The sequence below is a fragment of the Mycobacterium sp. E2699 genome (genome assembly GCF_001666745.1).
Lineage (GTDB): Bacteria > Actinomycetota > Actinomycetes > Mycobacteriales > Mycobacteriaceae > Mycobacterium.
In genome coordinates this window covers 1-57,671 of the sequence record NZ_LZJH01000030.1, presented here as the reverse complement: position 1 = coordinate 57,671, position 57,671 = coordinate 1, and the positions used below count along the sequence as shown (strand labels likewise).

The window sequence follows — 57,671 nt, the reverse complement described above, 5'->3', positions numbered from 1 at the left end:
AAACGTACGGAGCCCCCTATGAGCAGCACTGTTTGGATTGTGATCGCCGCGATCGTGGCGGTCCTGGTGATCGCAGCGGTGATTTTCGCGGCGAGCAAGGCGTCGCGTCGACGCCGCCAACGGCAGGCCGAGGAGATTCGCGAACAGGCGAAGCTGGAGTCGTCCCGCGTCGAGCGGCGCCAAACGCTCGCCGACGAAACGGCCGCCCGGGCGCGGGCCGCGCAGGCAGAGGCCGAAGCCAAGGCCGCCGAGGCCGCGCGGCTGCAGGAGCGGGCGTCGACCCATCAGCGCGACGTGGCCGCGTCGCGTGAGCAACTCGAGGATCACTGGAAGCGGGCCGACAGCCTCGACCCGAACGTCACGGAGTCGGGCGAGGCGACCGCCGAGCGTCGTGACGGCTCGCTCGGCGACACGCCGCACGACCCGGTGGCCGGAACAGAGCACGCCCGCCCGCACCGGCCGGCATCAAGCTGAACAAGCCCGGGCACACCCGATGGCCCGCCCCCCTCATGCGGGCCATCGGGTGTGCGTCCCTCACACAAGCTGCAAGGCGTCTTCCCAGCATTGCCGGGCGATCTGTTGCTCGCGCGCATACAACATGCCGTAGCTGAAGCCGTTCTCCCCGACCGTCGTCCCCGCCGTCACCGCCATCTGCCGAAGCGCATCCGCGGCGACGACGGTGTCCTGGTGGTCACCGAGCAGGCTTTGAATCTGCTTGTAGTGCCGGACGGTGCGCTTGGCCCCCTTGTTCAGGTGTTTGCGCAGTTCGGCGGCGTAGCGGGCGCGCTTGGCGGCCTTGCGGGCCTTGTGCAGCATGACGTCGTCACCGGACGCGAGCGCCGCGGCCAGCCGCCGATCCGCCTTGAGTTGCGCCTTGCGGGCCGGCTTGCGCAGCGCCTCGACGGAGATCGGTTGGTCGACGGGCGGCGCGTCGCGCCAATCGCGCAGCGCCGCCAGCAACGCGCGGTAGCGGTCGGACTCCATGGCCTCGCTGAGCCGGGCGCGGGCGGGAAGCTCGATCGCCTGCAGATCGGCGCGGATCCGTGAACGGACGGGACCCAGGATCAGCTCCTCGGGCATCGCGTCCAGCGCCTCGCTGAATCGGCGCTGCTGAACCTGGCAATCGCGGACGTCGCCGAGCAGCGCGGCGAACCACTTCAGTTCGCCGTCCATGTCGCCTACCGCCGGCCCGTCGAGGACCGTGGCGAAGACGCGCAGAGTGCTTCTGATGCGTCGCGTCGCGACGCGGGTGTCGTGTATGGTCTCCGGGGTTTCCCCGTCACGCAGTTCCGCATCGCCGTGTTCGATCTGCTCGATCTGGGCGTTGAGATAGTCGACCAACGCTCGGGTGGCCGGTGAGCGCATGAGGTCACGCATTCCCGGAAGCCGGTGGCCGTCAAACATCGGCCGGACGCCGGGCGCGTCGCTACAGCCAGGTGTCCTGGGTGGTCGTGGTGAGGAACGCCTCCAGGTCGTCGCGCCACTGGGCCGGCGTGGTCTTGTCGGGTTCGATGCCGGTGTAGTCGCCGCGGTAGAACAGCAGCGGCCGGGGCTTGATCCTGGGGGCCTCCGACAGGGACTGGACCGCACCGAACACCACGAAGTGGTCCCCGCCCTCGTGCACCGAGGCCACCGTGCAGTCGATGTAGGCGAGCGACCCGTCGATGATCGGCGAACCCAATTCCGAAGGATGCCAGTCGATTCCGGCGAACTTGTCAGGCTCCTTCGAGCCAAACCGAGCCGACACGTCCTTCTGCTTCTCCCTCAGCACGTTCACGCAGAACCGGCCGGTGGCCTGGATGGCCTGCCACGACCGCGACACCTTGGTGGGGCAGAACAGCACCAGCGGCGGGTCGAGCGACAGCGCCGCGAACGACTGGCAGGCGAAGCCGACCGGCACCTCGTCGTGCACGGTGGTGATGATGGTGATCCCGGTGCAGAACTGACCCAGCACCTGCCGGAAGGCCCGCGGATCGATCTGACCTGACATGGCTTCCAGGTTAGGCGCGGAAGCCGACCGTGAAGTCATGACCCCACAGGCTCACCGCGGTGCTCTCCCGGGCGATCCAGTCGTCGTCGTCGACTTTCCTTCCCTCACAACCGAACTCGACGTCGAAGCCGCCGGGCGTCTTCATGTAGAACGACAGCATCAGGTCGTTGACGTGACGGCCCAGGGTGGCCGACATCGGCACCTTACGGCGCAGCGCCCGGTCCAGGCACAGCCCGACGTCGTCGGCTTCTTCGACCTCGACCATCAGGTGGACGATGCCGCTGGGCGTCTGGCCGGGCATGAAGGCGAGGCTGTGATGGCGCGGGTTGCAGCCCAAAAACCGCAGCCAGACCGGCGCCCCGTCGGCGGGCCGGCCCACCACCTGCGGCGGCAGGCGCATCGAGTCGCGCAGCTTGAAGCCGAGCACGTCGCGGTAGAAGTGCAGCGTCTCGTCGTCGTCGCGCGTGGTCAGCACCACGTGTCCCAGGCCCTGCTCGCCGGTGACGAACTTGTGCCCGTACGGGCTGACCACCCGGCGGTGTTCCAGGGCGGCGCCGTGAAAGACCTCCAGGCAGTTGCCCGACGGGTCGGAGAACCGGATCATCTCGTCCACCCGGCGGTCCGCCAGCTCGGCCGCGGTGGCCTCCTTGTACGGCGTGCCCTCCACATCGAGCCGATTTCGGATCTCTTGCAGGCCTTGCGCGTTCGCGCATTCCCAGCCGGCCTCGGAGAGGCGGTCCTGCTCGCCGGGAACGATGACCAGCCGGGCCGGGAAATCGTCCATCCGCAGATACAGGGCACCCTCGGTGCTGCCTTGTGAGCCAGGTGAGCCCTCGACCATGCCGAGCACTTTCAGGCCGAACTCGCGCCAGGCCGCCATGTCGGTGGCCTCGATGCGCAGATAGCCCAGCGACCGGATACTCATCGCATGCCTCCAAGAAAATCGATGGTCAGCTTGTTGAACTCGTCGAACTTCTCCACCTGCGCCCAGTGCCCGCATTGCCCGAAGACGTGCAGCTGCGCACGCGGGATGGTCTTGAGCGCCACCAGCGCGCCGTCCAGCGGGTTGACCCGGTCCTCACGCCCCCAGATCAGCAGCACCGGCTGGCGCAGCTTGTACACCTCGCGCCACATCATGCCCTGTTCGAAGTCGGCCCCCGCGAACGACATTCCCATCGCCCTCGTCGCCGTCAGCGACTCCGGCGTGCCGGCCAGCTCGAAGCGCTGATCGATCAGCTCGGAGGTGATCAGTTTCTGGTCGTAGACCATCACGCGCAGGAAGGCCTCGAGGTTCTGCCGGGTCGGTTCGGCGGAGAACTTGCCCAGCCGCTTGACGCCCTCGGTCGGGTCGGGCGCGAACAGGTTCACGCTCAGGCCGCCGGGGCCCATCAACACCAGACGCCCGGCCCGCTCGGGGTAGTCGAGGGCGAACCGCACGGCGGTGCCCCCGCCCAGCGAATTGCCCACCAGCGGGACGCGTCCCAGGCCCAGCTGATCGAAGAGCCCCTTGAGCGCCCGCGCGGCGTAGCGGTTGAACTGCCCGTGCTCCGCCCGCTTGTCGGAATGTCCGTAGCCGGGCTGGTCGACGGCCAGCACGTGAAAGCGCTCGGCCAGCACCGCGATGTTGCGCGAGAAGTTCGTCCAGCTCGACGCGCCCGGACCCCCTCCGTGCAGCAGCACCACGGTCTGGTCGCTGCCGGCACCCGCCTCGTGGTAGTGCAGCTTGAGCGGGCCGTCCACGTCCACGTCGACGAAGCGCGAGGTCGACTCGAACGTGAGCTCCCCCGTGGCAGTGGGCATCAGACCATCGTGTCGCCGGGCGGCAACCCGAACTCGTTGTTCCCGAAGATCACGTAGGCGCGCTCGGGGTCGTTGGCCGCGTGCACGCGGCCGGCGTGCGCGTCGCGCCAAAACCGTTGCACCGGTTGGTCGTTGGCCAACGCGGTGGCGCCGGACGCCTCGAAAAGACGGTCGATGGCGGCGATGGACCGGCCGGTGGCGCGCACCTGGTCGCGCCGGGCGCGGGCGCGCAGCTCGAACGGGATGTCCTTGCCGGCGGACAGCAGCGCGTACTCGTCGGCGACGTTGCCGCTGAGTTGTCGCCACGCGGCGTCGATGTCACTGGCCGCCTCGGCGATGCGGACCTTGGCGAACGGGTCATCCTTGGCCTTCTCGCCGGCGAACGCCGCGCGCACCCGCTTGCCCTGGTGCTCGACGTGAGCGGCGTACGCGCCGTAGGCCATGCCGACGATCGGCGCCGAGATGGTGGTGGGATGCATTGTGCCCCAAGGCATCTTGTAAACCGGCGCGCTGTTGGTCTCGTATCCGCCGGCCGTGCCGTCGTTCATCGCCTTGTACGACAGGAAGCGGTGCCGGGGCACGAACACGTCCTTGACGACCAGCGTGTTGCTGCCCGTGCCGCGCAGGCCGACCACGTGCCACACGTCGTCGATGCGGTACTCGCTGCGCGGGATGAGGAAGCTGCCGAAGTCGACGGGCCTGCCGTCCTTGATGACCGGGCCGCCCACGAACGTCCACGTCGCGTGGTCACAGCCCGAGGACCAGTTCCACGAACCGTTGACCAGGTAGCCGCCGTCGGTCACCACTCCCGCGCCCATCGGCGCGTACGACGACGAGATCCGGGTCTTGGGGTCCTCGCCCCAGACCTCCTCCTGGGCCCGCTGGTCGAACAGCGCCAGGTGCCAGTTGTGCACGCCGATGATCGAGCTCACCCAGCCGGTGGAGCCGCAGGCGCTGGCCAGCCGGCGGACGGCCTCGTAGAACAGCGCGGGGTCGCACTGCAGCCCACCCCACTGCTCGGGCTGCAAAAGGGTGAAGAACCCGACCTCCTCGAGTTCCTGAACGGTCTCGTCGGGCAGCCGGCGCAGATCCTCCGTCGCCTGGGCACGCCCGGCAATCCGCGGCAGTAGATCGTCGATGGCAGCTAACACCGACTGCGCGTCACGCTGTTGAATGGACGTCACGTAGTTTGCCTCCCCGGGAGTGCGGACTTACCCAGAAGACTAGAACACGTTCCGATTCGTGTCGAGCAGGGTATTCCTGCGGCTGGTAGCGGTGCGAATCCGGTTTTCTATAACATGTTCTAGTTGCGAGGAAAGGGAGGACGGGTCGTGACGGAAGCGATTCCCGACGAGCCGCTCGGCGACCACGTCCTGGAGCTGCAGATCGCCGAGGTCATCGCGGAAACCGACGAGGCGCGCTCACTGGTGTTCGCGGTGCCCGACGCGCCCGGCGATCCGGCCATCCCGCCGGAGCGGCTGCGCTACGCCCCCGGGCAGTTCCTGACGTTGCGCGTTCCCAGTGAGCGCACCGGCTCGGTGGCGCGCTGCTACTCGCTGTGCAGTTCGCCGTTCACCGACGACGCGCTCACCGTCACGGTGAAACGGACCGCGGAGGGCTACGCGTCGAATTGGCTGTGCGACCACGCGCACGCGGGCATGCGGATCCACGTGCTGGCGCCGTCGGGCAACTTCGTGCCCAAGACGCTCGACGACGACTTCCTGCTGATGGCGGCCGGCAGCGGGATCACCCCGATCATGTCGATCTGCAAGTCGGCGCTCGCCGAGGGCAGCGGGCAGGTGACGCTGCTCTACGCCAACCGCGACGACCGCTCGGTCATCTTCGCCGACGCGCTGCGCGAGCTGTCGGCGAAGTATCCCGACCGCCTCACGGTGTTGCACTGGCTGGAATCGCTGCAGGGGTTGCCCAGTGCGGGCGCGCTGGGCAAGCTGGCCGCGCCCTTCACCGACCGGCCCGTCTTCGTCTGCGGCCCGGGCCCTTTCATGGAGGCGGCACGCGTAGCGCTGGAGGGCCTGAAAGTTCCTGCCGCGCAGGTGCATATCGAGGTGTTCAAGTCGCTGGAGTCGGACCCGTTCGCGGCGGTCAAGATCGACGACACCGCCGAAGGGGACCAGCCGCCGGCCACCGCGATCGTGGAGCTGGACGGCGAAACGCACACCGTGTCGTGGCCGCGCCACGCCAAGCTGCTCGACGTGTTGCTCGCGAAGGGTCTCGACGCGCCGTTCTCCTGCCGCGAGGGCCATTGCGGCGCGTGCGCCTGCACCCTGCGCAAGGGCAAGGTCGACATGGAGGTCAACGACGTCCTGGAACAACAGGATCTCGACGAAGGCCTGATTTTGGCCTGTCAATCTCGCCCGGAATCTGATTCGGTAGAAGTCACCTACGACGAGTAGTCGCGTAGCGAACCGGAAGGGGGCGCCGATGAAGCGGCTGTTGCCGGGATTTGCGGTCGTCGGAGCGGTGCTGGCGGTCCTGCCTCCTCCGTCCGCTTCGGCGGCGAGCAACACCGCCACCACCCTGTTCCCGCTGGACGGCCCCAACCAGCTGGAGACGCACATGACCCTGGAGTGCTTCAAGTCCGGCGGCTTCTGCAACTTCACCGCCGGCGCCGACATGCAGACCCCCGACGGAGTCACCGGATTCCCGAACGACCTGTGGGCCCGGCAGACCACCGAGATCCGGTCGTCGAACCGATTGGCCTACCTGGACGCGCACGCAAATGGTCAGTACGAACGGGTCCACAAGGCGATGGGCAACGACGAGGTCACCACCGTGTACTTCGGCGGCGGCCCACCGGACAAGTACCAGACCAGCGGACGCATCGACTCGACCGACTGGCAGACCGGCCAGCCGAAGACCGACATCAACGTCATCACCTGCACCCACATCCAGGTGGTCTACGGCGGGGTGAACATCACCTCACCCAGCACCTGCGCGCAGACAACCTTTTCCTGATCCCGCGTCGGCCGACCGGCTCGGGCGCGGCCTGCGATATCACTTCGGGTCAGACGTGTGAAAGCTCGCTCGGCACGGCGGGTTTGGCGGCACTCGCCTCCCGGGTCAGGAAGCCGGTGAGCTCCCCGATCGCGTTCATCAGCGGCGCGGGGAACACGATGGTCGTGTTCTTCTCGACCCCAAGCTCCAGCAGAGTCTGCAGGTTCCGCAGTTGCAGGGCCAGTGGGTGGCGCATCATGGTGTCGGACGCCTCGCCCAGCGCCGCGGCCGCGCGCGCTTCCCCTTCGGCGGCAATGATTTTGGCGCGCTTCTCCCGCTCGGCTTCGGCCTCGCGCGCCATCGCGCGCTTCATGCTGTCGGGCAGCTGGATGTCCTTGAGCTCCACCAGGGTGACCTCGACGCCCCATTCGACGGTGGTGGTGTCCAGGATCTGGCGGATGCTGCCGTTGATCTTCTCCGTCTTGGCGAGCACCTCGTCGAGGGAGTGCTGCCCGACGACGTTGCGCAAGGTCGTCTGGGCGATCTGGTTGATGGCGGCGTTGACGTTCTCGATGACGACGACGGACTTGCGGGCGTCGACGACGCGGAAGTAGGCCACCGCGGCGATGTCGACGCTGACGTTGTCGCGGGTGATGATGCCCTGCGACTGGATCGGCATGGTCACGATGCGCATAGACACCCGCCACAGCCGATCGATCACCGGGATGATGAACCGGAGCCCGGGTTCGCGGACGCCGATCACCCGGCCCAGGCGGAAGTGCACGCCGCGCTGATACTGCTGGACAATCCGGATCGAGGCGGCCAGCAACCCCAGAGCGACGAAAACGGCGACGGCGGTCGCAGTAACGGCTGTAGAACTCACCCAGCCAACCCTAGGAGCACCGCCCGGCTCGGTCAGCGGCCACAAGTCACGGCACGCATGGTCAAAAGGCCTTTCCCCGGAACCGAACCGCCGCGATCCGCTGATCGAGCGGCGCACCGGTCTGCGCGATCAGGATTCCGCCGGTCCGATCGCGTTATCGGGTGTCCGACCACCGGAACACCCGGAGGCAGGCGATCAGCCCACCGATAGTCCACGCCGTCAGCACGAAGAATGTTTGCCAGTGTTCCCAGCTGCCGGCCGGCTCGAAGGCGGCCATGTCAGGCGGTAACAGGACCGACCGGAATCCCTGCGCCATCCACTTGACGGGGAACAACGAACCCAGTGTCAACATCCACCCGGGCAAGGCGATGAGCGGCACGTAGGTGCCCGAAACGAACTGCAAGGCGACCGCCGGGCCGTTGGTGATGACCGCGGCGGAAACCGCGTTGCTCGCCAAGTTGCTGACGAAGATACCCAGCAACGAACAACTGAGGATTCCGAGGACGAAGACCCAGGTGAGCGTGAACCATCCGAAAGCGTCGGTAGGTAGATGGAGTTTGAACACGAGGACGCCCACCGACAGGAGAACGACGGCCTCGGCGAGACTGGCGGCGGCGACCAGAACGATCTTCCCGATGAAGTACGAGGTCGCGGTCGTCGGCGTCCCACGAAGTCGCCGCAAGGCGCCGGTGTCGCGGTCGGATGCGATGCTTATGCCGAGGTTGATGAAGGATGTGGAGAGAATGCCGTAGGCGAGGATGCTTGCCGCGATCACGGCGCCCGTGCTGGTATCGCTGTGCGGCAGTTTCGTCGAGAAGATCGAACCGAGCAATATGCCGATCACGGCGGGCATCGAGAAGGTCAGGACCACTTGTTCAGGCCGGCGGTAGAACATCTTCAACTCGGGGACGACCCGCGACAACCCGATGCGGAGCGGAGTGGGGAGCGGCGACTCCGACTCGATTGCGCGGTGTCGCCGCGGCGGGGAACTCTGCACCTGACCGATGTTCATCGTGCGTGGCCGATCAGATGCAGATAAGCGTCTTCGAGCGTCGGTCGAGAGACTGTCAGCTGAGCCAGTTCCGTCCCGTCTTTCGACCGCTGCCTGATCAATTCGGTCGGGTGATCGGTCTCCTCCACGTGGACCTGCTCTCCCTCCATCCAGCGGACCGTCGCGGCCGAGTTCACGTATTCGATGAGTTTCGGCGGCGAGTCGATGGCCACCACCTCGCCGCCCGCCAGGACGGCGACCCGATCGGCCAGGGCGGCGGCTTCGTCCAGGTAGTGCGTAGTCAGGAGGATGGTCGTGCCATCGGCCGCCAGCAGCCTGATGAGGTCCCAGAATTTGCGTCTGGCGTCCGGATCGAATCCCGTTGTCGGCTCGTCCAGGAAGAGCAGTTCGGGCATGCCGATGATGCCCAGAGCGACGTCGAGCCGACGGCGCTGCCCGCCGGACAGCGTCCTGACTTTCAACTCCGATGCGGAGGTGAGCCCGACGAGGCCCAGCACGTCCTCGGGATCTCGGGCCCTCCCATAGGATTTGGTGAACATGCGCACGGTTTCCGACACGGTGAGCATCCCGGCGTCGCTGGCTTCCTGCAGCACTATGCCGATCTTGGCGCGCCAGCTACGGCCCGCGGTGCCGGGGTCTTCGCCCAGTACCCGGGCCTGTCCGGAATCGCGTTGCCGATGCCCCTCGAGGATTTCGATGGTCGTTGACTTACCCGCACCGTTGGGCCCGAGGATCGCGAAAATCTCGCCATAGCCGACGTCGAAGTCGATATTGCACACCGCCTGTCGCTGCCCGTAGGCCTTCGACAGCCCTCGCACGTGAACAGCGGACGGGTGATTGTGAGTCATCGCCCCTGCTCGGGCATTTCGAGCTCGGCCAGCACTGCTCGGAGGTCGGCATCCGATAACTGTTCGATCAGTCGGTCGACGTCGTCGGCCGGCGTCGGCTCTGGTCGCTGTTGGGCGATCGCAGGCGGCGCATCCGCACCGGCCGGTTGGAGCTCAGCGAGTATGCGACCGGCCACTGAATTGACGCTGACGCCCTTGAGCAGTTCCAGCACGGGCAGATCGATGGCGAACAGCGCGTTGATCCTGGCCCTGAAATCCATCGCCATCATCGAGTCCAGGCCGAGGTCGTCGAGGGCGTCGTCGGATCCGATCTCGGTGACGGCGAGATCGAAGACGGCGGAGACGACTTGGCGAACCTGGCGTGCGACCACGCCGAGCCTGTCAGCCTCCGGGCATGCCGAGAGCAACTCGAGGAGGGGCGATTCCGAATCTATGGCGCCAGTGGGCGTTTCGGCTGTTCCCAGCTCGGAGAACATCCGCGGCAACTGCCCGCCGAGCCCGCGGCGGACCCGCGTCCAGTCCGCGCTGAGAGCGATGACGTTCGGCACCTTTTGGTTGATGAGCCGATCGAGGATCTGGGTGCCCGACGCGGGCGTGATGAGCTCAATCCCTCGCTGTGCGTAGATTTTCTCGAGCTCGAGCTCTTCCACCATGCCGACCGACCAGGGGCCCCATCCGATGGTGAGGGCCGGGAGCCCCTCGGCGCGCCGGTAGTGCGCAAAGGCGTCGAGGAACGCGTTGGCGGCGGCATAGTTGCCTTGACCGGGCGAGGCGATGACCGACCCTGCCGATCCGAACATGACGAAGAATTCGAGATCCTGCCCCAGGAACGCGTTGTGGAGCGCGCGGGTACCGCTGATCTTGGGGGCCATCACTTCGGTGAAGTCGGCTTCGGTCATGTTGACGAGGAGTTGGTCGTGAACAGAACCTGCGGCGTGGAGGATGCCCCGGACCGGTGGCCCCCCTTCTCGGATGTGATCGCTCAACCAGGTGTTCACCTGCTCGACGTCGGTGACATCGACGGTGGCGATCGTGACTCGAACACCGAGACGTTCGACTTTTCGAACTGTGTCGATCGTTGCGCGGTGAGCGTCGTCGTGCGGGATCAGCGCCCAGCGGCTTCTCGGCGGGATCTCGCTTCGGCACAGCAGGGCGATGTGCCGTGCCCCACGCTCGGCAAGGTATGCCGCGACGACGCGGCCCAGCGCTCCGGTACCGCCTGTGATCACGTAGGTCGCATCGGGGGTGAGTTTGGTGGGAAAGGGTTGCGTCAGGCTGCTGCTCGGGCGAAGACGCGGAACGAACGTCGTGCTGCCGCGGATGGCGATCTGATCCTCGGGGTCATCCCTGAGGATGTGTTCGCAGACATGCGCAGCACTCTGAACGGGGTCGTCGGCTCTGTCGATGTCGATCAGTCCGCCCCAGTGTTTGACGAGTTCCTGATGGCCGACGACTCGACCCAGCCCCCAAATCGTCGATTGCTCAACCGCAAGCGCATCGCTCGGAAGTGCCGGTTGCGCGTTGGCGGTTATCAGATAGATGCGCGGCCGAACGGTGTCGTGGTCCGCCAAGGCCTTGACGAGGTGGAGTATTGCGAAAAGCCCGATAGGGTCGCTGCTTTCGCCGGCGTCTGCATCCGCGGGCCCGCGCAGTGAGTGGGTATCGGGGTGAGCGCGGATGTCCAGGGGCCAGCAGTTGATGATCCCGGCGAGGTTGCCCTCTTGGTCGAGGTGAGTTTCGAGCAGTTGGTGTAGTTGCCGGGGATGCCGCGGGTTGAGCGCGTATCCCCCGTCGACTTGTGTAAGCGTTTCGACGGGTTCATGCACGACCGTGTGGACACGCTGGCCGCTGCGGTGCATCTGCGCGGCGAGCGTCGTCCCGAAGCCGGAGGCGTCGGTGAAGATCAGCCACGATGAACTGTCTGTCACAGTGGAGTTCTCACGCTGGTCATACTGGGCGCCGGAAGACGCGACCCAGTGAATCTCGAGGAGACCCTTGTCGACGTGTTCGGGCGACATGCGCGATGAAGCGCTCAGTGATTGCACGGTGAAGCCGTGGAAGACAGCGAGCGGCTCGCCGTCGTCGCCGGTGATGGTTATGTCGCTTTCGATCTCGTCTTGACCGGCGGTTACGACACGTACGTGAACCGACATGCTTGCTTCGGGCGAACGGTAGACAACGCTGCGCCGGATCCGAACGGGAAGGTACGGGCTTTCCGTTGCCTCGGAACCGAAAAGAGGTGTGCCGAGCAGCGTTTGGAAGGCACCATCGATGAGGGCCGGGTGGAATCGGTATTCCTCGAGTTGGTCGGCGAGCGGTGCGGGAACGGCGAGTCGGGCTGTCGCCCAGCCAGCTCCGGCCGTGACGCCGGTGACGGTGCGGAACGCGCCACCGTATGCCAAACCGACGGCTCGGGTGCGGGCGTAGAACTCGTCGCCGTCGATGGTGACCACCTGGGCGCCCCCTGGGGGATCGACGCGGTGCGGCGACCCGGACACCGTGTTGAGCTCCGCTGTCGCTGTTATCGTCCACCGCAGGTCCCCGCCGGCAGTTGCCGTGAACGCAGCGAATTCCACTGTGCCCCTGTCCTGGTCGAGCGTGGTCCTGAGCAACGGGTCGCAGGAGTCGTCAAGGATGAGGGCGCGTTTCAGCGTCAGGTTGTCAACGCTGTGGTCCGCCGCCCCGTAGGCTTGTTCTGCTGCGGCCAGGGCCATTTCGACGTATACCGCCCCGGGTAGCAGGACACTTCCCTGCACCTCGTGATCGGCCAGGAAGGGAACGCGGGTAGCGCTCAATTCCACCTCCCAGGTCGGGTGCACGGCGCTCACCGGCTGCCCCAGCAGCGGATGCACCGGGTTGTAGTGCAATTCCTCGACGGCTTCCGGGGGCTCGTTCCAGTACCGCTTGGATTGCCACGGGTACGAAGGCAGCTTCAGCAACCGCGCCCCCTGGCGGGGGTACAGCGCGTCCCACGCCACCGGGTGGCCGTGACAGTGCAGCGCGCCGACGCAGTTCATCAGCGTGCGACCGTCGTCGTGATGGCGTCGCTGGGTCGCCAGGACGACCACGTCCGTCTGGTGGGACGCGGCGACCTCCGCGATCGATGTTGCCAGAACGGGATGTGGACCGAGTTCGACGAAGTGAGTGTATCCTTCGTCGAGCATCTGGCGGATCGCTGGCTCGAAAAGTACTGTGGTGCGAGTGTTTTGCCACCAGTAGGCGGCGCCGGCGGCGTATCGGTCCAGCCGCTCGCCGGTCACGGTGGAGTAGAGCGGGACCCTCGCCGCGGCCGAAGACAGCCCTTCCAGGGAGGTGCAGAGGTCATCTTTGACCGCGTCCATGTAGTGGGTGTGGTACGGCACCTTCACGCTGAGGAACTGATTGAACACTCTGCGCTCATCGAGTTGGCGTGCAATGTCATCGAGGACTGCGCTGTCGCCTGCGAGGGTTACCGCCGCCGGGCTGTTGACGGCGGCGATGGATACCAGCCGCCCGATGTTCGCGAGCGCTGTGTCGTCGATGGCCTGCATGAGCGATTCGGCGTCGAGGCCGACCGCGAGCATGCGGCCCTGCCCGCTGGTGCGTTGTTGGAGGCGGCTTCGGTGATAGATCACCCGGATCGCCTGCTCGAAGGTGAGGACGCCGGCGAGATAGTGGGCAGCCACTTCACCGGCGCTGTGACCGACGACGGCGTCGGGCTTGATGCCGAATTGCTTGAGTTGCTCGGCCAGAGCTATTTGGACGGCGAAGTTGGCGGGCTGCGCGACGTCCGTTTCGGCCATCCGAGAACGGGTTTCGTCGGCTTGGAGTTCGTCGATCAAACACCAACCGGTGTAACGGGAGAGCTCGCGGTCGCTCCGCACGATGCTTTCGGTGAAAGCGGGATAGACCTCAAGTAGGTCTCGGCACATCCTCCACCACTGGGGGCCCATGCCGCCGAAGACGAACGCCAACTTGGCCGAGGTCAGCGGTGTGCGTCCCGCGGGGCTTCGCCCGCTTTCCGCGAGGGCCTGTAGTTGTTCTCGCGCCTCGGCCATGCTGCCCGCGACGACGGCACGCCGGTAATTCATGTGAGTGCGACGCCGGCTGAGTGTGTAGCCGAAATCCCGCAGCGTGAGGCCGGGGTGAGCGCTCACGTATTCGGCCAATTGGCCGGCCGTAGCTACCAACGCTTCCTCGCTGCGCGCCGAGATCGGCAACACGGCCAACGGTGGTGGCGGAGGATTGTTCTCGGCGGCGCCGCCGACCGGGTCGGGAGGCTCAGCGAGCACGACGTGGGCGTTTGTGCCCCCGAAGCCGAAGGAGTTGACCCCGGCTATACGCCGTTTCGTGTCGGGAAACGGGCGACCGGTTCGGGGGATCTCAATATTCAGGTCGCTGAGCGAGATTCGGCGGTTCGGGGTCTTCAGATGCAGATTCGCCGGAATGTGACCGTGTTTGACCACCAACGCCGCTTTGATCAATCCGGCTACCCCTGCGCCCGCCTCGAGGTGTCCGATGTTGGTTTTGACCGATCCGATCGGTAGCGGATTGCTCGTCGGCCGCCCCGCGCCGAGCGCGTTGGCGAGGGCCTGGACCTCGATCGGGTCGCCGACCGGGGTTCCGGTACCGTGCGCCTCGACATAGCCGACCTCGTCGGGGCGAACGCCCGCTCGGCGCAGGGCCGTTGTGATTGCGGCTTGTTGCGCCTGGGCCCTGGGTACGGTGATACCGTCGGTGCGGCCGTCCTGGGACACCGCGGTACCCAGGATCTGTGCGTAGATTTCGTCGCCATCGTTGAGTGCGTGCTCGAGCGGTTTGATGACGACGACCGCGGCGCCCTCTCCCCGCGCATAACCATCGGCGGAATCGTCGAACGCTTTGCAGCGCCCCTCCGGACTGAGGAATCCGCTCTTCGATTCGGCGATCGCCGTGTTGGGTCCGATCATGATGTTGACGCCGCCGGCAAGCGCGAGATCGCACTCGTCGTTCCAAATGCTCAGCGCCGCAAGGTGTACCGCAACGAGCGAGCTCGAGCATGCCGTGTCGATTGTCATGCTCGGTCCGCGGAAGTCGAAGGCGAACGAAATCCGGTTCGCCAGCATCGTCATCATCATTCCCGTGGCGGAATGGGTTTTGAATCGGTACCGGCTGGTGCGCCCCTGATTTTGCAGCAGTTGGTAGTCGAGGGTGAAACCACCGACGAACACCCCGACCTCAGTGCCGGCGAGACTGTCAGCGGGTATTCCACCGTCTTCCAGTGCCTCCCACGTGGTCTGCAGCAGAAGGCGCTGCTGCGGATCGAGCAGGTTCGCCTCTCGAGGGGAGATCCCGAAGAACTGCGGGTCGAATTGGTCTATTTCGCTGAGAAACCCGCCTCGGCGGGTCACCATCTTGCCGACTTTCTCCCGGTTCGGATCGTAGTATTTTTCGGCATTCCAGCGTGATTCGGGGACCGGACAGGTGGCATCGGTGCCACTGCACAGCAGGTTCCAGTAGCTTTCCGAGTCGTGGGCGTCGCCGGGCAAGTGACATCCGATCCCGACTATAGCCAGAGGTTCGCGGGTGCCGTGGTCACAAGACATGTTCATCCTCTCGCCCCTAAACGTGTCACGACATCATCCCGATCCGACACCCGCAGCCGATCAGCGTGGGGCCATCGGCTGCGCCGACAGTCGTGATGTTGACGTCGAGCAGCTTGACGGGGAGCCGGGAACATGAGTGAAGTCAACTGAATTCGAGTGCCGGAGCCATCCCGAGAATCCAATCTTGGCTGATCGGATTGGTTGTCTGTTCGCGGCGGTACACGGATCGGAGTTCCCGCAGGAAGGGGTCCCGTTGCCAGGCCTGCGCCTGCCGAATGACGTCGTCTTCGGCGAAGCGACCGCTTTTCTCCGAAACGACGGTCTCGACCAGCTGGCCCGCGAGCTGATTCAGCAGCCGGACGTTGGCGTCGAAGCGGGCGATGAACTCGGCGGCTTGCTCCATCATCACCGTGTGCAGCGTCACCATGAAATTCAGCGGCGAGTACAAATCGACGAACCGCGCCGAGGGACGCGCGCTCTCGACTGCGGCCCATTCTCGGAAGAATCTCTGCATGCGGTTACTGAGCTTGATGAGCCCTTCCAGGTGAGGCACCAGCTGAGGATCGTCGGCCACGCTGACGAACCCGCCGTTCCTGTAGAGGAAACCCACGAAGCCCCAATAGAACGCGATGTCCCAGATCACTTTCGCCGACATCACAACTGGTGAGCCCATCAGCGTGTATTGGTTGCAGTACACGGCGAGCCACATGTCGGTGAGGGATCGAAACAGAGAGTCGTTGATTACCGACCGCGCGACGACGTCCTCACCGTCGAGGTCGCGGGCAATCATGTCGGTGATGAGGCCGTTGCCAATCGCCACCAGGTCCAGTCCCGATGAGTACAAAGGATCCAGGAAAATTCCGGAGTCACCGGTGAGGCACCAACGGTCGCGGCCATCATAGACTTTCGTGGCGCCGTGGCTGTAGTTCCTCATGACCCTGAAGTCTTTGATGAGGTGCTCATTTTCCGCCAGAACCGCGGCACACTGTGGCTCGTGCGCGTGAAGCCAGGAAAGTGCTTTCGCGAGTGTGTTGAACCCGCCGAAATCGTGGACGGTTGGGTCTGCGACGATGCCGACGCTGGTCGATCCGGATGGGAGCCGTATCAGCCACACCCAGTACCCCTCCCCCATCAGATGATTCGTGGACAGCGCACGGTCGCCCTCGACGAGCCGCGCCTGCCAACTCGGGTTATCGCTCCACTTGCCGATATCTATTTCCATTCCGACGCGGAGCCATACGGCATTGCAGTTGTGCTCGTTTGCGCGCCTCAGGCCCAGCATCCTGGCCAGTGTCCGGTTTCGCCCCGACGCGTCGACCACCCACCGAGTCATCGTGTGCGTGACCGTGTCGCCGCTCTGGAAAGTAACCTTCGTTGCGCGACCCCCGGGGGCGAATTCGACGGACACCGCTCGGCCGGAAGCGATTTCGATGCCTTCGGTCAGGCAACGCCGATTGAGCTCGTTCTCTAATCTGCCGCGGTCGATCTGGTAGGTCACCTGAGGGACGAACGCGGAGCTGCCGAGTTCCGTCCGTCGGGCAATGTCGGTGTTCCGGTCGTGTGTGAAGAACATTCGCAACCCCATTTTGCGAAGCTGTGAGGTCTGCAGATGGTCGCCCAATCCAAGGCGGTCCCGCAGGTAATGGGCGGAGACCTCGACCGTCGACTCGCCTACCGTGTGGGTGATCTCGGACACCGGGTGAGTGGTCGGGCAGATGATCAGTATTCGTGTCTGCGGCCGCGCGCCGCGAATCTCGAGCGCCAGAGTCAACCCCGCCACGCCGCCGCCGATGATCGTGACATCGTGGTCCGGGACCGCCGTATCGGCGTCCAGCAGAGTCTTGATCCTGTGCGCCAAGGCCTGGCGCGCCTCCGAGCTCAAATGCGACAGCTGCGCTCGCGCGTCCACAGGTTCCACCTCCGAAAGCTGTTCGGTTCAGTTAATTAATATTTAAGAATCTACACCAATCTGGCTGCCTGGCAAGCGGGCGAAGCACACAGTTTAAGCGGCAGGGTCGACTTGCCGGATCGAAGCCAGATACGTTAAGGGACAACAATTCTCGATGTCCAAATGCATCTCCATCGTTCGTGGCCAGAGAGTGTGGGCGATACCGGGTTGCCCTTCTGATTGTTGGGAAACAGCGAACGCATCGACGCCGTGCTTGCACAGCGCCGACTGCGGACTCGGCGGCATTACACAGCAGCGCTCGGGCTTGGCACCTCTTTCATGGCTCCGGTATCAGTGGGCGGGTCGTTCGCCCGGTGTCGCCCGTAGACGAATTCGAATATCGGTGTGGCCATAAGCGTGGTGACGATGGCAACCAGGACCAGGATGCTGAAGAGCGTCGGAGTGATGATGCCGGCCTGAAGACCGATGTTGAGAAGAATAAGTTCAATCAACCCGCGAGCATTCATCAACGAGCCGAGCGCAACGGATTCGCGGAACGGCACTTTTCTCAGCCACGCGGCGAACGTGCACGCGATCCCCTTTCCTGAGATCGAAGCTATGAGGAGTCCCGCCGTCACCGCCCATAGTGTCGAGCTGTTCACCAGACCGATCTGGGTGTTCAGCCCCGAGTAGACAAAGAACAACGGCAGCAAGAACGTGGTGACCAGTGGTTCGAGGCTGGCCGTGAGTTTTTGCGCGAAGGCACCGGAGGGCATGGCGACACCGAGGATGAAGGCACCGAATATCGCGTAAATCCCGATAGTGTCCGTGAACCATGCGCAGAGCATGAGCAGAATGAGAACGGTGCTCAACACCGGTGCGGTTATCGCGTTCCGGCGCTGGGTTCTGACGCCCAGGCCCGCCAGGGCTTTCCGCCCAACCGTCAAGAGCAGCAGAGCATAGAGAATTCCGCCGACTATCGCGGTCGTGGCCGTTGTCGGGTTACCGCGGTGGATAGCGAGCACCACGGCGAGGATGCACCAGGAGAGTGCATCGTCAGTCGCACCACATACCAACGCGAGGGTGCCCAACGGTGTCCCGGAAAGGCGTTGTTCGAAGATTATCCGGGCGAGCATAGGAAACGCGGTGGTGGCGATCGACGCCCCCAGAAACATCATTGCCAGGACGAGTGGAACGCCTTTTTCGAAGTAATTTCCGTGCGCCGAAAGGGGCATGGCGATAAGCGCTCCCAGGGCGAGTGGCGTGAGGATGCCTGCCGCCGAGACCGCGGCCGCGGTGCCGGCGCGGTGCTTGATGAGATTGATGTCGAGGTTGAGCCCGATCAGAAACATGTAGAGCACCAAGCCAATTTGCGCTGCCGTGTACAGCACGGTGTTCGCTTGTTCCGGCGGAAATAATTGGTGTTGCACCCCGGGCGCTATCCGTCCCAACAGTGAGGGCCCCAGGAGTACCCCGGCAACCATTTCGCCGACAACCTGCGGCTGTCCGAGGCGTTGCGCCGCCAGCCCAACGAAACGGCAGGTTCCGAGAATGACGGCCAATTCGAGGAAAAAGTGGACAGCGGTTGCTGCGGGCATCGGTCAGGTCCCGGAGTTCGAGGTGCTGACAGGCCGGGAGGAGGGGTGCCGCGGACTGTTTTCGTCGGGCGGTGCGTCGAGGGCGGCCGACCACCCGGGAAACGCGTTTAAAGCGGGGTCGTTGGCCGACGGGTGGCGGCGGAGCCCTGGATGTCGGATCGGCGCACGGGTTACAGCCATCGAAAACCGGCTTAGCCGGCCGTAATCGAGTGGCGGCCAGGCGCCGGCGTCGCAGAACTGGTGTGCGGCTACCACTTCTTCCTCTCAGCGGTCGCTGGTAAGGGTCACCCCACCGCGGGCAACCGAGGGCCAGCTGTAGGGACCCGTGAGTCATTCGTTGCCGCTGCCGACTTGGATTGCAACGCCTCAATGGAAGTTCGGCCGCTCGCGGCGGCTGTCACCGCCCGCTAACGCGGCAGGCCGAGGAGCCGCTCCGCGGCCACCGTGAGCAGGATCTGCTCGGTGCCGCCGGCGATCGTCAGGCAGCGGGTGTTGAGGAAGTCGAAGACCGCCTGGTTGTGCACCAGACCGCCGCCCTCGGAGACGTCCATCGCGTACTCGGCCAGCGTCTGGCGGTAGCGGACGCCGATCAGCTTGCGCACGCTGGACTGGGCCCCGGGATCCTGGCCGCCCACGGCGAGTTGGGCGATGCGCTGGTCCAGCAGCGCGCCGGTCTGGGCGATGGCGATCAGCCGGCCCAGCCGGTCTTGCTGCGCGGCGTCGAGGTCCATCTGCGCCAGCACCTTGAGCAGCTCCTCCATCGGGTTGCCCAGCGCGGTGCCGGTCGCCATCGCGACCCGCTCGTTGGCCAGGGTGGTGCGGGCCAGCCGCCAGCCGTCGTTCACCGTGCCGACCACCATCTCGTCGGGCACGAACACGTTGTCCAGGAAGACCTCGTTGAACAGCGAGTCGCCGGTGATCTCGCGCAGCGGCCGGATCTCGATGCCCGGTGAGCGCATGTCCACCAGGAAGTACGTGATGCCCTTGTGTTTCGGCGCTTCGGGATCGGTACGTGCCAGGCACACGCCCCACCGCGCCTTATGCGCGGCGGACGTCCACACCTTCTGCCCGGTGAGCAGCCAGCCGCCGTCCCCCCGCACCGCCTTGGTGCGCAGCGACGCCAGGTCGGACCCGGCGCCGGGCTCGGAAAACAGCTGGCACCACAGGAATTCACCGCGCAATGTGGCCGGCACGAACCGCTCGATCTGTTCCGGCGTGCCGTGCTCGAGGATGGTCGGCGCCGCCCACCAGCCGATCACCAGGTCCGGGCGCACCACGCCGGCCGCCGCCATCTCCTGGTCGATCAGCAACTGCTCGGCCGGGGAAGCGCCGCGCCCGTACGGCGGCGGCCAGTGCGGCGCCTGCAGCCCGGCCTCGGCCAGGGCGGCCTGGCGTTGGGCTTGAGGCAGCGCGGCGACCTCGGCGACGGCCGCGGCGATCTCGGCTCGCCGGCCCTCGACCTCCGACAGGTCGATGCTGAGGCGGCGGCGCACCCCGGCCTGCGTCAGGGCGGTGATGCGGCGCAGCCAGCGTTCAGGGCCGCCGAGGAACCGGCCGATGGCGTGGGCCCGGCGCAGGTACAGGTGCGCGTCGTGCTCCCAGGTGCAGCCGATGCCGCCGAGCACCTGAATGCAGTCCTTGACGTTGGCCTTGGCGGCGGCGATGCCGATGCCGGCGGCCAGGGCGGCGGCGATCGAAAACTGGTCGGCGTCGGGATCGCCGGCGGCGCGGGCGGCGTCGGCGGCGGCCACCTCGGCCTGCTCGGCGCGGCACAGCATCTCCGCGCACAGGTGCTTGACCGCCTGGAAGCTGCCGATCGGCTTGCCGAATTGCTCGCGCACCTTGGCGTAGGCGACGGCGGTGTCCAGCGACCACCGGGCGATGCCGGCGGTCTCGGCCGCCAGCACCGTCGCGGCCAATTCCTCGACCCGCGGCCCCGACGCCCCGATCACGGCGGCCGGCGCCGACGTCAGCACCACCTTGGCCAGCGGCCGGGAGAAGTCGGCGGCGCGCAGCGGCTCGACCCGCACGCCGTCGGCCCCGGCGTCGACGAGCAGCCACTTTCCGTCGGCGGGCACCACCACGACGGCGCCGTCGGCCGCGCCCAGCACCCACGGCAGCGTGCCCGACGCCCGTCCCGTCGCGCCGTCGAACTCGACGTCCCCTTCCAGCGCGAGCCCGGCGAAGCGCTCCCCGGCGGCCAGCGCGGCCAACAATTCGGGGTCCTCGACCACGAGCGTCGCCAGGGCCGTGGTCGCGACCGGCCCAGCGATCAGCGCCTTGGCCGCTTCCTCGACCATCGCGCACAGATCCTCGATGCTGCCGCCCGCCCCGCCGCGGTCCTCGCCGATCGCCACCCCGAACAACCCCAGGTCGGCCAGGCCGGCGAACACCGGCCGCCAAGCGTCCGGGTTGCCCTGCTCGACGTCGCGAATCGCCGCGGTTCCGCCCGGCCCCGACGTCGGATTGCGCGCCCAATCCCGCACCAGCGCACGCGCGGCGAACTGTTCGTCGGTGACGGTCGCTACCACCCTCGGGTCCTCCGCGTGCCTGGTTCGGGATGAAGGGGCGCTCTTCTTGCTTGAAAGCCCACTAGAACGTGTTCTAATAGTGCCAGCGATCGAACGTCAAGTCGAACGCGATTACAGCAGTACACGTCGTTGTCCCTGCTGCGGGGAGGTGGGAGATTTACGCACAGCCTGCGTATCGTTTGCGAACGAACCACCTGAAAGAGGAGCGCTTCCTGAGATGTCGTCAGCCAACCCGGGTTCTGCCCGCGTTCCTGACTCGCAGCCGCGCGAGGTCATGAACGTGGCGGTACTGGCTGAGTCCGAGCTCGGCTCGGAAGCGCAGCGGGAGCGCCGCAAGCGCATCCTCGACGCCACCATGGCCATCGCGTCCAAAGGGGGCTACGAGGCGGTGCAGATGCGTGCCGTCGCCGATCGCGCCGACGTGGCGGTGGGGACGCTCTACCGGTACTTCCCCTCGAAGGTGCACCTGCTGGTGTCGGCCCTCGGCCGCGAGTTCAGCCGCATCGACGCCAAGACCGATCGCTCCTCCGTCGCCGGCGGCACCCCGTTTCAGCGGCTGAATTTCATGGTCGGCAAGCTCAACCGGGCGATGCAGCGCAATCCGCTGCTCACCGAGGCGATGACGCGCGCCTACGTCTTCGCCGACGCGTCGGCGGCCAGCGAGGTCGACCAGGTGGAGAAGCTCATCGACAGCATGTTCGCGCGGGCGATGGCCGACGGCGAACCGACGGAGGACCAGTACCACATCGCCCGGGTGATCTCCGACGTGTGGCTGTCGAATCTGCTCGCCTGGCTCACCCGGCGGGCCTCGGCGACCGACGTGAGCAAGCGGCTGGACCTGGCCGTGCGGTTGTTGATCGGCGACCAGGAGTCCCCCAAGGCCTAATGGCGGTCTAGGCGGGTGGCCCGGCGGTGCGGCCCCGAATCAGCTCCGTCTCAAGGAGTTCCACTACCGGCAGGCCCGACCGCGGAGGTTTCAGCAGCAGCTCACCCGCCCGACGGCCCTTCTGCAGGCTCGGCTGCGCGAGCGTGGTCAACCCGCGGCCGAGCGCGTCGGGCACGCCGTCGAAACCCGTGACGCTCATCTGGCCGGGCACGTAAATGCCATGTGCGCGAAGGTAATCCATGGCGGACAGCGCCAAGATGTCCGCGGTGCACATCAGCGCGGTGATTCGCGGATTGGCCTCCAGCGCCACCTTGGCGGCGGTGCCGCCCGACTCGGGAAGATGCTCGTAGCTCTCCACCACGGTCAGCGAGTCCGGGTCGATGCCGGCGGCCGTCATCGCCTCCCAGACGCCGATGATGCGCTCGCGCTGGACGTCGAAGGCCGGCGAGCGCAGCCGCTCGGCGTCCACCAGCCCCTGCCGGCGTTCCCGGCCCAGCCGCATGGTCAGCAGCCCGATCTCGCGGTGCCCCAGGCCCAGCACGTAGTCGGCCAGCGCGCGCATGGCCGCCCGGTCGTCGATCCCGACCCGGGACACACCCGCCAGGCCCTTGGGCTGGTCGACCACCACGACCGGCAGCCGGCGCTGCAGCACCACCTGCAGATAGGGATCGTCGTCGCAGACCGAATACACCACGAATCCGTCCACGCCCGCGCCGAGCACGGCGGCCGTTCCGTCGTCGCGGCTGCGGCCGGCCCCGACGGCGACCAAAAGCAACCCCTGTCCGAGTTCCTCGCAGGACTGCGCCACCCCCGCGACGAAATCCCGCGCCGCCGGGTCGTTGAAGAAGTAGGTCAGCGGCTCGGCCATCACCAGGCCCACCGCGCCGGCCTTGCGGGTCCGCAGCGACCGCGCCACCGGGTCCGGTCCCGGGTAACCCAGCCGCTTCGCCGTCGCCAACACCCGTTCGCGAAGGTCGGCGGAGAGCTGGTCCGGCCGGTTGAAGGCATTCGAGATCGTGGTGCGCGAAACCTTCAGTTCGTCGGCCAACGACGCCAGAGTCGCACGCCGGCGCGGGGTGGGACTCACGTTCGCTGACGCTACAGCGGGATCGGGTGGGCGCACACGCGGCTTCGCGGCCCCACTTTCTAATGGAAACAATTTTCATTAGTGTTGGGTTGGCCGGCGCGCTGGCGGGATCCTGTCGTCTTGCGCCCGGCATCCCATCCCGGTGTCCATCGGGACGATCTCGTTTGCCACCCACCTGTTCTGCGGGCTCGTCGGGCGGCTTCGTGAGGTTGCCACTTAAGCTGGTCGCACGAACTGGGGAGGGGGCCGGCAGTGCGCCAGCGACTCACCGCGGTTGTGCTCGCCGGGGTCTCCGCGCTCGCCGCCGGCTGCACCACCGTCGTGGGCGGCAAGGCCGTTCCCGCCGACCATTCCGGCCCCGTGTCGCAGAATCCGGTTGCCGTATCGGCCCTCGAGGGGCTGCTGCTCGACGCGGGCCAGATCAACAGCGCGCTGAACGCGACGGCGATGAAGGTGTGGTTCAGCGCCAAGGCGATGTGGGACTGGAGCTCCACCATCAGCGACAAGGACTGCCTGCCGCTCGACGGGCCCGCTCAGGACAAGGTCTATGCCGGCACCGGATGGACCGCCATCCGCGGCCAGCGGCTCGACGACAGCGTCGGCGACGCCAACAACCGCGACCACTACGCCATCCAGGCGGTGGTCGCGTACCCCTCCGCGCACGACGCCAACGCCTTTTACGACTCCTCTATGCAAGGCTGGTCCGCCTGCGCCAATCGCCGCTTCTCGGATTTGCCCGAGGGCAAGTCGCCCATCGTGTGGACGGTGGCCGGGGTGAACAAGGTCAGCGGCACGCTGAGCACATCCGAGGTTCAGGAAGGTGGCGACGGGTGGTCGTGTCAACGGGCTTTGACGGTGCGCAACAACGTCGCCATCGACGTCTTGGCCTGCGCCGCACCCCTGACCGACGGGTCGGCGGTCAACATCGCCGAGCAGATCGCGGCCAAGGTGGCCCGGCAATAGCGCTTGGCGGTGGGGCGCGCGGCGGCTTTCACGCGGACCATAAGCTGAACGGGTGCCCGGTATCGACCTCAACGCCGACCTGGGTGAGGGCTTCGGCGTCTGGCGCCTCGGCGACGACGACGCGATGCTGGGGATCGTCACCAGTGCCAACGTGGCGTGCGGGTTCCACGCCGGAGACCCGGTGGGCATGCTGCGGGTGTGCCGGTCGGCCGCCGAGCGCGGCGTGCGGATCGGGGCGCAGGTGAGCTACCGCGACCTGGCCGGGTTCGGCAGACGCTACATCGACGTCGACGCCGACGAACTGGTCGCCGACGTGGTGTACCAGATCGGTGCGCTGCGGTCGATCGCGGAGGCGGCCGGTTCGACGGTGGGCTACGTCAAACCCCATGGCGCGCTTTACAACACGATCGTGACGGACCGCGAACAGGCCGCCGCCGTGGCGGAGGCGGTGCGCATGCTGGACCCGGGCCTGCCGGTGCTGGGCATGGCGGGCTCGGCGTTCTTCGACGAGGCCGCCCGCGCCGGCCTGCGCACCGTGGCCGAGGCGTTCGCCGATCGCGCCTACCAACCCGACGGCCGCCTCGTTTCCCGTCGGGAACCCGGCGCGGTGCTGCACGACCCGGCCGAGGTCGCCGACCGCGTGGTGGCGATGGTGACCTCCGGGCGGGTCGCCGCGATCGACGGCACACAGGTCCCCATCACCGTGGAATCGGTTTGCGTGCATGGTGATTCGCCAGGCGCCGTGCGGATCGCGACGGCGGTGCGGGATCAGCTCGCCGCGGCCGGCGCCGACGTCAGGGCGTTCTGCTGATGCGACTCAAACCCGGCCGGCCCGATCTGGCGCGGTATTCCGACCGGTTCGATGTGCCCGCCGCCGGCCCCGAGTCGCCGCTGTCGGCGACGTGGCTGGGGGTGGCAACGCTGCTGCTCGACGACGGGTCCTCGGCGCTGCTGACCGACGGCTACTTCTCACGGCCCAGCCTGGCACGGGTGGCGGCCGGCAAGGTGGCGCCGGCGCCGGCGCGCGTGGACGGCTGCCTGGCCCGCGCCAAGGTGTCGCGGCTGCAGGCCGTCATCCCGGTGCACACCCACATCGACCACGCGCTGGACTCCGCGCTGGTGGCCGACCGCACCGGCGCGCTGCTGGTCGGCGGCGAGTCGGCGGCCAACGTGGGCCGCGGGTACGGGCTGCCCGAGGATCGCATCGTGGTAGCGACCTCCGGTGAGCCAATTCGCTTGGGCGCCTTCGACGTAACGCTGGTGAAGTCGCACCATTGCCCGCCGGACCGTTTCCCCGGCGTGATCGACGCACCGCTGCGGCCGCCGGCGCGGGCGTCGGCGTACCGCTGCGGTGAGGCGTGGTCGGCACTGGTGCATCACCGCCCGTCGGGGCGGCGGCTGCTGATTCAGGGCAGCGCCGGCTTCGTCAGGGGCGCGCTGGCCGGCGAGCGCGCGGACGCCGCATATCTGAGCGTCGGCCAGCTGGGCCTGCGGCCGCGGACCTACCTGCTCGACTACTGGGCCGAGACCGTCCGCGCGGTGGGCGCGCGTCGGGTGATCCTGATCCACTGGGACGACTTCTTCAGCCCCTTGTCAAAGCCCTTGCGGGCCTTGCCCTATGCGGGCGACGACCTGGACGTTTCCCTCCGCATCCTCGACGAGCTGGCCACCCGCGACGGCGTCGCGCTGCAGATGCCGACGGTGTGGCGACGCGAAGACCCCTGGGCGTAGCACGCATGTCGTTGGCCGCCGCGCTGTTGCTGCTTGCTGCCGTGCTGGTGTTCGCGGTCGCCCGCCCGCGGGGGCTGCCGGAGGCGGTGGCTGCGGTCCCGGCGGCGCTCATCCTGGTGGCGATCGGCGCGGTCTCGGTGCATCAGGCCACCGAGGAGGTGGCCGGGCTCGCCGGGGTCGTCGCTTTCTTGGGCGCGGTGCTGGTGCTGGCCAAGCTGTGCGACGACGAGGGCCTGTTCGAGGCGGCGGGCGCGGCGATAGCGCGGGGGCGCGTCGGGTCGGGCGGCCTGCTGCTGCGGGTGTTCGTCATCGCGTCGCTGATCACCGCCGTGCTGAGCCTGGACGCCGCGGTGGTACTGCTGACCCCGGTGGTGCTGGCCGCCGTCCGCCGGCTGCGCACCCCGGTGCGGCCGTACGCCTACGCCACGGCCCATCTGGCCAACGGGGCCTCGCTGCTGCTGCCGGTCTCAAACCTGACCAACCTGTTGGCGTTTCACACCGCCCACGTCTCATTCACGAAGTTCACCGCGCTGATGGCGCTGCCGTGGCTGGGCGCGGTGGCCACGCTGTACGTGATCTTCCGGTGGTTCTTCGCCGCCGATCTGCGCGTGCAGCCCGACCCGGAGGAACTGGGACCCGCACCCCGGCCGCCGCTGTTCGTGCTGGTGGCGGTCGGGTTGACGCTGGCCGGTTTCGCGGTCGGCCAGTCCGTCGGCGTCGACCCGGCGTGGGTGGCGATCGCCGGCGCGTCGGTGCTGGCGGTGCGCAGCCTGAGCCGCGGGCACACCTCGGTGGTCGACATCGCGCGCTCGGCGCACGTGTCGTTCCTGGTATTCGTGCTGGCGCTGGGCGTGGTGGTGCGCGCGGTCATGGTCAACGGGATGGACAGGGCGATGTCGTCGGTGCTGCCGTCCGGGTCGGGCCTGCCCGCGCTGCTCGCGATCGCCGCGATGGCCGCCGCGCTGGCCAACGTGGTCAACAATCTGCCCGCGACGCTGGTGCTGCTGCCGCTGGTCGCGCCGGGCGGGGCGGCGGCCATCCTGGCCGTCCTGATCGGGGTCAACATCGGCCCCAACCTGACCTACGTGGGTTCGCTGTCAAACCTGTTGTGGCGGCGCGTGCTGCGCCGGCACGACGTCGAGGCAGGTGTGGGCGAGTACACCCGCCTCGGGCTGTGCACGGTGCCGGCGTCGCTCGTGGTCGCGGTGCTGGCGCTGTGGGCCTCGATGCGGCTGCTCGGCGTCTAGGCGCAGGCCCGCGACCGGGCGAGGATGGGTCGCGCGGCGACCACCGTGAGCGGCGTGTCCAGCGGGAAATCGGACTCCAGCGATTCGATGTCGGCCGCACGCACGATCGTCGCCAGCGCGAGCGTGGCCTCCAGCATCGCGAAGTGATCGCCGATGCAGGAGCGCGGCCCGCCGCCGAATGGCAGGTACTGCCAACGGCTTCGGCCCTTCGATCGCTCCGGCAGGAAGCGGTCCGGATCGAAGCGCAGCGGGTCCTCCCACGCCGCGGGATCGCGGTGCAAGGCGTAAAAGCTCACCATGGCCATGGTTTCGGCCTCGACCCGGTGACCGTCCACCACGATGTCGCAGGTGGGCGCCCGCATCGTTCCCGCGGCGGGCGGGCACAACCGCAGCGCCTCGTGCAACACCCGCACGGTCAGTCCGAGGCCCGGCACGTCCTCCGGGGTCAGCGCCCGTTCGCCCAGCGCGGCGACCTCAGCGCGCACCCGTTCCTGGATGTCGCGGTGGTGGCCCAGGGACCACAACGCGTACGTGAGCGTCGTCGAGGTGGTGTCGTGGCCCGCGAGCATGAAGAGCACCAGCTCGTGACAGATTTCGTCGTCGGTCAACGGCCTGTCGGTCTCGGGATCGATCGCCGCCATGAGGGAGCGCACCAACGGGGCGTCCCGGTCGGGATCGTCGCGCACGGCGTGCAGGATCTCGGCCGCCAGCCGGTGCAGGGTCTCGTTGGCGCGGCGGGCGGCGCGCTGGCCGCGCGTGGGCAGCCACCGCGGCGGGTTCACCGGCCGCGCCGCGCGGTCGCCGACCCATGTCAGCGAGGTGCGCAGCGCACGGCCCACCTCGTCGGCGCGCTCGTCGAGGTCGAGGCCGAGCACCGAGCGCCCCAGGGCGCGCAGGGTCAGCTTGCGGCACTCGCTGTCGAGGTCCACGACCGCGCCGTCGCACCAACCGTCGGCGACCGACTGCGCCGCCGCCGCCATGTGCCCCGAGTAGTCGGCCACCTGACGCTTGGTGAACATCGGCTGCAGCGCGCGCCGCCGCGGTAACCAGCGCTCGTGCGGGAGATCAAGCAGGTTGCCACCCATCAGCGCGTGCATCTCGACCATGGTGCGGGTGCGGCCACGGTCGGCGACCTCGTCGGTGCGCCCCAGCACGTCGCGGGCGCCCTGCGGGCTGGAGATCAGCACCAGGTTGGGCAGCAGCCACTTCGGACCGAGCACGATCCTGGTGATCGGTCCGCCGGCATCCACCAACGCCTGCATACCGTCGATATAGGACCGCACCGCCTTGACCTGCCGCCAATACGGCAGCGGATTCTTGGGGGCCAGCGAACGAGCTTCGGATTTCTCCAGCATCTCGACCATGCGGACTCCTTTGTCGCATGGCACCGTACGGCCGCAATCGATGTGTCCGCATGCGTAGTCGGCTACCCCAATGAGCGGGGCCCGGCGTCAGCCCGTCCCGCCGTCGCCCGGCCCGGATCTGACGATCGATGCCAGTTCCTCGCGGGACTGGGCCCCCACGCGCTGGCAGGCCCGGTACACGTGGCCCTCCACCGTCCGCACCGACATCACCAGCTTCTCGGCGATCTGGCGGTTGGACAGGCCGGCCACGACCAGCTCGACGACATCGCGCTGGCGGCCGGACAGCTTGAGACCCGCCGGAGTGCGCAGCGCCGGAGTGCACAAGCCGCCACATTGGTCGGCCAGTTCCTTGGCCAGCGCCGCGGCATACAGTCCGCGCCGATGCCGCTGGCTCTGGTCGAACGCGACGGAGGCCTGAGCCGCAGCGTCGGCGGCCGTGGCCCGATCGCCGATCCGCCGGTACGCCGCCGATGCCGCCAGCAGGCCCTCCCCGTCGCCGGCGAGCAGACTCTCGGCATGCAGCGCCACGGCGTCGGCCAGCGGCAGCGACAACGCCCGGGCGAGTTCGCGGGCCCGCGCCGCCTGCGAGGCATCCCCCCATTGCGCCGCGGCCTGGACGCAGGCCAGTTCATGCGTGGGCTGGCCACGATCGCGGGCGAGTTGCGCCGCTTCCCGGGCACTCGTCACCGCCTCGCTCAGCCGTCCGCTCGCCGCCATCGCCCACCCACCGGCCAACGAGAACGCGGTGTGCATGAACAAGAAGTCGGGCTGCACACATGACCGCGCCCCGTCGACGGCGTCATTCGCCTCGGCGACCTGTCCCAGCTTGGCATGCGCCTCGGCCAGCGCGAAGTAACTGGCCGCCCGCAAACCGCTTGTGACTGCGTGCCTTTCGGCCCCGGCAAGCGCCTCGTGCACCAAGCGGGCCGCCGCGGCGGCGGCGCCGCGAACCAGTTCGGCGTTGCCCAACATCAAGGCCAGGTTCGCGTACGCCAGACCCGGAACATCGCGGGACGAATCGGCCAGTTGCTTTGCCGTGCTGACGAATTCGTCGATGCGTCCGGTCAACCGGCAGGCGCGGCCGTAGACGGCCGCGAACCAGAACCGCATGTGCGACGCCTGGAACGACGTCGTCGCGCGCCGCAAGGCCTGCTCGGCCACGACCGCCAGCTCGTCGACCTCCCCCAACGCCCCCATCGCCATGATCAGCGCCATTGACGCCATCATTGCGTGGAAGCCGGGCAGGGCGTCGAAATCCAATGCGGCTCTGGCCCTTTCGGCCGCGACTCCGCAGCGCGCCGACACCGCGTCCAGGCAGGCCTGCACGGCGAGACGCTCCGCCGTCTGCGCGGGGGTTTCGTCGCCTGCGGCGAGGTCTTCCAGGATCGCCGCCGCCACCTGCGGCTTGCCCAGCATCCACGTCAGGTTGGCCGCGCGTACCGTCGCCCAGTGGTGGCGGTCGGGCGAGGCCGTGTCGGCCAAGTCGCGCAGCGCCGTCTCGGCCTCCTCGCCGCGCCCGAGCAGCACCAGGTTCATGGCCCGCACCCCGGCCGCTCCGGGCGCCCCGGCTTCCGTGGCCGCCGCGGCGAACCGGTCGGCCAGATCCAGATCCAGCATGGTCATGGCGTGTCGCGCGGAATCCAGATACAGCTCGGGCTCGGGGTCGAGATCCGATTCGAGCGTCAGCAGCGCGCGTCGCACGGTTGCCTGCATGTCGGGGTCGCCCTCGCGCGCCAATCGAGTCGCCAGCCTGCCCCGGATCGCCGACAGATACATCTCCCCGGCGCTCGCGCGGCGCAGCTCACCGAACAGCGGGTGCGCCAGCCGGGCCATCAGGCCGCCGCCGGCACGCTCGACGCTGACCATGCCCATGCTCTCGGCGACCGCCAGATCACGGCGGCGGACCAGATCGATCAGCACGTCGACGGCCAACGGCTCGCATTGCGACAGCGTGTCGACCACCAACGCCACACCGGGGCTGAGCCGACCCATCTGGCGTGCCACCGTGTCGGACAGGTTCGCCGAGACCGCGACGTCACCGTCCCACATCCACACCCCGGCCAATTGCCGCATCCGCCCCGCCGCGATCTGATCGCTGAGCAGCTGCCGCAGGAACAGGGTGTTGCCCCCGGTGAGTTTTTGGAACCGGGCCGCGCTGCGCGCATCGACCGGACCACCGAGCGTGCTTTCGATCAGTTCGCGGGTCGCGGCGGCCGACAGCGGTTCGAGATCGAGGCGGGCCAGCAAACCGTCCTTCCACAACGCCGTCACCGCGTCGGGCTCCTCGGCGCCGGTCCGCATCGTGACGACCAGGCGGGTCCCGCCCGACTGGGCGAGCTGGTGAACGACCAGGGCCGACAACCGGTCCAGCAGGTGGGCGTCGTCGACCCCGAGCACCACCCGCGCCCGACGCTGCTTCGCGACGAACGAATTGATCACCCGGCGCACGTTGGCCAGCGGATCCGACATCGCCTCGCCGAGCGAGCCGATGAACGCCCCCAGCGGCAGAGCGCACGCCGATTCGGTGCCGACGATCCACTTCGTCCGCTCACCCGACTCCTCGGCGCGGCGCAGCACCTCGCGGGCCAGGCGGGTCTTGCCCACGCCCGCGGCTCCGGCGATCAACACGCCGGAGTGCCTGCCAGCGCCGCTCAGGGCGCGGTGAATGATTCCCAGCTCACTGTCGCGCCCGGTCAACGGCTCGCCGCTGATCACGTGGCGACTATAACGGCGCCCAGGCCCGCGCGGGCGGCATCCGGCGGCCGAGTTATCGGCGTTTCGGTGCGCCGCTATGCGTCCGCCACCGCTTTTGCTGGCGTCAGCGGGCGTTGATGCCGAGCACGCGCTGCTCGAACACAGCCGCACCCCCGCCCGACAGCGCCAGCTCATGAACGACAAGGGGGGACGATCCGTCCAACAGGTGCGCGTCATCGACGCCAACAACGAAGCGGCCGCGGTGTTGTTGTGCGACAAAGGAATTGATCGCGCGCCGCCCGTTTGTCAGCGGATCCGGCATCGCCTCCGAGCAGGCCGACGAACGCCCCGCGGGGCAACGCGCGCGGATTCGCCGCCAGCGGCCCACCGCTGGTCACCGGGGGTCTACAACCGGTCGTATCCGCAGCGAACGGGCCAATTCGTGCGCGTTTCCTAAGCACTCCGGTTACGCGCCGATTCAATTGCGTAGCGCACTACGCTATCGGCGCCAGTGGTCCGCTGTGAACATGGCTTTCGTTAGCTGGAGGATCGGCGAAGGCGGTGCGCTGTGGGTAACACCGAGGCCAGGATCGGCAATCACGCGGTGGTGTTGGGAGCAAGCATGGCCGGCCTGCTGGCCGCGCGGTCGCTCGCCGACTTCTTCGACACGGTCACGGTGGTGGAGCGCGACGCCCTGCCGGACACCGACGGCGATCGCCGAGGTGTGCCGCAGGGCCGGCACCTGCACGCCCTGTTGCCCCGTGGGGCCCAGGTGCTCGGCGAATTTTTCCCGGGCATACTCGACGAGCTGGTCCGCGACGGCGCGCAGTACTTCGACGGGCGCGACCTGTCCCGGCTGCACTACAACGTGGGCGGGCACCTGCTGACGCGCACCGGCAGCGCCCCGTCGTTTTCGGCCTACTGCGCGACGCGGCCGTTCCTGGAGGGTCACGTCCGCAGGCGAGTGCGCGACATCGCCAATGTCACCGTGCTGGACGAGCACGACTTCGTGGCGCTGACCGCGACGCGCGATCGGCAACGCATCACGGGGGCGCGGGTGAGCAACCGCGGGACCGGCGAATGCACCGCGCTGGACGCCGATCTGGTCGTCGATGCCACCGGGCGCGGTGCTCGCACCCCGACGTGGCTGGAGGCTTTGGGGTACGAGCGTCCGCGTGAGGATCGCGTGGTGGTGCACCTGACCTACGCGAGCCAGCGGCTGCGCATGACCAGGGATCTGCCACACGAGATGGGTTTCCTCGTCGGGGTCGTACCAGGCAGGCCGAGAGGCGTTGGCCTGCTGCACTGCGAGAACGACACGTGGCTGTTCACCGTGATCGGCATAGCCGGCCACGAGCCCGCCCACGACCTTGCCGCCATGTGCGAGTTCGTGGCGGACTGTGCACCCGCGCACCTGCTCGACGCGGTGCGCCGCGCCGAACCCGTCGGCGAGCCGGTGCGGCACAAGATGCCGTGCAGTCGTTGGCGCCGTTACGACAAGCTGAGCCGCTTCCCGGCTGGGCTGCTGGTCACCGGCGATGCGATCTGCAGCTTCGACCCGATCTACGGCCAAGGCATGACGGTTGCCGCGCTCGAGGCGCTGGCGCTGCGCGATTGCTTGTCCGGCGGCACCGAGGATTTGGCGCGGCGGTTCTTCCGCGCGGCGGCAGCACCGATCCGACAGGCGTGGCAGCTGGGGGCCAACCCCGACCTCGCCCTGCCGGAGGTCGAGGGCACCCCACCGCTGATGTCGAGACTGCTGAACGGATACGTCGAACGCGTTCTGGCCGCGGCGGAATCCGACGCGGTCATCGTCGATCAGTTCACCAGGGTGACTTCGCTGCTCGACCCCGCGTCCCGGCTGTTGCGCCCGGAGATGATCTGCCGGGTTGCCCGCGCGCGCCTACGTAAGCCGCGTGATCGATCGATCGGCGTGACCGAGAGGCCGATCGTCTTTCCGGCAGTCCGCTCGCCGGAGCCGGCCGATGCGGATGACAGCGTCATCTTGAGCTGGTAAGCACCCTATTGCCGGGCCCATGACTGCCGCGCTGGCCTGCACGCAGTGCGTCGATGTCGTGACTAACCACGGTGGTAGGCAGGCGGCAGCGGCATCGCGAGGCCGGCCATGACGCCGCGCAGCCGCGTCGGGAAGTCGGTGATGATGCCGTCGACGCCGTATCCGATCTGTGTGCGCATGGCGCCGGCGTCGTTGACGGTCCATGGAATCACCTTGAGCCCCAACGCATGCGCGTGATCGGCGTAGGCCTTGCCGGTGACCAGCGCGTAGTTCGGCGAGACCATGTTGGCGCCCACCAGCAGCGCGCCGATCATCGGATCACCGACCACGGCGGCGTCGATGCCGTTCAGCCACGGCGAGCCCGGCGCCCACGTCTGCTCGTTGTACAGGGCCACCAACGGGATCGACGGCTCCGCGCGGCGCACCATGGGCAGGGTCCGCCAGTCGAAGCTCTGAATTTCCACCCGGTCGACCTTGCCCGCCGACCTGACCGCCGCCAGTATCACGTCGACGAATTCCTGGGGTCCGGCCGAGGCGTCCGGCTTGTCGGCCTCGACCTTCGTCTCGACGTTGAAGCGCACCCCGGCGTGATAGGAGTCGGTGAGCGCGAAGACGTCGGGCAACGTCGCTATCTTGTTGCCGCGCACCACTTCCGCGTCGGGGAACTCGGCCAGGCGCTTGCCGCAGTCGAGCGTGCGGATCTGGGCGAGCGTGAGGTCGTGCACGCGCTTGCCGACGTAGGGATACGCCGGGTCGCCCGCGAAGGCGGGCGCCGTGTCGGCGCACTTCTCCGCGTCGATCGTCGGGTCGTGCCACACCAGGGGCTCGGAGTCCTTGGTTATGCCGATGTCGAGTTCGAGTGTGCTGACGCCCAATTCGAGCGATTTGGCGAACGCCCGCAGGGACTCCTCGGTGGTCTCCCCGCGTCCGCCGCGATGGGCCTGCAGGTCGAACTCGGCCGGTTGCGCCGAAGCCGGCGGCGCGACAAGCACAGCCAGCGCCAGCAGCGCGCCCAAACTTCGCGAGCAGACGCAAAAGCCCCGAAAACATCGGCGTGTCGGGGGCTTTTGTGTCTGCCCGCGCAGAGACGTCACCCCCTGCGCTGACGGGCGATTTCGGCGAGCACCACCCCGGCGGCAACCGAGGCGTTCAGCGATTCGGTGCGACCCGCCATCGGAATCGATACCACCTCGTCGCAGGTCTGCCGCACCAACCGCGACAGGCCCTTGCCCTCCGAGCCGACGACCACGACCAGTGGGTCGGTGCCGTCCAGCTCGTCGACGGCGGTGTCCCCGCCGGCGTCCAACCCGACGACGCGGATCCCGGCGTCGGCCCAACCCTTCAGCGCCCTGGTCAGATTGGTGGCCCGGGCCACCGGGAGGCGCGCCGCGGCGCCGGCGCTGGTGCGCCAGGCGACCGCCGTCACCGAGGCCGACCGCCGCTGCGGGATCAGCACGCCGTGGCCGCCGAACGCGGCGACCGAGCGCACGATGGCGCCGAGGTTGCGGGGATCGGAGATGTTGTCCAAGGCGACCAGCAACGCGGGCGGACTGTCAAGAGCCGCCGCGAGCAGGTCGTCGGGGTGGGCGTAGTTGTACGGCGGCACCTGCAGCGCGATGCCCTGGTGCAGGTGGTTGGCGGTCATCCGGTCCAGGTCGGCGCGTGGCACCTCCAGGATGGCGATGCCCAAGTCGGCGGCGCGGGCGACGGATTCGGTGAGCCGCTCGTCGGCTTCGGTGCCGAGGGCGACGTACAGTGCGGTCGCCGGGACACCGGCGCGCAGGCACTCCAGCACCGGGTTGCGGCCCAGCACGGTTTCGGCCTCGTCGGTGCGCTTGGCGGGACGGCGCGGCTGCGACTGGGCCCGCTTGGCGGCCGGGTGGTGGGGGCGCATATGCGCCGGCGGCGTGGGCCCGCGGCCCTCCAGCCCGCGGCGGCGCTGGCCACCGGAGCCGACGGTAGGGCCCTTTTTGGTGCCGGATTTGCGTACCGCCCCGCGGCGCCGCGAGTTACCGGCCATCTACTTGCCGTCACCGCCCAGCGTCCACTGCGGCCCGTCGGCGGTGTCGGTGACCTCGATACCGGCGTTCTTGAGCCGATCCCGGATCTCGTCGGCCAGTGCCCAATTGCGTTGCTGGCGCGCCTTTTCCCGGTTTTCGATTTCGGCCTGCACCAGCACGTCGACGGCGGCCAGCGCGGCCGACGTCTCGTCGCGGGATTCCCAGCGCTCGTCGAGGGGGTCACAGCCCAGGATCCCCATCATCGCCCGGATCGCGCCGGCGTGTTTCAGCGCGCCCTCGTGGTCGCCGGACTCCAGCGCCCGGTTCCCCTCGGCGCGGACGTGGTGAATTTCGGCGAGCGCGGCCGGGACCGCCAGATCGTCGTCGAGCGCCTCGGCGAACTTCGGCGTCCACTCCCCCGGCTCGACCGCACCGACCCGGCTGCGCACGCGGTGCAGGAACTCCTCCACGCCCACATAGGCCTTGACCGCATCCTGCAGGGCCGTTTCGGAGAATTCCAGCATCGACCGGTAATGGGCGCTGCCCAGGTAGTAGCGCAGTTCGGCCGGGCGCACGCGCTGCAGCATCGCCGGGATGGCCAACACGTTGCCGAGCGACTTGCTCATCTTCTCGCCGCCCATGGTCACCCAGCCGTTGTGCAGCCAGTAGCGGGCGAATCCGTCACCGGCGGCGCGGCTCTGCGCGATCTCGTTCTCGTGATGCGGGAAGATAAGATCCATTCCGCCGCAATGGATGTCGAATTCCGGGCCGAGGTAGGTGCGGGCCATCGCCGAGCATTCCAGGTGCCAGCCCGGGCGGCCGCGGCCCCACGGTGAGGGCCACGACGGCTCGCCGGGCTTTTCGCCCTTCCACAACGTGAAGTCGCGCTGGTCGCGCTTGCCGGTCGCCGCGCCCTCACCTTGATGGACGTCGTCGATCTTGTGCCCGGACAGTTGGCCGTATTCGGGGTAGCTGAGCACGTCGAAGTAGACGTCGCCGGCCGAGGCGTACGCATGGCCGGTTTCGATCAGGCGTTCCATTAACTCGACCATCTGGGTGATGTGCCCGGTGGCTCGCGGCTCGGCGGACGGCGGCATCACGTCCAGGGCGTCGTAGGCGGCGGAGAAAGCGCGCTCGTAGGTGGCCGCCCACTCCCACCACGGCCGGCCGGCCGCGGCGGCCTTGGCCAGGATCTTGTCCTCGATGTCGGTCACGTTGCGGATGAACGCGACGTCGTAGCCGCGCGCGATCAGCCAGCGGCGCAGGATGTCGAACGCCACCCCGCTGCGGACGTGCCCGATGTGCGGCAGTCCCTGGACCGTGGCGCCGCACAGGTAGATGGAAACGTGCCCGTCGCGCAGCGGGACGAAGTCACGCACGGCACCGGCTGCCGTGTCGTGTAGCCGCAGGCGGGCGCGATCGGTCACGACGTGCCAGCTTACCTGCCCAATTGCCGCGACCTGCGACGGCGAGCGTCACGGCGGAGTGACCGTCGGCACCGAGCGCCACCCCGGCGAGTCGTTCGGGTCTCGCGGAGCTAGTCGGTGGGGAACACCAGCGCGGTGGCGACGGCGGCCAGTCCCTCGCCCCGTCCGGTCAGGCCGAGGCCGTCGGTGGTCGTCGCCGACACCGATACCGGCGCCCCCAGCAGATCGGACAGGACACTCTGCGCCTCCGCGCGCCGCGGACCCACCTTCGGCCGGTTGCCGATCACCTGGACGGCGGCGTTGCCGACGCGATAGCCCTGCCCCGCCATCAGGCCGACCACGTGGCGCAGCATGTCGGCGCCGCTGACGCCCGCCCAGCGCGGGTCGTCGACACCGAACACGGCGCCGATGTCGCCCAGCCCCGCCGCCGACAGCAGCGCGTCGCACAGTGCGTGCGCCGCCACGTCCCCGTCGGAGTGGCCGGCGCAGCCGTCGGCGCCGGCGAACAGCAGGCCCAGCAGCCGGCACGGGCGCCCTGCTTGGATCGGGTGCACGTCGGTGCCAAGCCCGACCCGGGGCAGGCCGGTCACCGGCGCACGATCGCTTGGGCCAACACCAGGTCGAGCTGCGTGGTGATCTTGAACGCCAGCGGGTCGCCGTCGACCACCTGCACCTGGCCGCCGACATGCTCGACGAGGGACGCGTCGTCGGTGAAATCCGCGGTGACCGCGCGTTCATAGGCACGCAGCAGCAAGCCGGTGGCGAAGCCCTGCGGCGTCTGCACCGCCCGCAGGCCCGCCCGCTCCGGCGTGCCCAGGACCACCCCGTTGGCATCCACGGCCTTGATGGTGTCAGACAGCGGCAGCGCGGGCACGACGGCGCCGTGGCCCGAACGCAGCGCGTCGACCACCCGCACGATCAGCCCAGGCGGGGTGAGTGCCCGGGCGGCGTCGTGGACCAACACGAAATCAGCGGGCGCGGGCAATTGGGGAAGCACTGCCAAAGCAAGACGGACCGAATCGATACGGCCGGCCCCGCCGGCGACGACCGTAGTGTGGCCGCCGAGGACTTGCTTGGCTTGGTCGATGCGATCGGCCGGGACGGCCGCCACGACATGGTCGACAACCCCGGACTCCAGCAACCCCGCGACGGCGCGTTCGAGCAGCGTGTGACCGTCGAGCTCACAGAATGCTTTCGGAATGCCGGCCCGCAGCCGTTCCCCTGACCCCGCGGCGGGGACCACTGCGACAACTGTGCCCCCGACCACCGGAGCTCAGGGCCTTCAGGAAGCGGCGGCCAGAACCTCGTCGAGGATGGTCTCCGCCTTGGCGTCGTCGGTGCTCTCGGCCAGCGCCAACTCACCGACAAGAATCTGACGGGCCTTGGCCAGCATGCGCTTCTCGCCGGCGGACAGGCCGCGCTCCTGGTCACGACGCCACAGGTCGCGCACCACCTCGGCCACCTTGTTCACATCGCCGGAGGCGAGCTTTTCCAGGTTGGCCTTGTAACGGCGGGACCAGTTGGTCGGCTCTTCCGTGTGCGGCGCGCGCAACACCTGGAACACCTTGTCGAGGCCCTCTTGCCCAACGACATCGCGGACACCGACGTATTCGGCGTTTTCTGCGGGCACTCGAACGGTCAGATCCCCCTGCGCAACTTTCAAGACGAGATACTCTTTTTGTTCCCCTTTGATGGTGCGGGTTTCGATCGCCTCGACTAACGCAGCACCGTGGTGTGGATAGACAACGGTGTCGCCGACCTTGAAGATCATCTGATTAGAGCCCCTTTCGTTACTTCAGTCTAACACGCCGGCCCCAGGCTTGTGGAACAACGTTGCAGGTCAGGGGCACATCGCGCGCAGGTTAGGGGTTGACAGGCGGAGCAAGACGTGCAAGGGCTCACAATACGCTTGTCCTCATTCGTCCCGAGCAAGCACCCCACCCAGGCCCCACGAGACCTCGCCAGGCTGGTCTGGCGCCCTGCGCTACCGCCGCCACGGCGTTCCTACTACTGTGCATAGTTGCATAGTCGAACCGCTGAAATGACAAGTCATGGTGCGTCGTGAGGGCGCGAGCCGAGCAGGAGGCATTGAGTGAACCGCTTCGCCGTCGTCGGTCTGGTCGCCCTGGTCACCGCGCTGCTCAGCGGTTGCGGAGCGGGTCAGATCTCCCAAATGGCCACCCAGGAGCCCGCCGTCAACGGCAACCGGGTCACCATCAACAACGTCGCCGTGCGCGACATCCGCATGCAGGCCGTGCAGACCGGTGACTTCCTGCAGCCGGGGCGGACCGTGAACCTCGTGGCGGTGGCCGTCAACCAGTCGCCGGATGTGCCGGACCGGCTGGTGAGCATCACCAGCGACGTCGGCACGGTGACCATCGCCGGTGACGGCCGGCTTCCCGCCGGGGGAATGCTGTTCATCGGCAAGCCCGAGGGCCAGAACGTGGCCCCCGGCCCGCTCGAGCCCAACAACGCCGTCAACGCGACCGTCGCCCTGTCCAAGCCCATCAGCAACGGCTTGAACTACAACTTCACCTTCAACTTCGAAAAGGCCGGGCAGGCCAGCGTGATGGTGCCGATTTCGGCCGGATTGGGCCCACAGAAGGTCTGACGAGGACCGGCCCGGCCTGTCACACCGGGCTTGTCGCACCCTCCCGATACCGTCATGGCGTGGCACATGCACGCTCGCAATACCGCTGCTCGGAATGCCAACACGTCACCGCCAAGTGGGTTGGCCGCTGCCTGGAGTGCGGCAGCTGGGGCACCGTCGACGAGGTGGCGGTGCTGGCCGCGGTCGGCGGAGCGGGACGTCGCACCGGGACGGCCGCGGCCTCGGCCTCACGGGCCGTCCCGATCAGCTCGATAGAGGCGCACAGCGCGCAGCACCGTTCCACCGGCGTCGCCGAACTGGACCGGGTGCTCGGGGGCGGCGTGGTCCCCGGCTCGGTCACGCTGCTGGCGGGCGATCCCGGCGTGGGCAAGTCGACGCTGTTGCTCAAGGTCGCCCACCGCTGGGCCCAGGCGGGCCGCCGGGCGCTGTACATCTCGGGCGAGGAGTCCGCCGGCCAGATCCGGCTGCGCGCCGACCGCATCAACTGCGGCGGTGACGAGGTGTACCTGGCCGCCGAGTCCGACCTGCACACGGTGCTCGACCACATCGCGACGGTCCGCCCGGCGCTGGTGATCGTCGACTCGGTGCAGACCATGTCCACCACCGAGGCCGACGGCGTGGCCGGCGGCGTCACCCAGGTGCGCGCGGTGACGGCCGCCTTGACGGCCGCCGCGAAGGCCGCCGGCGTCGCCCTGATCCTGGTCGGCCACGTCACGAAGGACGGGGCGATCGCCGGGCCGCGCTCCCTGGAGCACCTCGTCGACGTGGTGCTGCACTTCGAGGGCGACCGGAACGGGTCGCTGCGGATGGTCCGCGGGATCAAGAACCGGTTCGGCGCCGCCGACGAGGTGGGGTGTTTCACGCTGCACGACAACGGGATCGAGGACGTCAACGACCCGTCGAGCCTCTTTTTGGATCAGCGGCCGGCGCCGGTCCCGGGCACAGCTATCACGGTGGCGCTGGACGGCAAGCGGCCGCTGATCGGCGAGGTGCAGGCGTTGCTGGCGACCCCGGCGGGCGGCTCGCCGCGCCGCGCGGTCAGCGGCATCGACCACGCCCGGGCGGCGATGATCACCGCCGTGCTGGAAAAACACGCCCGGTGCAACATCGCCGTCAACGACGTCTACCTGTCGACCGTGGGGGGCATGCGGTTGACCGACCCGTCCTCGGATCTCGCCGTCGCGATCGCCCTGGCCTCGGCTTACACGAACCTGCCGCTGCCCACCACCGCGGTGATGGTCGGCGAAGTGGGGCTCGCGGGCGACCTGCGCCGGGTCAGCGGGATGGAGCGGCGGCTGGCCGAAGCCGCACGCCAGGGGTTCAGCGTCGCGCTCATCCCGGACGGCGACGACCCCCGGCGCGAGATAGTGCCGAGCGGTATGCGGGCGCTGCGGGCACCGACCATCGTCGCGGCCCTGCAACACATGAAAGCCCTCGCCGAGAGCCCCAGGCTGGACGCATAACGCCGTGGGGCCGCACAATGACACGCTGTGACCCGTCCGACACTGCGTGAGACCGTCGCCCGGCTGGCGCCGGGCACCGGGCTGCGGGACGGCCTCGAGCGCATCCTGCGCGGCCGCACCGGCGCGTTGATCGTGCTCGGCAATGACGAGAACGTCGAGGCCATCTGCGACGGCGGCTTCGCCCTCGACGTCCGGTACGCGCCGACGCGGCTGCGCGAGCTGGCCAAGATGGACGGCGCCGTCATCCTGTCCACCGACGGCAGCCGCATCGTGCGCGCCAACGTCCAGTTGGTCCCGGACCCCTCGATACCCACCGACGAGTCGGGCACCCGCCACCGGTCGGCGGAGCGGGCCGCGATCCAGACCGGCTACCCGGTGATCTCGGTCAGTCACTCGATGAACATCGTGACCGTCTACGTCGCCGGCGAGCGCCACGTGGTGGCCGATTCCGCGACCATCCTGTCGCGGGCCAACCAGGCGATCGCCACCCTGGAGCGGTACAAGATGAGGCTCGACGAGGTCAGCAGGCAGCTGTCGCGGGCCGAGATCGAGGACTTCGTCACGCTGCGCGACGTGATGACGGTGGTGCAGCGGCTGGAGTTGGTCCGGCGCATCGGCCTGGCCATCGACTACGACTGTGTCGAGCTCGGCACCGACGGGCGCCAGTTGCGGCTGCAGCTCGAAGAGCTGTTGGGTGGCAACGACATCGCCCGCGAGCTGATCGTCCGGGATTATCACGCCAGCCCCGAGCCGCTGTCCGAGGGGCAGATGACCGCCACGTTGGACGAGCTGGACGCCCTGTCGGACACCGAGCTGCTCGACTTCACCTCGCTGGCAAAGGTTTTCGGATATCCGACGACGGCGGAGGCGCAGGATTCGGCGCTCAGCCCGCGCGGCTACCGCGCGATGGCCGGGATCCCGCGCCTGCAGTTCGCCCACGTGGATCTGCTGGTCCGGACGTTCGGGACGCTGCAGGACCTGCTGGCCGCCAGCGCCAACGACCTGGAGTCGGTGGACGGCATCGGCGGGATGTGGGCCCGCCACGTGCGGGAAGGCTTGTCGCAGCTGGCCGAGTCGACGATCGCCGATCCGCTCAGCTGAACCCGATCAGCCGGCGGGAACGGGGCCGGGGGCGACGCCCGGCGGTGCCTCGGGCGGCGGCGCGAGCGCCGGCTGACCCGGCTGCCCCGGCACCGGCCCCGGCGGCGGGGGCGGCTGGTTCATGATGAACGGGACCGGCTGCGAACGCAGGTTGCCCAGCTGCACGACGAGGTTGTAGGTGCCCGGCCCGATCGCGGGTCGCGGCAGCGGGCAGTGCGGCGCGGACCCCATGCCCGTCCAGGTGACCGCCGTCGTCACCTGCTCGCCCGGCGTGAAGGTCTTGATCAGCGTCTCGTTGGACGGCGCGCAGTCCAGGTTGGACCACAGCCGCTTGTTGTCCAGCGAGTACACGTAGGCGGCGAGCGACGCCGCGCCTACGTCGCGTTTGCAGGACACCAGGCCGATGTTGGTGACGACCATGGTGAACTTCGGCTGGTCACCGATGAAGTACTGGGGCGCGTTGGTCAGGCCCTTGACCGCGAGGGTCGAGTCGGGGCAGTCATCGCCCTCCTTGAGCACCGGCGGCGGCTGCACAGCGGCGGTGGGCGTGGGCGACTCGGGGTTTTGCCCCTGCGGCGCCACCGGGGTGGCACCCTCCTGCCCCGCCGGGGGCGGCGCCTGGCTCGGGGGCGCCGCAGGCTTGCTCTGGGCGGAGTTGGCCTTGTCGGCGCCGGCGGGCTTGGCGCCCGACTTGTTGCCCATGAAGGCGACGACGATGGCGGCCACGACGCCGACCACGACGACCGCGAGTCCCAGGGCCAGGCCCCTGCGCCGCCAATAGATCTCGGTGGGTAGCGGGCCACGCGGTTCCAGATCCAGCACGATCACACCGTAGGCCCAGGTCACGCGGATTTGTTCGATCCGCCTCGGCGTGTCGCCCTGTTTGCCGGCCGACGGCCGTGTTAGTGGCGGGTCGAACGGCGGTCGTTATTCGCCGATGTCACCGACGTGCTCGACCAGCGCGGCGCGCCCGTCGGAAAGGTGGTAGGTGACGCCCGCGATCCCCAACGTGCCGGCGGAAACCCGCTCCGCGATGGCCGAGGAGCGCGCCATGAGTTGCGCCAGCGTCTCCTTGACGTGGCGTTCCTCGAATTCGTCGACACGGCTCAGGCCGTCGCGGCGCCCCATCAGGATCGACGGCGCGACCCGCTCCACCACGTCCCGCACGAAGCCGCCCGGTATGGCGCCGTCATGGATCGCCGCCAGCGCCGCCTTGACGGCGCCGCAGCTGTCGTGGCCGAGGATGACGATGAGCGGCACGTCGAGGACCGTCACCGCGAACTCGATGGAGCCCAGCACCGCCGAGTCGATGACCTGACCGGCGGTGCGAACCACGAACATGTCGCCCAGGCCCTGGTCGAAGATGAGCTCGGCGGCCACGCGGCTGTCGGAGCAGCCGAACACCACCGCGGTGGGTTTCTGGCCCGCGGCGAGGCTGGCCCGGTGGTCGACGCTTTGGCTGGGATGCAGGGGCTGGCCGGCGACGAACCGCTCGTTACCCTCTTTGAGTGCTTTCCATGCTGTTACCGGGCTGGTGTTTGGCATGGCCCCCATCATGCCGCACGGACGCATGAACTTCGCCGCGAACGAGATCATCGACTGGTACGAGCGGTCGCGCCGCGACTTGCCCTGGCGGGCCCCTGATGTCACGGCATGGCAGATCCTGGTCAGCGAGTTCATGTTGCAGCAGACGCCGGTGGCGCGGGTGCTACCGATCTGGCCGGACTGGGTGCGCCGCTGGCCGACGCCGTCGGCCACCGCGGCGGCCAGCGCCGCCGACGTGCTGCGCGCCTGGGGCAAGCTCGGCTATCCCCGGCGGGCCAAGCGCTTGCACGAGTGCGCGACGGTGATCGCGCGCGACCACGGCGACGTGGTGCCCGACGACGTCGACGTCCTGATGACGCTGCCGGGCGTCGGTAGCTACACCGCGCGCGCGATCGCGTGCTTCGCCTACCGCCGCCCGGTGCCGGTGGTGGACACGAACGTGCGCCGCGTCGTGGCCCGCGCGGTTCACGGCCTGGCCGACGCCGGCGCGCCGTCCGCCGCACGCGACCACGCCGACGTCTCCGCCCTGCTACCGGAAGACGAACGGGCGCCGCGGTTTTCGGTGGCGCTGATGGAACTCGGCGCGATCGTGTGCACGGCCCGGGCGCCGCGCTGCGGGCTGTGCCCGCTTGACGGCTGCGCGTGGCGCCGTGCCGGTTGTCCCCCGGCGCAGGGGCCGGGCCGCCGGGCGCAGACCTACGCCGGCACCGACCGTCAGGTGCGCGGCCGGCTGCTGGATGTCTTGCGCGCCAATGACTTCCCGGTCACCAGGGCGGATCTGGACGTGGCCTGGTTGACCGATCCCGTGCAGCGCGACCGGGCGCTGGATTCGTTGCTGGCCGACGGCCTGGTGACCAGGACCGCCGACGGCCGGTTCGCGTTGCTGGGCGAGGGGTGACCTGCGTCGATCAGAGGTCTTCAGAGGTCGTTGCCGGCGTAGGACTGGTTGAAGCTTTTGTTGGCCAAGGGGAAGTCGGGGACGATCGTGTCGGCCATCGCGACGGGCAGCGCGGGCCAGTTGAACCAGGACGGGTCGACGATCTTCGCGCGGGTGAGGCGATTGGTGGCGTCGATCTCGACGCGGTGAACGACGGTGCCGCGCCAGCCCTCGACGATGCCGATCCCGCTGCGCGCCGCGTGCTGAACCGGCGCCGAGCCGCCGTATTCTATTGCACCCGAGTGTGATTCGATGAGGTGGCAGGCCAGCTCGGTGGACGCGGTGAATTCGTCGCGCCGCACCGTGTAGCGGGCCAGCACGTCACCATCGCCGGCGCCGATCTCGGTGACGGGCAGCGCGGTGGTGGGGTGTTCGAGGCGGGCGTCGGTGCGGATGCCGCTGGCCCGCGCGACATAGCCCAGGCAGCCGAGGGCCTGCGCGTCTTCACGCTGCAGCACGGCCGTTCCCGCGAATCTGTCGTACACCAGGGAGTTGCGCAGGGTCAGTTCGGCGATCTCGGTGACGTCGGCCGCGATCGATCGCAGCTCGTCGGCGTCGGGCAGCGCCCGCAGCGCGACCGCGCCGGGGCGGATCGCGCCGCGCAGCAGCCGGTGTCCGGTGACATTCGCGTTGAGCCGCAGCAGTTGTTCGCGGACGCGCTGCGTGTGTGCGTGCGCGAGGCCGAACCCGACGTCGTTGGCCAGCGCCCCCAGATCCGCGGCGTGGTTGTAGAGCCGCTCGAGTTCGACGAGCAGGGCCCGCAGGCCTTGTGCCTCGTCGGGCAGCTCGATCCCGAGCGCGTCTTCGACGGCCAGGCTGTGAGCGAGCACGTGCCCGACGGAGGTGTCACCGCTGACGCGTTCGGCGAGGTCGACCGCGCCCTCGGCCGGCCGGCCCTCGAACAGCTTTTCCACGCCGCGGTGCACGAACCACAGCCGGGCCTTCAGCCGCAACACGCTTTCGCCGGCGACGGAGAAGCGGAAATGGCCGGGCTCGATCAGCCCGGCGTGCACCGGGCCCACCGGGATCTCATACACCCCGGGACCTTCGACGGTGACGAAGGGGAAATGACCGACATTGTCGAAGCGCGGCGCGGGTCCGGCTTCGCCGCGCATCGGGTACCACTCCTCGGGCCAGTGCGCATGCCGCACCAGTCGGCGCGCTTTGGGATGCCCTAGGGGCCGGATCCCGTACAGGTCCGCCATCTCGCGCTCGAAGCGGCCGGCGACAAAAGACAGGTACGCCAGCGAATGCAGGACCGGGTCGTTCTTGTTCACGACGCATTCGAGCTCGATGCGGCGGTCGGGCCGGCCGGCCAGGAACAGGTGGACAACCCGCAGGGCGTCGCCGTCGTCGTGGGCGGCCACCAGGGCCAGGCGAAACCCCCTGTCCAGCAAGTCTTCTGCCGTCTCGGCGAGACTGTGCTGGGAGAGCCTGTGGCGCAACCAGTTCCGGCTCAACGCGGCACCCCGACGTGGCTTGCGGCGGTGGTGAACAGGCCGGTGAGCGGGCCGGCCGTGACACCGAGGGCCAGCGATGCGGCGACGCCGACGATCAGGGCCGCGGCCACCGTCCGGGGCACTCTGATCTCGGGTGCGGCCACGGGGCCGTCGCCCAGCAGGATGCGGCCGCAATTGCGTGCGAGCGCGGCGAAGGCGACGACGATCAGCAGCAGGGCAGGAGCCAGGGCCCAGGTGAGTCGGGCGTCGGCCAGCGAGCGGGCGATGGCCAACTCGCTGGCGAACATCGCGAACGGTGGCAGCCCGAGCAGCACGATGACACCCACGCCGAGCGATAAGCCGATGAGGCGGGAGCGCCGCAGCACGCCGCCGATGTCGGCGATCGCGGTGGAGCCGTGCGCGGCCTGCAGCTGGCCGCTCGCCAGGAACAGCACGGTCTTGCCCATACCGTGGGCCAGCACGTGCAACAGCAGCGCGGCGATGGCCAATGTGGTTCCGGCGGCCGCGGCGATCGCGATCAGGCCCATGTTCTCCATCGACGAATACGCCAGCATCCGTTTGATGTCCGGTGTCACCGTCAGCATCAGGGCCGCGACCGCCAGGGTCGCCAACCCGATCACCAGCAGCCCGGACCGCATGAACGCCGGCCCGGCCGCTGCGGTGATGACCGGTTTGATGCGGATCAGCACCGAAAACGCCACCGACAGCAGCACCCCGCTCATCAGCGCCGAAACCGGTGCCGGGGCCTGGCTGTGGGCGTCGGCCAACCAGGTGTGGAACGGGAAGAGTCCGACCTTCGCGCCGTAGCCGATCAGCAGCAACCCGCCCGCGAGCCGGGCGATGTCGGGGTTGAGCCCGCCGGCATGCCCGGTGAGGACGTCGAGGTTCAGGGCTGCCGCGGCCGGGGCGCCGGCGTGCTCGGCGGCGTAGTAGAGCAGCACCGTGCCCAGGAAGGCGATGGCGATGCCGACCGAGCAGATCACGACGTACTTCCAGGTCGCCTCGAGCGCGCCGCGGGTGCGCCGGTGCCCGACCAGGAACGCGGTGATCACCGTGGTGGCTTCGACGGCGATCCAGATGACGCCGATGTTGTTGGCGCACACAGCGACAACCATCGCTGCCAGGAAGGCCGCGGTCAGCGCCCCATACACGCGGGCGCCGAGCGGATCGGTGTGCCGATGCGCGAGCTCGGCGTCGATGTAACCGATGCTGGCCCAAGTGGCCAGTGTCGCAACGCTTCCGATGACGATCAGCATCGTGACGGTCAGGGCATCGACCCGCAGCAGGCCGCCCAGGGCGAGCCGCGTCCCCGATCCGACACCGAAACCGAGTGCGGCGCCACAGCCGAGCACGCACACCGCCGACAGGACGATCAGCGTCGCGCTGGCCCTGCGCCATCCGGCGATCAGGGTGGCGACCGACGCGCCGACCGGCGCAAGGATCGCGGCGAGCAGTAAACCGGTCATCAGTCGTGCAGCTCCTGCAACGCATCCAGGTCGGCGCCGCCGAACGTGCGGGACAGCCGGCCGGTCAGGACGCCGATCACGATGACCGCGAACAGCACGTCGAGCGAGGCGCCGAGTTCGACGATCAGCGGCACGCCGGCCGTCAGCAGAAACGCGGCGGCGGCGATCCCGTTGTCCAGCAGCAGGAATCCCGCGGCCTGCGACACCGCATGACGCCGCGTCACCATCACGAGCAGGGCGATGAGCACCACCGCGGTGGCGGCCGGCACCGCGGTGGTGGTGGCCGCGGGCTGCAGGTTCACCAGGGCGCCGGTGGTGGCGAAGGCGGCCAGGGTCAGGCCGGCGGTGATCAGCAGCGAGGTCGCGGTGTTGACCAGCGGGGTGGCTTCCCGCCGGCCTTGCGGCTCGGCGCGGACCGCGCGCGCCAGCAGCCGCGGCAGCACCGCGGCCCGCAACACCAGCACGGCGACACCGACGCCGATGAGGGCCCTGTCGCCGTCATACGCGCCACGCAGCACCGGTATCGCCGCCAGGGCGGCGCCCTGCCAGCCCAGCAGGCGGGTGATGGCGGTCAGGTCGCGGCGCCACACGATCAGCACCGCGGCCAACAGCAGCCCCCCGGCGGCGAGGTCGACCGAGACCGCAAAAGTGTTGTACGTCATGCCGGAACCGCGAAGAAGTTGGCCGCGATGACCGCGAGCAGCGCCAGCAGAAACGATCCGGCCAGTAGCTCGGGGACCCGGAACAGCCGCAGTTTGGCGACGAACACCTCGACGGTCGCCAACAGCCCCGCCAGCAGCGCGACCTTGGCCACCACCGCCGCAAGGCCGACGGCGAGGTCCACCGCGCCGGGCCGGCCGCCCGCGATGCCCCACGGCGCGAACAGGTTTGCCAGCAACGCCAACAACACCGTGAGCCGCATCCCCGTCGCCCATTCGACCAGCGCCAGCCGCGGCCCGGCGTATTCGAGCACCATCGCCTCGTGGACCATGGTCAGCTCGAGATGGGTGGCCGGGTTGTCCACGGGCAGGCGCCCGGTTTCGGCGACGATGACGATCACCAGCGCGGTGAACGCCAACACGCCCGCGAGCGACACCACCTGCCCGGGGTGGGTGACGGTGTGCGACACCAGGGCACCGAGATTGGCCGACCCCGCCGGCATCGACACCGCGAACACCGCCAGCAGGATGGTGGGCTCGACAAGCGCGGCGATGGTGATCTCACGGCTGGCGCCCATGCCGCCGAAGGAGGTGCCGGTGTCGATCCCGGCCAGGGTCACCGCGACCGTGCCGACGAACAGCAGGCCCACCACCGCGAACAAGTCGGCGCTGGCATCCAGGGGGGATCCGGTCGCGACCAGCGGCGCGATGGCGGCGATCAGCAAAGCCGAGCCGGCGACGACGGCGGGCGCGGCCGCGAACACCACCGTCGTTCCGCGCGGTGTGATCCGTTGCTTGCCAAGCTGTTTGACGATGTCGCGCCACGGCTGCAGGATACCGCCACCGACGCGGCCCTCCCAGCGGGCGCGCACCTGGCGGGTCAGGCCGACCACCAGCGGCGCCCCGGCCATCACGGCGCCGATCTGCGCCGCGCCCGCGACGTAGGACAGCACGTTCATCGGGCGACCACCAGCACGGTCAACACACCGAGCGCGCCGTAGGCCAGATACAGGTGGACGCTGCCGGTGTGTGCGCGCCGAACCCATTCCGCCGCGGCCGAGATCGCCCGGATCACCGGCGCGTAGCAGCGTTCCTCGATCGCGTCGGTGATCCGGGTGCTGTAGGTGACCTTGTCGGCCAGGTAGCGGGACTCGGCGCTGTGCGTGACTTCGATGTCGGTGTCGGGGCGCAGCACATCGTCGAAGACCCGTTGCAGGGGCTCGGCGAAGGAAGTCGCCGTGTATTGCATGCGTGGGGTGAGATCGTCCGCGCCGCAGGCCCATAGCGGCGACGTGACGGGCTCGGGGCGCCGCGCCCGGCGCCACCGGGTGAGTGCGGCCGCGGCCAGCGCCGCCCCGCAGAGGCCGGCGGCGATCACCCCGGGCGCGATCGAGCCCTGCAGCCCCGGCAGCCGGACGAACGCGCCCAGGTCGGTGAATTCCACCGCCCGGGCCGCGGGTAGCGCCGCGACGGCCCGGCGCAGCGCGGGTGCGACGGTCACCGGTGCCACCGCGAGCGTCACACACGCGGCCGCCGCCAGCGCCATGCCGGCCAGCATGCTGCGCGGCGCCTCGAGGGCCCCGGCGGCCTGCTCCGAGCGCGGCCGCGCCAAAAATCCGATGCCGAACGCCTTGACCATCGCCGCGACCCCCAGCCCGGTGGTGAGCGCGACCGCGCCGACCGCCAGCGGCGTGGTCAACGCCAAGACGGCGACGTGCTCGGGGGCGGTGTGGATCAGCGACTGGACCAGCAGCCACTCGCTGACGAATCCGGCGCCCAACGGCAGCCCGCACGCCCCGAGCGCCGCCACCCCGAACAGGGTGGTGGTGACCGGCATCCGTCGGGCCAGACCGCCCAGCCGGTCGAGGTCGCGCAGCCCGGTGGCGGCCAGCACCGAGCCCGCGGACAGGAATCCGAGGCTCTTGAACGCCGCGTGCGCGATCAGGTGCAGCATGGCCGCGGCCGCGGCGATCGTCGCAGCCCGGGTTGCACCGGCGGCGGCGAACAGCGTGGCGGCGCCCAAGGCCAGCGTGATCAGCCCGAGGTTCTCGGTGGTCGAATAGGCAAGCAGCCGTTTGAGATCCGTGGCCACCGAGGCCTGCACCACGCCATAGAGCGCCGACACCCCGCCGACGACCATCAGGACGAGGCCCCACCAGCGGGGACCCGGGCCCAGCAGCTGCAGATCGAAACGGCAGATGCCGTAGACGCCGAGGTTGACCATCGCGGCGCTCATCAAGGCCGACACCGGGCTGGGGGCTTCCGGGTGGGCGCGCGGCAACCAGGCGTGCAGGGGAACCAGCCCGGCCTTGGAACCGAACCCCGCAACCGTCAGCAGGAACACCGCGGTGCGCGCACCCTCCGGTATCCGGTGCAGGTCGGCGAGCCGGTCGGCGCCGCCGGCCGCGGACAACACCACCAGCCCGATCAGGATCGCGACGAACCCCAACTGGGTCATCACCGCGTACACCAGGGCGGCGGAGCGCACCTGCGGGCGGGTGTGTTCGGCCAGCACGAGCACCAGTGATGCGACGGCCATCAGTTCCCACGCCAGCAGGAAGGTGGTCACCGACCCCGCCGCGGGTACGACGAGCATCGCCGCGACGAACAGCGGCAACACCGCGAGCGGCACCCCGCCCAGGTGGCCCCGCCGGGCATAGCCGATCGTGTAAAGCCCGACGACGACGGCGACCGCGCCGGTGAGCGCCACGAAGAATCCGCCCAAGGGCTCCAGGCTCAGCCGCACCCCCGACAACGGGAGCAGCCACCCGATGCGCACCGCGGGCACCGAACCGAACATTCCCTGCAGGCCCGCCCAGACTCCGATCGCGCCCAGCAGCGACGTCAGCGCCCCCGCGGCCGCGGGCCTGAAGTCCTTGGAGCCCAGGGAGTTTGGCGCGACGACCGGGCGGGTGGCCAGTTCCGTGGTCACTTGCCGGTCACCGATCGCAGGGCCGCGACGATCTCGCCGGGCGTCGGCGGGCAGCCGGGAATGTCCAGATCGACCGGCACCAGCTCACCGACGGCGCCGGCCACCCCGTAGGCATCGGCGAAGACACCCCTGTTGATCGCGCAGTCCCCGCAGGCGATCACCCGGCGCGGCCGAGGAGTGGCGTCGAGCGTGGCGCGCAGGGGACCCGCCATGTTGTGCGTCACCACGCCGGTCACCAGCAGCGCGTCCGCGTGCCGCGGCGAGGCCACCAGGCGCGCACCGAACCGCTCGGCGTCATACACCGGCCCGAATGCTCCGGCGATCTCCACTTCGCACCCATTGCAGGAGCCGGCGTCGACGTGCCGGATCTGAAGCGAACCACGCACTCCCGCAACCGGTTTCATCGCCTGCGGCGGTAATGGTTCCGCGCGTTGGGTGATCCGGCCGACACGGAAGGCCTTCGAAATCCAGCCCATGACCGCTACTGCGCGCTCCCCGCGCGCATCTCCTCCAGCACCGCCACCCGGTCGCTGAGCACCCCGGTGAGAACCTTGCGCGCGACCAACAGCAGCTCGGCGATGTCCGGTGAGGCGATCGAGTAGATCATCGTGTTGCCGTCCCGGCGCGCTTCCACCACGCCGGCCCGGCGCAACACACCCAGTTGCTGGGACAGGTTCGATGACTCCACCCCGACCTCGGGCAGCAGTTCGGCCACCGACTTGTCCCCGGCGACGAGCAGCTCGAGCACCCTGATCCGCGCCGGATGCCCCAATGTCTTGAAGAACTCGGCCTTGACCTTGTACAGCGGCACCGACACGCGGGATCTCCTGAAGATTCGATGCTTCCTATGCTTGAACAATTGAAGAATTTATCAGATGGTGTAGCTGCGCGCTCGGTGGGGCGTTAGCGCAAAGGCCCGCACCCGCACAACCCGACACGCCGCCGCGCAAGCGTTCCACGTGGGACTCATATCCGCGCCTTACCCTGCCGATGTGCCCAGCGAGGAGGCCGCCGAGGGATCCCGCTTGCCGCCGGTGTCCCGGCGCGCGGTGCTCGGCGGCCTGAGCCTGCTGCCGCTGGCCGCCGCCATGCGCGGCTCCCTGCCCATCGCTTCCGCCGACGCGGGCTACCGGTTCCTGTCGCCGCACCAGGCCGCGGTGCTCGACGCGGCCACTCGCCGGCTTATCCCCGGGCCGCAAGACTGCCCGGTCGAACTCGGCAGCCCCGGGGCGCACGAGGCGAACGTGGTCAATTACCTGGACCGGATGCTGTCGGTCTTCGACGTCACGCCCGCCGACGTGCACGCCGGTGGCCCGTGGAGCAACCGCGCCGGCGGTTCGCAGGACTACATGGCCACCTTCGTCCCGCTCAACCGCGCCCAGGCCTACGGATGGCAGCAGCGGCTGACGCAGCTGCGCAACCAGTACACCAGCGGCATCGCGCTGCTCGACCAGCAGGCCGGCGGCGACTTCACCGCGGTGCAGCCGGTCCGCCAGGACCTCATCCTGGCCCATGGGCCGGCGGCTGCCTTCGCCAACGTCCTGTTCGGTCACACCATCGAGGCGATGTACAGCGTCCCCGAGTACGGCGGCAACGCGAACCTGGTCGGTTGGCAGGACATCAAGTACCCCGGGGACTCCCAGCCGCGGGGATACACGCCCGCCGAGGTGGAGGCGACCCAGTGGGACGTCGTCGTCGTCACCGACATCGTCAACCGCCTGCGCCGCGGCTGGGAGGGCGTCGTCGCCAAACTCGGCGGGAGGGGCGGCGTGAGTGCCTAAGGCGGTCATCGTCGGCTCCGGCGCCGGCGGATCTACGGTGGCGATGGAGCTCGCCGAGAACGGCTGGGACGTAGTGATATTCGAGAAAGGATCCAACTACTTCACCAACCTGGACGGGACCGGGCCGCTCGGGACGACGTTCGCCAACGACGAACTCAAGGCGCTGTACCGCTATTTCGAGCAGCCGGACCCACTGGCCTACCCGCGCACATATCGGACCAGCGCCAGCCAGCCCGCCGGCTACGTCGGCCCGGTCAACGAGCTTCCGGTGACCGTCGGCGGTGGAACCGTGCACTGGGACGCGAAGGTGCCGCGGTTCTGGGACATCGACTTCAAGGGGCTGTCGATGCTCGGCCCGCAACCGGGCGCGGACGTGCAGGATTGGCCGTTCGAATACAACGAGATCGCGCCGTACTACGACGCGATCGAAACGCTGCTCGGGACGCAGGGCGACGTCCGGTCGATACCCAGCCTCTCCTTCAGGCACGCGCCGCGCACGCAGCAGTACGCGATGCCGCCCGGGCCGCAGCAGCGCTCGTCCACGCTGATCGCCAAGGGCGCCAGGCGCATCGGACTGCACCCGTATCCGTTCCCGACCGCGATCAATTCGGTCGAGTACGACGGCCGCCCGGCGTGCAACAACTGCGGGTTCTGCAGCAACTACGGCTGCCCGATCTCGGCGCGGGTGGGCGCGCTGGCGCCGCTGCGCCGGGCGCTGCGGACCGGGCGGACGCAGCTGCGCCCCGAAACCACGGTCACCAAGGTCAACTTCACCGGCCGGCGCGCCACCGGCGTCTCCTATCTGGACCCGAGGGGTAATCCCGGCGGGGAGAGCGCCGACCTGGTGGTGCTGGCCGCCTCGGCGATCGAGACGGCGCGCCTGGCGTTGCTCTCCGGCCTGCCCGACGCCAGCGGACGGATCGGCGCCCGCCTGATGTTCCACAACTTCGTCGACGGGTTCGGCATCTACCTCGACCAGCGGGTGCACGCCTACCGCGGCCGCTCGATCACCCAGTGCATGGAGGATTTCTGCGACCCGAACTTCCCCGGAGCGCGGCTCGCTGCGAAACTGGCCGGGCTGCCCTACATCCGCGGCGGCCTGTGCGAGCTGGGCGGGAGCCAGGACCCGATCACCGAGGGCAAGTTCTACCAGGAGATCCTGGGATTCCTGCCGGGGGTGCAATTGTTCGGCAGCCCGTTCAAGGACCTGATGCGCGCCTCGCTGCTGCGAGACCGGCTCGCCGGCGTCAACTTCATCGGCACCGACCTGCCCTACCTGAGCAACAACGTCACCCTCGACCCGACGGTCACCGACCTCAACGGCCAGCCCGTGGCCCGCGTGACCTGGGCGCCCGGCAAGCACGAGGCGGTCGCGCAGGCCTTCTATCTGGTGCCCATCACCGCGATGATGGCGGCGGCCGGCGCGCAGCTGTTCGCCGCGATCCCCGACGGCCTGGAGCGGAAACTGGGCGGCGGCACCCCACCGAACACCAAGCACGTGATGGGCGGCATGCAGATGGGGGTGTCCCCGGCGACGAGCGTCGTCGACCCGAACGGGCGGATGCACCAGATGGACAACGTCTACGTCGCCGACGGCAGCGTGTTCGTCACCTCGGGCTGCCAGAACCCGACCAACACGCTCATGGCGGTGGCGCTGCGCACCGCCTTTGGGCTCACCGGCCGGCGGTAGCCGCCAGGAAAGATTCCACCGCGTCGCGGTATACCTCCGAGGCTTCGTCGTGCACCAGATGGCCGGCCTCCGGAACGCGCAAATATGTTGTCGGCGAATCAGTTTCGGCCATGGCGCGCATCTGCCCCGGCGGGGTGACGGAGTTGCCCGCCTCGATGAGCAGCGCCGGGGCTCGCACGGCCTCCCACTGCGCCCAGTAGTCCCGGGTGCCCCATTCGGCGGCGATCTCGATCCACCGGGAGGTGTGCCCATGCAACCGCCACCCGCGTTCCGTGCGGTCGAAGGCGTCCAGGAAATACCGGCCGGCGACCGGTCCAAATTCACCGAAAACCTTTTCGGCGGAATCGAATTCGACGGGAAGGGCGTGCAACCACGGCTCCCACGGACCGGTGGTGCGGCCGCGGAAGTCCGGCGCCATGTCCTCGACAACCAGCGCCGTGACCAGGTCCGGGCGTTCCGCGGCCAGGCACCACGAGTGCAGGGCGCCCATCGAATGCCCCACCAGCCTGGCCGGCGCCCCCAGGGTCCCGACCGCGTCGGCCAGGTCGGCCACAAAGCGTTCCGTGCTGATGGGGTGGGGATCGTCGACGTCGCGGCCCCGGTGCCACGGGGCGTCGTAGGCGTAGACGGTGCCCAGCCGGGTCAGCCACGGCAGCTGCCGCGACCAGGTGGTGCCGCGGCCCATCAGGCCGTGGACCAGCACCAACGGCTCCCCCTGGCCGCCGTGGCAGGTCAACAGATCGCCGGGCATACCCCCATCTTGCGTGTCCCGCCCGGGGGTTGGACAGACTCGGCCGCGCGGTAGCCTAGCGGAATGCCGCATGTGGTGAAGATCAACGCAATCGAGGTGCCCGCGGATGCCGGCCCCGAGCTGGAGAAGCGGTTCGCCCACCGCGCGCACGCCGTCGACAGCCAGCCCGGCTTCCTCGGCTTCCAGCTGCTGCGCCCCATCAAGGGCGAGAACCGCTACTTCGTGGTGACGCACTGGGAGTCCGAGGAGGCCTTCCAGGCGTGGGCGAAGGGGCCCGCGATCGAGGCCCACGCCGGCGAGCGGGCCAATCCGGTGGCGACCGGGGCGTCGCTGCTGGAGTTCGAGGTCGTGATGGACGTTGCCGGCACCAAGCAGGGTGGCTAGCGGGCGGTCGATGCGGCGCCGCGCGGTGGCATTGGGCGCCGCCGCGGCCCTGGTCGTGACGCTGGCGCCGGGCTGCGCGCCCTCCCCCGCGCCGCACGCGAACGCGGCCAACGCGGGCCGCCAGATCGACACCCGGACGCCGCCCGGCATCCGCGCCCAGCAGACCCTGGACATGCTGAACTCTGACTGGCCCATCGGCCCGGTCGGGGTCGGCACCCTCGCCGCGCCGGACAAGGTCGAGTCGGTCGAGACCACCATGGAGGGACTGTGGTGGGACCGTCCGTTCACCCTCGACGGCGTGGACCTCGGCGCCAGCGTGGCCACCCTGCACCTGATCACCTCCTACGGCGCGCGCCAAGACATCCGGATCCACACCGACGACGAGGGCCGGGTCGACCGGTTCGACGTCGACACCCTGCCCCCGAAGGTCAGCTCCTGGCACGACGTCGACGCCGTGCTGAGCAAGACCGGGGCCCGCTACTCCTACCAGATCGCCAAGGTGAACGACGGCCACTGCGACCCCGTGGCCGGTACCAACACCGGCGAATCCCTGCCGCTGGCATCGATTTTCAAGCTGTACGTACTGCACGCGGTGGCCGGCGCCGTCAAGGCCGGGACGGTGTCGTGGGACGATCAGCTCACCGTCACCGACAAGAGCCGCGCGGTGGGCTCGTCGGGCCTGGCTTTGCCTGCCGGAGCGCAGGTTTCGGTGCGCACGGCCGCCGAGAAGATGATCGCCACGAGCGACAACATGGCCACCGACCTGCTGATCGGGCGGCTGGGCACGCACGCCATCGAGGAAGCGCTCGCGACCGCAGGCCATCACGACCCGGCCAGCATGACGCCGTTCCCGACCATGTACGAGCTGTTCTCCGTCGGCTGGGGCCAACCCGATCTGCGCGACCAATGGAAGCAGGGCTCCCAAGAGGTTCGCGCCCGGTTGCTGGCGCAGGCGAATTCCACTTCCTACCAACCCGATCCGACCCGCGCCCACACGCCGGCCTCGACGTACGGCGCCGAGTGGTACGGCAACGCCGAGGACATCTGCCGGGTGCATGCCGCGCTGCAGGCCGACGCGGTCGGCCCGGCCGCGCCCGTCCGACAGATCCTGTCCGCCGTGGCCGGCATCCAGCTCGACCGGAACGTGTGGCCGTATATCGGCGCGAAAGCCGGTGGCCTGCCTGGTGATCTGACCTTCAGCTGGTACGCCGTCGACAAGAATCGGCAGCCGTGGGTGGTCAGTTTCCAGCTCAACTGGCCGCGCGATCACGGGCCGACAGTGACCGGCTGGATGTTGCAGGTGGCCAAGCAGGTTTTCGCGCTTATCGCGCCCCGATAGTCAGGTGAGCAACGCAGAGTCGCTGCTGGACACCTTTCCCGGGCGGCTGTTCATCGAACGCATGCGGTCGGTCGGTGGCCTCGGCGCGCCGGAGGAGCTGATTTCGGCCGCGAGCCGGGCGGTCGGCAGCTACCTGTACTCCGATCGCTGTCTGGACGTCGCGGACTTCGACGTCGACGACCTGGAGCTGCGCGCGTACGACGAGGCCGGGCTCTCGGCCCTGTCGGCGCTGCCCACGTTCGGGTCGCCGCAGATCCATCAGGGCGCGCTCGGCGAACTGCGCGCGCCGAACGTCAGCAACCGGGAGCCGTTGAGCGCGTTGCCGAAGGGCGCGTTCTGGACGTCCACCCCGATCACCGACAACGACGACAGCTGGACCCTGTGCGGCGAGAACCTGGCTCGCGAAAGCCCGCGCTGGGAAGTGCGTTTCGACACCGCGCGCGTTCGCGTCGCCCTGATCGACTCGGCCCGCGACTGGGCCGACTTGATCGACTCGCATGCAGCCACGGCGAACGGCTGCAGGTACCCGGACTGGCGCGCGATCGCGCAGTCCTGGGACGCGGTGCACCTGTCACCCGCGGGATTGCTGCTGGCCCATCCCAAGATCTCGGTCACCCCGTTCAGCACGGCCGACGGCTCGGGCCACGCGCACAGCCCGGCGGGACCCTACGTCAGCGTCGCGGACTGGTCCGCCGTCTCGACGGCGTGGCTGCGCGAACCGCCGAGTTTCGAATTCGCACCGGCGCCGGGTCCGGCTTGACTCCGGGCATCGGCGACTTACGAATTCGATAGCGTATGCGCTACCAACTTTCAAGCAAGCCGCATGGTCTGGGCAGCGGGTAACGCAAACGAAATTCTTTATGCCCCAATCAACCTAGTTGGTCGATGGTGGTGGTTGGGGTTGGAAGGGGTCGTACCACCACCAGTCGGCGCGCTCGCCGAGGGGTCCGGGGTAGGGCGCCACGGTGGGTGGGGGGGGGTGGGGGGACGGGGGGGGGCCGGGGGGGGGGGGTGGGCCGTGCTGGTCGGTGACGGAGATCTTGGGAGGGGGCAGCAGCAATGCCGCG

At 68.8% G+C, this 57,671-nt stretch carries 50 protein-coding genes and 1 pseudogene; 18 read left to right on the top strand and 33 right to left on the bottom strand.

Annotated elements, in window-relative coordinates; translation table 11 throughout:
* Positions 1-18 precede the first annotated feature (18 nt).
* Positions 19-474 carry a hypothetical protein gene (locus A5696_RS02805; RefSeq protein ID WP_067873090.1) on the top strand — a complete coding sequence of 152 codons (456 nt, stop codon included), beginning with the start codon at positions 19-21 and terminating at the stop codon, positions 472-474.
* Positions 475-534: 60 nt separating this feature from the next.
* Here A5696_RS02805 and A5696_RS02800 read toward each other — a convergent pair whose 3' ends face one another.
* The 5 genes from A5696_RS02800 to hsaA all read right to left on the bottom strand — a co-directional run bounded on the left by A5696_RS02800 (position 535) and on the right by hsaA (position 4,974).
* A complete protein-coding gene (locus tag A5696_RS02800) occupies positions 535-1,365 on the bottom strand; it encodes a CHAD domain-containing protein (RefSeq protein WP_231964209.1) in 831 nt (276 codons plus the stop codon).
* Between the two features lie 61 nt (positions 1,366-1,426).
* Positions 1,427-1,990, bottom strand: coding sequence for a 3-hydroxy-9,10-secoandrosta-1,3,5(10)-triene-9,17-dione monooxygenase reductase subunit (gene hsaB / locus A5696_RS02795; RefSeq protein WP_067873084.1), 564 nt, complete (start codon positions 1,988-1,990; stop codon positions 1,427-1,429).
* Between the two features lie 10 nt (positions 1,991-2,000).
* Positions 2,001-2,915 (bottom strand): iron-dependent extradiol dioxygenase HsaC, encoded by a 915-nt coding sequence (gene hsaC / locus A5696_RS02790; protein WP_067873081.1) that lies wholly within the window; start codon positions 2,913-2,915, stop codon positions 2,001-2,003.
* A complete protein-coding gene (hsaD, locus tag A5696_RS02785; RefSeq protein WP_067873077.1) occupies positions 2,912-3,790 on the bottom strand; it encodes a 4,5:9,10-diseco-3-hydroxy-5,9,17-trioxoandrosta-1(10),2-diene-4-oate hydrolase in 879 nt (292 codons plus the stop codon). The genes hsaC and hsaD overlap by 4 nt, the downstream gene beginning before the upstream one ends.
* On the bottom strand, positions 3,790-4,974 hold the full coding sequence (hsaA, locus tag A5696_RS02780; RefSeq protein WP_067873074.1) for a 3-hydroxy-9,10-secoandrosta-1,3,5(10)-triene-9,17-dione monooxygenase oxygenase subunit: 1,185 nt from the start codon (positions 4,972-4,974) through the stop codon (positions 3,790-3,792). The genes hsaD and hsaA overlap by 1 nt, the downstream gene beginning before the upstream one ends.
* Positions 4,975-5,121: 147 nt before the next feature.
* Between hsaA and A5696_RS02775 the strand changes: the two genes are divergently transcribed.
* Both A5696_RS02775 and A5696_RS02770 read left to right on the top strand, forming a co-directional pair.
* Entirely contained in the window at positions 5,122-6,204 is a 1,083-nt protein-coding gene (locus A5696_RS02775; RefSeq protein ID WP_067873070.1) for a ferredoxin--NADP reductase, read from the top strand.
* A 28-nt stretch (positions 6,205-6,232) separates the two neighbouring features.
* Positions 6,233-6,766 carry a hypothetical protein gene (locus tag A5696_RS02770; RefSeq protein ID WP_067873068.1) on the top strand — a complete coding sequence of 178 codons (534 nt, stop codon included), beginning with the start codon at positions 6,233-6,235 and terminating at the stop codon, positions 6,764-6,766.
* A 49-nt stretch (positions 6,767-6,815) separates the two neighbouring features.
* Here A5696_RS02770 and A5696_RS02765 read toward each other — a convergent pair whose 3' ends face one another.
* From A5696_RS02765 to A5696_RS02735, 7 genes are all read right to left on the bottom strand, one after another.
* Positions 6,816-7,628, bottom strand: coding sequence for a slipin family protein (locus tag A5696_RS02765; protein WP_067873066.1), 813 nt, complete (start codon positions 7,626-7,628; stop codon positions 6,816-6,818).
* A 154-nt stretch (positions 7,629-7,782) separates the two neighbouring features.
* Positions 7,783-8,523 carry an ABC transporter permease gene (locus tag A5696_RS02760; RefSeq protein WP_231964208.1) on the bottom strand — a complete coding sequence of 247 codons (741 nt, stop codon included), beginning with the start codon at positions 8,521-8,523 and terminating at the stop codon, positions 7,783-7,785.
* Positions 8,524-8,636: 113 nt separating this feature from the next.
* Complete coding sequence (locus tag A5696_RS02755; RefSeq protein WP_067873060.1) at positions 8,637-9,488, bottom strand: ABC transporter ATP-binding protein; 852 nt, start codon at positions 9,486-9,488, stop codon at positions 8,637-8,639.
* Positions 9,485-15,052, bottom strand: a complete 5,568-nt coding sequence (locus A5696_RS02750; protein ID WP_082968893.1) for a type I polyketide synthase — start codon at positions 15,050-15,052, stop codon at positions 9,485-9,487. Before A5696_RS02750 ends, A5696_RS02755 begins: the two co-directional genes overlap by 4 nt.
* Positions 15,053-15,194: 142 nt before the next feature.
* Positions 15,195-16,970, bottom strand: coding sequence for an NAD(P)/FAD-dependent oxidoreductase (locus A5696_RS02745; protein WP_369803276.1), 1,776 nt, complete (start codon positions 16,968-16,970; stop codon positions 15,195-15,197).
* Positions 16,971-17,245: 275 nt separating this feature from the next.
* Positions 17,246-18,538, bottom strand: coding sequence for a cation:proton antiporter (locus A5696_RS02740; protein WP_067873039.1), 1,293 nt, complete (start codon positions 18,536-18,538; stop codon positions 17,246-17,248).
* A gap of 407 nt (positions 18,539-18,945) precedes the next feature.
* Positions 18,946-21,069 (bottom strand): acyl-CoA dehydrogenase, encoded by a 2,124-nt coding sequence (locus tag A5696_RS02735; protein WP_067873036.1) that lies wholly within the window; start codon positions 21,067-21,069, stop codon positions 18,946-18,948.
* A gap of 280 nt (positions 21,070-21,349) precedes the next feature.
* On the opposite strand from A5696_RS02735, the gene kstR reads away from it, so the two are divergent.
* On the top strand, positions 21,350-21,955 hold the full coding sequence (gene kstR, locus A5696_RS02730) for a cholesterol catabolism transcriptional regulator KstR (protein ID WP_197507172.1): 606 nt from the start codon (positions 21,350-21,352) through the stop codon (positions 21,953-21,955).
* A gap of 7 nt (positions 21,956-21,962) precedes the next feature.
* Here the strand turns inward: kstR and A5696_RS02725 are convergent, their stop codons facing one another.
* On the bottom strand, positions 21,963-23,042 hold the full coding sequence (locus A5696_RS02725) for a LacI family DNA-binding transcriptional regulator (RefSeq protein WP_067873034.1): 1,080 nt from the start codon (positions 23,040-23,042) through the stop codon (positions 21,963-21,965).
* A gap of 252 nt (positions 23,043-23,294) precedes the next feature.
* Between A5696_RS02725 and A5696_RS02720 the strand changes: the two genes are divergently transcribed.
* Genes A5696_RS02720 through A5696_RS02705 form a run of 4 tightly spaced genes read left to right on the top strand, consistent with a single transcriptional unit; the run spans position 23,295 to position 26,983 of the window.
* Positions 23,295-24,005 (top strand): sensor domain-containing protein, encoded by a 711-nt coding sequence (locus tag A5696_RS02720; RefSeq protein WP_067873032.1) that lies wholly within the window; start codon positions 23,295-23,297, stop codon positions 24,003-24,005.
* Positions 24,006-24,057: 52 nt separating this feature from the next.
* Positions 24,058-24,816: a LamB/YcsF family protein gene (locus A5696_RS02715; RefSeq protein WP_067873029.1), complete on the top strand. Its 759-nt coding sequence runs from the start codon at positions 24,058-24,060 to the stop codon at positions 24,814-24,816.
* Positions 24,816-25,736 carry an MBL fold metallo-hydrolase gene (locus A5696_RS02710; RefSeq protein ID WP_067873026.1) on the top strand — a complete coding sequence of 307 codons (921 nt, stop codon included), beginning with the start codon at positions 24,816-24,818 and terminating at the stop codon, positions 25,734-25,736. Before A5696_RS02715 ends, A5696_RS02710 begins: the two co-directional genes overlap by 1 nt.
* Before the next feature lie 5 nt (positions 25,737-25,741).
* The gene (locus A5696_RS02705; protein ID WP_067873023.1) at positions 25,742-26,983 is read left to right on the top strand and encodes an SLC13 family permease; all 1,242 of its coding nucleotides are present in this window, start codon (positions 25,742-25,744) and stop codon (positions 26,981-26,983) included.
* Here A5696_RS02705 and A5696_RS02700 read toward each other — a convergent pair.
* From A5696_RS02700 to A5696_RS27520, 3 genes are all read right to left on the bottom strand, one after another.
* A complete protein-coding gene (locus A5696_RS02700) occupies positions 26,980-28,347 on the bottom strand; it encodes a cytochrome P450 (RefSeq protein ID WP_067873020.1) in 1,368 nt (455 codons plus the stop codon). The genes A5696_RS02705 and A5696_RS02700 overlap by 4 nt on opposite strands.
* An 87-nt stretch (positions 28,348-28,434) precedes the next feature.
* Entirely contained in the window at positions 28,435-31,062 is a 2,628-nt protein-coding gene (locus A5696_RS02695) for a LuxR family transcriptional regulator (RefSeq protein WP_067873017.1), read from the bottom strand.
* Between the two features lie 103 nt (positions 31,063-31,165).
* Positions 31,166-31,363 carry a hypothetical protein gene (locus tag A5696_RS27520; RefSeq protein ID WP_067873014.1) on the bottom strand — a complete coding sequence of 66 codons (198 nt, stop codon included), beginning with the start codon at positions 31,361-31,363 and terminating at the stop codon, positions 31,166-31,168.
* 300 nt (positions 31,364-31,663) lie between these two features.
* Between A5696_RS27520 and A5696_RS02685 the strand changes: the two genes are divergently transcribed.
* Positions 31,664-33,058: an NAD(P)/FAD-dependent oxidoreductase gene (locus A5696_RS02685; RefSeq protein ID WP_067873282.1), complete on the top strand. Its 1,395-nt coding sequence runs from the start codon at positions 31,664-31,666 to the stop codon at positions 33,056-33,058.
* A gap of 62 nt (positions 33,059-33,120) precedes the next feature.
* Here the strand turns inward: A5696_RS02685 and A5696_RS02680 are convergent, their stop codons facing one another.
* From A5696_RS02680 to carD, 6 genes are all read right to left on the bottom strand, one after another.
* Positions 33,121-34,074: a glycerophosphodiester phosphodiesterase gene (locus tag A5696_RS02680; protein WP_067873011.1), complete on the bottom strand. Its 954-nt coding sequence runs from the start codon at positions 34,072-34,074 to the stop codon at positions 33,121-33,123.
* Between the two features lie 74 nt (positions 34,075-34,148).
* Positions 34,149-35,078 (bottom strand): 23S rRNA (guanosine(2251)-2'-O)-methyltransferase RlmB, encoded by a 930-nt coding sequence (rlmB, locus tag A5696_RS02675; RefSeq protein ID WP_067873008.1) that lies wholly within the window; start codon positions 35,076-35,078, stop codon positions 34,149-34,151.
* Complete coding sequence (gene cysS / locus A5696_RS02670) at positions 35,079-36,485, bottom strand: cysteine--tRNA ligase (RefSeq protein WP_067873005.1); 1,407 nt, start codon at positions 36,483-36,485, stop codon at positions 35,079-35,081.
* 110 nt (positions 36,486-36,595) lie between these two features.
* Entirely contained in the window at positions 36,596-37,075 is a 480-nt protein-coding gene (ispF, locus tag A5696_RS02665) for a 2-C-methyl-D-erythritol 2,4-cyclodiphosphate synthase (RefSeq protein ID WP_067873002.1), read from the bottom strand.
* Positions 37,072-37,752 carry a 2-C-methyl-D-erythritol 4-phosphate cytidylyltransferase gene (gene ispD, locus A5696_RS02660; protein WP_067872999.1) on the bottom strand — a complete coding sequence of 227 codons (681 nt, stop codon included), beginning with the start codon at positions 37,750-37,752 and terminating at the stop codon, positions 37,072-37,074. The genes ispF and ispD overlap by 4 nt, the downstream gene beginning before the upstream one ends.
* 15 nt (positions 37,753-37,767) lie before the next feature.
* Entirely contained in the window at positions 37,768-38,256 is a 489-nt protein-coding gene (gene carD / locus A5696_RS02655; protein ID WP_003419482.1) for an RNA polymerase-binding transcription factor CarD, read from the bottom strand.
* A 321-nt stretch (positions 38,257-38,577) separates the two neighbouring features.
* On the opposite strand from carD, the gene A5696_RS02650 reads away from it, so the two are divergent.
* From A5696_RS02650 to disA, 3 genes are read left to right on the top strand one after another with little or no spacing between them, the layout of a single operon-like run.
* A complete protein-coding gene (locus tag A5696_RS02650; protein WP_067872996.1) occupies positions 38,578-39,096 on the top strand; it encodes a hypothetical protein in 519 nt (172 codons plus the stop codon).
* 59 nt (positions 39,097-39,155) lie between these two features.
* Positions 39,156-40,559 (top strand): DNA repair protein RadA, encoded by a 1,404-nt coding sequence (radA, locus tag A5696_RS02645; protein ID WP_067872992.1) that lies wholly within the window; start codon positions 39,156-39,158, stop codon positions 40,557-40,559.
* A 27-nt stretch (positions 40,560-40,586) separates the two neighbouring features.
* Positions 40,587-41,660, top strand: a complete 1,074-nt coding sequence (gene disA / locus A5696_RS02640; RefSeq protein WP_067872989.1) for a DNA integrity scanning diadenylate cyclase DisA — start codon at positions 40,587-40,589, stop codon at positions 41,658-41,660.
* Between the two features lie 6 nt (positions 41,661-41,666).
* Here the strand turns inward: disA and A5696_RS02635 are convergent, their stop codons facing one another.
* Positions 41,667-42,482 (bottom strand): hypothetical protein, encoded by an 816-nt coding sequence (locus A5696_RS02635; protein ID WP_156738229.1) that lies wholly within the window; start codon positions 42,480-42,482, stop codon positions 41,667-41,669.
* A 105-nt stretch (positions 42,483-42,587) separates the two neighbouring features.
* Positions 42,588-43,205 carry a carbonic anhydrase gene (locus A5696_RS02630; RefSeq protein ID WP_067873279.1) on the bottom strand — a complete coding sequence of 206 codons (618 nt, stop codon included), beginning with the start codon at positions 43,203-43,205 and terminating at the stop codon, positions 42,588-42,590.
* Between A5696_RS02630 and A5696_RS02625 the strand changes: the two genes are divergently transcribed.
* Entirely contained in the window at positions 43,204-44,103 is a 900-nt protein-coding gene (locus A5696_RS02625) for an A/G-specific adenine glycosylase (protein ID WP_067872984.1), read from the top strand. The two genes, A5696_RS02630 and A5696_RS02625, sit on opposite strands and share 2 nt — an antisense overlap.
* Positions 44,104-44,123: 20 nt before the next feature.
* On the opposite strand, the gene A5696_RS02620 is transcribed toward A5696_RS02625, so the two are convergent.
* The 7 genes from A5696_RS02620 to A5696_RS02590 are packed head-to-tail and all read right to left on the bottom strand — an operon-like array spanning position 44,124 to position 51,476.
* Positions 44,124-45,602 (bottom strand): NADH-quinone oxidoreductase subunit C, encoded by a 1,479-nt coding sequence (locus A5696_RS02620; RefSeq protein WP_067872982.1) that lies wholly within the window; start codon positions 45,600-45,602, stop codon positions 44,124-44,126.
* Positions 45,599-47,068 (bottom strand): proton-conducting transporter membrane subunit, encoded by a 1,470-nt coding sequence (locus A5696_RS02615; RefSeq protein ID WP_067872979.1) that lies wholly within the window; start codon positions 47,066-47,068, stop codon positions 45,599-45,601. The genes A5696_RS02620 and A5696_RS02615 overlap by 4 nt, the downstream gene beginning before the upstream one ends.
* A complete protein-coding gene (locus A5696_RS02610; protein ID WP_067872976.1) occupies positions 47,068-47,730 on the bottom strand; it encodes a hypothetical protein in 663 nt (220 codons plus the stop codon). The genes A5696_RS02615 and A5696_RS02610 overlap by 1 nt, the downstream gene beginning before the upstream one ends.
* The gene (locus A5696_RS02605) at positions 47,727-48,677 is read right to left on the bottom strand and encodes a respiratory chain complex I subunit 1 family protein (RefSeq protein WP_067873273.1); all 951 of its coding nucleotides are present in this window, start codon (positions 48,675-48,677) and stop codon (positions 47,727-47,729) included. The genes A5696_RS02610 and A5696_RS02605 overlap by 4 nt, the downstream gene beginning before the upstream one ends.
* A gap of 5 nt (positions 48,678-48,682) precedes the next feature.
* A complete protein-coding gene (locus A5696_RS02600) occupies positions 48,683-50,614 on the bottom strand; it encodes a proton-conducting transporter membrane subunit (RefSeq protein WP_067873276.1) in 1,932 nt (643 codons plus the stop codon).
* Between the two features lie 41 nt (positions 50,615-50,655).
* Entirely contained in the window at positions 50,656-51,135 is a 480-nt protein-coding gene (locus A5696_RS02595) for an NADH-quinone oxidoreductase subunit B family protein (RefSeq protein WP_067872973.1), read from the bottom strand.
* A 5-nt stretch (positions 51,136-51,140) separates the two neighbouring features.
* Positions 51,141-51,476 (bottom strand): lsr2/espR transcriptional regulator, encoded by a 336-nt coding sequence (locus tag A5696_RS02590; protein ID WP_067872971.1) that lies wholly within the window; start codon positions 51,474-51,476, stop codon positions 51,141-51,143.
* Between the two features lie 175 nt (positions 51,477-51,651).
* Between A5696_RS02590 and A5696_RS02585 the strand changes: the two genes are divergently transcribed.
* Positions 51,652-52,440, top strand: coding sequence for a gluconate 2-dehydrogenase subunit 3 family protein (locus A5696_RS02585; protein ID WP_067872968.1), 789 nt, complete (start codon positions 51,652-51,654; stop codon positions 52,438-52,440).
* Entirely contained in the window at positions 52,433-54,130 is a 1,698-nt protein-coding gene (locus A5696_RS02580; RefSeq protein WP_156738224.1) for a GMC oxidoreductase, read from the top strand. Before A5696_RS02585 ends, A5696_RS02580 begins: the two co-directional genes overlap by 8 nt.
* Here the strand turns inward: A5696_RS02580 and A5696_RS02575 are convergent.
* A complete protein-coding gene (locus tag A5696_RS02575) occupies positions 54,114-54,881 on the bottom strand; it encodes an alpha/beta fold hydrolase (RefSeq protein WP_067872963.1) in 768 nt (255 codons plus the stop codon). The genes A5696_RS02580 and A5696_RS02575 overlap by 17 nt on opposite strands.
* 63 nt (positions 54,882-54,944) lie before the next feature.
* Between A5696_RS02575 and mhuD the strand changes: the two genes are divergently transcribed.
* Genes mhuD through A5696_RS02560 form a run of 3 tightly spaced genes read left to right on the top strand, consistent with a single transcriptional unit; the run spans position 54,945 to position 57,364 of the window.
* On the top strand, positions 54,945-55,265 hold the full coding sequence (mhuD, locus tag A5696_RS02570; protein WP_067872960.1) for a mycobilin-forming heme oxygenase MhuD: 321 nt from the start codon (positions 54,945-54,947) through the stop codon (positions 55,263-55,265).
* Positions 55,266-55,275: 10 nt separating this feature from the next.
* The gene (locus tag A5696_RS02565; protein WP_067872957.1) at positions 55,276-56,604 is read left to right on the top strand and encodes a serine hydrolase; all 1,329 of its coding nucleotides are present in this window, start codon (positions 55,276-55,278) and stop codon (positions 56,602-56,604) included.
* A 4-nt stretch (positions 56,605-56,608) separates the two neighbouring features.
* Positions 56,609-57,364 carry a hypothetical protein gene (locus tag A5696_RS02560; protein ID WP_067872942.1) on the top strand — a complete coding sequence of 252 codons (756 nt, stop codon included), beginning with the start codon at positions 56,609-56,611 and terminating at the stop codon, positions 57,362-57,364.
* 114 nt (positions 57,365-57,478) lie between these two features.
* Here the strand turns inward: A5696_RS02560 and A5696_RS29040 are convergent.
* Positions 57,479-57,671 (bottom strand): annotated as a pseudogene (locus A5696_RS29040) (hypothetical protein); the annotation flags it as partial.

What these genes read in the sequence shown, in the direction of transcription:
- A5696_RS02805 (WP_067873090.1), top strand. Translation starts at nt 19, where the DNA reads ATGAGCAGCACTGTTTGGATTGTGATCGCCGCGATCGTGGCGGTCCTG.
- A5696_RS02800 (WP_231964209.1), bottom strand. Translation starts at nt 1,365, where the DNA reads ATGCGCTCACCGGCCACCCGAGCGTTGGTCGACTATCTCAACGCCCAG.
- hsaB (WP_067873084.1), bottom strand. Translation starts at nt 1,990, where the DNA reads ATGTCAGGTCAGATCGATCCGCGGGCCTTCCGGCAGGTGCTGGGTCAG.
- hsaC (WP_067873081.1), bottom strand. Translation starts at nt 2,915, where the DNA reads ATGAGTATCCGGTCGCTGGGCTATCTGCGCATCGAGGCCACCGACATG.
- hsaD (WP_067873077.1), bottom strand. Translation starts at nt 3,790, where the DNA reads ATGCCCACTGCCACGGGGGAGCTCACGTTCGAGTCGACCTCGCGCTTC.
- A5696_RS02770 (WP_067873068.1), top strand. Translation starts at nt 6,233, where the DNA reads ATGAAGCGGCTGTTGCCGGGATTTGCGGTCGTCGGAGCGGTGCTGGCG.
- A5696_RS02760 (WP_231964208.1), bottom strand. Translation starts at nt 8,523, where the DNA reads ATGTTCTACCGCCGGCCTGAACAAGTGGTCCTGACCTTCTCGATGCCC.
- A5696_RS02755 (WP_067873060.1), bottom strand. Translation starts at nt 9,488, where the DNA reads ATGACTCACAATCACCCGTCCGCTGTTCACGTGCGAGGGCTGTCGAAG.
- A5696_RS02750 (WP_082968893.1), bottom strand. Translation starts at nt 15,052, where the DNA reads ATGTCTTGTGACCACGGCACCCGCGAACCTCTGGCTATAGTCGGGATC.
- A5696_RS02740 (WP_067873039.1), bottom strand. Translation starts at nt 18,538, where the DNA reads ATGCCCGCAGCAACCGCTGTCCACTTTTTCCTCGAATTGGCCGTCATT.
- A5696_RS02710 (WP_067873026.1), top strand. Translation starts at nt 24,816, where the DNA reads ATGCGACTCAAACCCGGCCGGCCCGATCTGGCGCGGTATTCCGACCGG.
- A5696_RS02705 (WP_067873023.1), top strand. Translation starts at nt 25,742, where the DNA reads ATGTCGTTGGCCGCCGCGCTGTTGCTGCTTGCTGCCGTGCTGGTGTTC.
- A5696_RS02700 (WP_067873020.1), bottom strand. Translation starts at nt 28,347, where the DNA reads ATGGTCGAGATGCTGGAGAAATCCGAAGCTCGTTCGCTGGCCCCCAAG.
- A5696_RS27520 (WP_067873014.1), bottom strand. Translation starts at nt 31,363, where the DNA reads ATGCCGGATCCGCTGACAAACGGGCGGCGCGCGATCAATTCCTTTGTC.
- A5696_RS02685 (WP_067873282.1), top strand. Translation starts at nt 31,664, where the DNA reads ATGGCCGGCCTGCTGGCCGCGCGGTCGCTCGCCGACTTCTTCGACACG.
- rlmB (WP_067873008.1), bottom strand. Translation starts at nt 35,078, where the DNA reads ATGGCCGGTAACTCGCGGCGCCGCGGGGCGGTACGCAAATCCGGCACC.
- carD (WP_003419482.1), bottom strand. Translation starts at nt 38,256, where the DNA reads ATGATCTTCAAGGTCGGCGACACCGTTGTCTATCCACACCACGGTGCT.
- A5696_RS02625 (WP_067872984.1), top strand. Translation starts at nt 43,204, where the DNA reads ATGGCCCCCATCATGCCGCACGGACGCATGAACTTCGCCGCGAACGAG.
- A5696_RS02630 (WP_067873279.1), bottom strand. Translation starts at nt 43,205, where the DNA reads ATGCCAAACACCAGCCCGGTAACAGCATGGAAAGCACTCAAAGAGGGT.
- A5696_RS02615 (WP_067872979.1), bottom strand. Translation starts at nt 47,068, where the DNA reads ATGACCGGTTTACTGCTCGCCGCGATCCTTGCGCCGGTCGGCGCGTCG.
- A5696_RS02610 (WP_067872976.1), bottom strand. Translation starts at nt 47,730, where the DNA reads ATGACGTACAACACTTTTGCGGTCTCGGTCGACCTCGCCGCCGGGGGG.
- A5696_RS02595 (WP_067872973.1), bottom strand. Translation starts at nt 51,135, where the DNA reads ATGGGCTGGATTTCGAAGGCCTTCCGTGTCGGCCGGATCACCCAACGC.
- A5696_RS02575 (WP_067872963.1), bottom strand. Translation starts at nt 54,881, where the DNA reads ATGCCCGGCGATCTGTTGACCTGCCACGGCGGCCAGGGGGAGCCGTTG.
- mhuD (WP_067872960.1), top strand. Translation starts at nt 54,945, where the DNA reads ATGCCGCATGTGGTGAAGATCAACGCAATCGAGGTGCCCGCGGATGCC.
- A5696_RS02565 (WP_067872957.1), top strand. Translation starts at nt 55,276, where the DNA reads ATGCGGCGCCGCGCGGTGGCATTGGGCGCCGCCGCGGCCCTGGTCGTG.